The organism is Kitasatospora sp. NPDC033851 (assembly GCF_055576085.1).
Genome location: NZ_JBVIRL010000019.1, coordinates 68015 through 125421, shown reverse-complemented (window position 1 = coordinate 125421; position 57407 = coordinate 68015). Strand labels below are relative to the sequence as shown.

The following is a 57407-nucleotide window of genomic DNA, read 5'->3' as shown; positions in this document are numbered from 1 at the left end:
CGACCACCAGGACCAGCGCGGCGAGCGCGGCCAGCGGGATCCGGCGCAGCCCGCCGCTCAGCGCCAGCGCGGCGGTCAGCACCCAGACGCCGTGCAGCACCGAGGCCCACCTGGACCGCGCGCCGGCCTGGACGTTGGCAGTGCTGCGCACCGCGCCGCCCGCGATCGGCAGCCCGCCGACCAGGCCGCTCACCAGGTTGGCGAGGCCCTGGCCGCGCAGCTCGCGGTCGAGGTCGCCGGTGCGGCGGGACATCCGGTCGATCGCGGCGGCGGACAGCAGTGACTCCACGCTGGCGACGGCGGTGACGGTCAGGACGGCGGCGATCAGGCCGAGCACCGGACCGTGCGGCAGGGCGGGCGCGAAGGCGTGCGGCTGCCAGGCGGGCAGCTCGATGTGGGCGAGTCGCAGGTCCAGGGCGAGCGCGAGGGCGGTGGCCAGGGCGATGGCGGCCAGCGGGCCCGGCACCTTGGCCAGCCGGGCGCCCAACCGGCCCGCACGGCCGGGGAGTCGGCCGAGCCGGGGCCAGCCGAGCAGGACGGCCACGGTCACCGCGCCGGCCAGTAGTGCGGGCGGGTGCGGACCGGCCAACTGCCCGGGCAGTGCGAGGATGTTGGCGATCGCGGAGCTCTGCGGCGAGCCGCCGAGCACGACGTGCAGCTGCGCGATGGCGATGGTGAGCCCGACCCCGGCCAGCATGCCGTGCACGATCGCGGGCGAGACGGCGAGCGCCGTCCGGGCCACCCGGCGTGCGCCGAGCAGGAGTTGGAGAAGACCGGCGGCGAGGGTGATGGCGCAGGTGGCCTGCCAGCCGTACTGGGCGATCAGCCCGGCGGTGATCACGGTCAGCGCTGCCGAGGGGCCGCTGACCATGAGTGTGGTGCCGCCGAACAGCCCGACCACGATGCCGCCCACGGCCGCGGCGGCCAGGCCGGCGGTGAGCGGGGCGCCGGTGGCCAGCGCGATGCCGAGGGAGAACGGCACGGCGATCAGGAAGACCACGAGCGAGGCGGAGAGGTCCTGCGCCCAGCGGATCCGGGCGCCGGGGCCCGGCGGTGCGTGGTCGGTGGTGTCGGAGGCGATGGGGGCGCTGGAGATGTCGAGGGTCATTGTCTTCCCGTCTGTCCGGGGGAACGAACGCAGTCAGGTCCGGCGGTGAATCCGGGGTGGGGCTCCGGGCGGATCGGCTGTCGTGGGTCGCGACGGTGTGGCGGGATGGCGTGGGCGCGGCGGGGAGTGCGGGTGTCACCGGCCGGCGTCGACCATCGGGCCCGCCAGGAGCCCGGGCGAGGAGCGGGAGGTCTCGCCGAGGGCCGCCGGAACGGACCATCAAGACTCGGTAAACCGAGAGTAATGAAAGCTTTGCATAGCGTCGTTGCGGGAGGGAAGCGGAAAACCCCCTGATTCACCCCAATGGGTGGTGTTCGAACGGTCGGGGGCCTGGCGGCGAGTGGCGGGGCGAGCGGTGGGGCCGGACACGGCGAACGGGCCGCGGCTTCCCGGGGTGACGGGAGACCGCGGCCCGTCCGGGCGCGCTGGGGCGGGTGTCAGGCGTGGGCGCCCGCCGGAGCCGTGCGCTCGCCGCCGTCCGCGAACTCGCCCGGGACGAAGCCCTCGTCCACCTGCGTCGCCAGGTCGATACCGACCTTGGCGTTGGCCCAACTCTCCGCGTTGCGGCGGTGGAAGAGCACGGCCTGCTCGGTGTAGCGGAGCGCGTCCCGCCGTCCGTGCGCCGCGTCGGCCTCGGCCCGCAACTGCTCCAGCACGGCCCGGTTGGCCGGCTCCAGGGACTTCAACGGCGGCTCGGCGCCCTGCTCCAGGCGGCGCACCCAGTCCGACTGCCCGAAGGTGGTGAGCAGGTCGTCGCCGACCTCGCGGCGCAGGAACGCCAGGTCGTCCGGGCCCTGCACCTTGTTGCCGACCACCCGCAGCTGCACGCCGAAGTCACGGGCGTAGTCCCGGTACTGGCGGTAGACGGAGACACCCTTGCGGGTCGGCTCGGCCACCAGGAAGGTCAGGTCGAAGCGGGTGAACAGGCCGGAGGCGAAGGAGTCCGAGCCCGCCGTCATGTCGGTGACCATGTACTCGTCGGGGCCGTCCAGCAGGTGGTTGAGCAGCAGCTCCACCGCGCCGACCTTGGAGTGGTAGCAGGCCACCCCGAGGTCCTCCTCGGTGAACGCGCCGGTCGCCAGCAGCCGGACCGAGCCCTCGTCCAGCGCGATCGGGCGGGCGCAGGCGGCGTAGACCGGGTTCTCCTCGACGATCCGCAGCAGCCGCGAACCGCGGCCGGGCGGCGTGGTCTTGATCATCTCCTCGGCCGAGCGGATCAGCGGGTTGCTGCCGCGCAGGTACTCCTTGATCTCCGGCAGGTGTGCGCCGAGCGAGGGCAGGCCGGCCGCCTGGGCATCCGTCAGTCCCAGGGCGGGGCCCAGGTGCTGGTTGATGTCGGCGTCCACGGCGATGACCGGCCGACCGGCGGCGGCCAGGTGGCGGATGAACAGTGCGGACAGCGTGGTCTTCCCGCTGCCGCCCTTGCCGACGAAGGCGATCTTCATCTGGGGACTCCGGCTCTCGCTCAGGGCCCTCGCTCGGGGCCGCCTGCCCAGGGGGCGCGTGCGACGGGGGCGCCCTCTAGTTGGAAATCGTTATCGTCTCCGATAGTGGTCATGCTAGCCGGGGTTTGGACCTCACCGGGGGAGGGAAGTGAGGATTGCCTCTAACGGGTGATGCGGGGTTGCTGTTCCGGGAGGGGCGGCCCGTTCATTACTCTCGGGTAGGTGAGCACTGGAACAGATCCCCTCGCCCCGCTGGCCCAGCTCCCCGGGGTGCCCGACGCGGTCGCCGAGGTCCGCAAGGCCGTCGACCGGCTCTACGGCCACCGGGTGATGCGCCGCCGCGCGGCCGAGGTCACCTCCGAGTCCGCGCTGCGCGGCGCCCGCGCGTCAGCGGCCCTGGCCGGGGCCGACTGGCCGCTGGAGGAGGTCCGCCGCCGCACCGACTTCGGCGCGGACACCGAGGCCCGCACGGTCGGCGCCGCCCTGCGGATCGCCGCCGAGGCCGGCCAGCTGCTCAGCATCTGGCGGCACTCGCCGCTCCAGGTGCTGGCCCGGCTGCACCTGCTCGCGGTCGGCGACGGAGACCCGGTCGCCGGGCGCCCGCGCCGGGCGGGGGAGGGCGCCGAGCCGCTGTTCCCGCTGGAGCTGCAGCGGGTGGAGAGCGTCGAGGCCGACACCGCCGACGGGCCGCTGCCCGAGCTGCCGCCCGCACCGGGCGCGGAGGAGGTCGCGGCCCGACTCGACCAGCTCTCCCGGCTGCTGGTCGCGCGCGCGGAGGGGCAGGGTGTGGGCACGCCGGCCCTCGTCGTGGCCTCGGTGGTGCACGGTGAACTGCTCGCGCTGCGGCCGTTCGGCGCCTACAACGGGGTGATCGCGCGGGCCGCCCAGCGGATCGTGCTGATCGCCGAGGGGCTCGACCCGAAGTCGATCTGCCCGGCCGAGGTCGGCCTGGCGGAACTCGGCACCGCCGCCCACCGCCGGGCCCTCGCGGGCTACCTGGCGGGCACGCCCGGGGGGATGGGGGCCTGGATCGCGCACTGCGGCGCGGCGCTGCGGCTCGGCGTGCGGGAGAGCACGGCGGTCTGCGAGGCCATGCAGCGCGGCATGGCCTGAGCGGCCGGGCCGGACGGGGACGAGCGGAAGGGCCCCGCGAAGGGGCCCGTAGACACGGAGATGCGGCGGCACCTGATCCTGCTGGGTGCCGCCGCTGGTGCAGATGCCAGGTGACCATGCATGCACCGGAAGTGCCGATCAGACGGGGATCCTGCCCGTTCGTCTGGTCCGGCGGCCCGACAGCGGGTCGGCTGCATGTGGGTGCTCGGCTATCTGTACACGCGGTCCGTGGGGCCTGAACTGCGTTGTCGGTTTGACCTCTTAAGGTCCTGACCGGGTCTCGCGGGCCGTGCTTCATTTGTATCGCGTTTCGGGCGAAAGGGGAACCCGAAACGAGAAGTCTGTGTCGATTGCCCGTTTTATCCAGGACGGGCCGGGCGGGCCGGTTCGGCCGGACGCGGGGCCTCAGGCGAGGGGGCGCCGCCGACGGGCCAGGTACCAGATCACTCCGGCGGTCACGACGGCCGTCCCGACCGCCACCGCGGTCAGCACCGAACCGCTCGGGGCGGAGAACTCGGGCAGCCGTCGCCGCAGTTCCACCGGCTTGTCGAAGACCAGCACCGGCCACTCCCGGGCCTGCGCCTCCTTGCGCAGCGCCCGATCCGGGTTGACGGCCGACGGATGGCCGACCGCCGCCAGCAGCGGCAGGTCGGTGGAGGAGTCGCTGTAGGCGTAGGACGCGGCCAGGTCATAGCCCTCGACCGCGGCCAACTCCCGGATGGCGGCGGCCTTGTTCTCCGCGTAGGCGTAGTACTCGATCTCGCCGGTGTAGCAGCCGTCCTCGACCTTGAGCCGGGTGGCGATCACGTGGTCCGCGCCGAGCAGCGCGCCGATCGGCTCGACCACCTCGGAGCCGGAGCTGCTGACGATCACCACGTCCCGGCCGGCCGCGTGGTGCTGCTCGATCAGCGAGGCGGCCTCGTCGTAGATGATCGGGTCGATCAGGTTGTGCAGGGTCTCGGCGACGATCTCGCGGACCTGCTGGACGTTCCAGCCCCGGGTCAGCGCGGAGAGGTACTCACGCATCTTCTCCATCTGGTCGTGGTCCGCGCCGCCGACCAGGAAGACGAACTGGGCGTACGCACTGCGCAGTACGGCCCGACGGTTGATCAGGCCGCCCTGGTAGAAGGGGCGACTGAAGGCCAGCGCGCTCGATTTGGCGATGATGGTCTTGTCGAGGTCGAAGAAGGCCGCCGTGCGCAGCCCGCCCGACCGGGGGCGGTCGGGTGCGGGGAGCTCTTCGGGCCCGGTGGGGTCGCCCGGGGACTCGTCGGCGTGGTCGTCGGCGTTCTCGGTGGTGTCCACGGGAACCGAGGATAGAGGGCGCCACAAAACACCCCGCCATTCGGTGTACTCGCGGGCGTGTGGGTTTGTGTTTCTGGCCGCTCGGGTACACCATGGAAGTCACGGATCGTTCGCGACCGTGCTAACCCGGTCCGGCTCCTCCCCCCCGAGTCGGGCTGTGGATAGACGACCCCCGCTCTCCCCCCCGGCGGGGGTCGTCGCACGTCCGGGGCCATTTTCAGGGCTTGAAGGTCCGCTGCCGCGCATTCCGCGCGCGCCCCGCCGACGGTGTACAGGGGGTGTCGGCGCCTGGGTCCATCGACCACCTTTCGTCACTCTGCGTCGCTGTTTGCTCATCGCTGCCAAGAAACGAACGGCTGGTTCCGATCGGCGGCGCGGGCCGTTCCGGGAGATGTCGGAAGGCGGTCGGGAGACCGCCCGGAGATCGGCCGGGAGATCGTCCGATCGCGCCGCGACGGACCGCCGGTTCATCTCGGCGACCCCCTTTCGTCAATTCTTCGCCGATTAGCCCCCCGCCCGGGTGAACGTTTTCCTCCACAGCCCACGAGTTATCCACAGGCAATCGGAACGTGGATGACGGAATCCGGATCTCCCCCCACCGTGATGGTCGGCGGCGGTCGCCGGGCAGGGCCTCATCCCCTTCCTCTCTCAGAGGTCTGCCTGGCGGCCGTCCGCCGGAACCGTCCGACGTGCGTCGCCGGCCGCCCCCGGTGGCCGACGGCGCGGAGGGGAGACCACCATGTCGACGCCGATCGCCGACCACGTCACCGCCGAGGGCCCCGGCCCCGTCGGGCCGCTCGTCGTCACCGAGGACGAGGGCCTGGCCGAGCACCTGCTGCGACTCTGCGCGGCGGCGGGCACCGAGCCGAGGCTGATCCGGGGCGCGCCGCCGACGCGGGAGCTCTGGGAAGGTGCCTCGCTGGTCCTGGTCGGGGACGACCAGGCCGTCCACTGCTCCGAGTTGGGCCGGCGCGGCGGGGTGCTGCTGCTCGGACTCGACCTGGACGACCCCGGCGTGTGGGTCCGGGCCGTCCGACTCGGCGCCGAGCACGTGCTGTTCCTGCCCGACGCGGAGGCCTGGCTGCTCGACCGGATCGCCGACGCGGCCGAGGGCGGCGGGCCCCCGGCGGTCACCGTCGCGGTGCTCGGCGGCCGGGGCGGCGCCGGGGCCTCGACGCTGGCCTGCGCCCTGGCGGTCACGTCCGCGCGGGCCGGCCGACGGACGATGCTCATCGACGGCGACCCGCTGGGCGGCGGCCTCGACATCCTGCTCGGCGGCGAGATGGCCCGCGGGCTGCGCTGGCCCGATCTGGCCGGCTCGCGCGGGCGGGTCAGCGGGGCCGAGCTGGCCCGGGCGCTGCCCGCGCTCAACCGGCTCTCCGAGCTGGCCTGCCTGTCCTGGGACCGCGGCGACACCCTGACGGTGCCGCCGGAGGCCATGCGCAGCGTGCTGGCCGCCTCCCGGCGGCGCGGCGGGCTGGTGGTGGTCGACGTGCCCCGCCACCTCGACGCGGCCGCCGGGCAGGCGTTGGAGCAGTCCGACCTGGCGCTGCTGGTGGTGCCGGCCGAGCTGCGCGCGGTGGCCGCCGCCGACCGCGTCGCGGCGGCCGCCCGGATGCGGCTCGGCGACGTCCGGGCCGTGGTGCGACCGATCCGGGCCGGCGGGCTGCCGGCCCACCGCATCGCCCGCGGCCTGCGGCTGCCACTGGCAGGGGAGTTGGAACCGGAGCCCGGCCTGGCCCAGGACGTCGAGAAGGGCATCCCGCCCGGGACGAGGGAGAGCGGTCCGCTCGCGCGCTTCTGCGCGACCTTCCTGAACGAGGTGCTGCCGCCGGTGCCGGCGGTCGGAGGAGGTGTGTACTGATGGTCCGTCTGCGCAGAACAGGCCTTCGGGGCGGTGCGCCCGGCCCGGGCACCGGTGCGCGGGAGCACCGGCCGCTCCGGAGCGTGCCGCCGCCCGGCGGGCCGCCGGAGGCCGAGCACGGGCCCTGCCCGTACGGCCGGACGGCCCGCGAGCAGCGGGCGGCGGCCCTGGTGGACGCGGTGCGGCTGCGGCTGGCCGAGTCGGGGGCCGCCCCGACGGCGGGCTCGGTCGCGGCCGCGCTGCGGGCCACCCGCCCGCCGCTCGGCGGGGACGAGGTCCTGGACACCGTGCGCTCGTTGCGCGCCGAACTGGTGGGTGCGGGCCCGCTGGACCGGCTGCTGGCGGCGCCCGACGTCACTGACGTCCTGGTGAACGGTCCGGAGGAGGTGTGGGTCGACCGTGGCGGCGGCCTGCACCGGGCCACCGGAGTCCGGTTCACCGACGCCGAGGCGGTGCGGCGGCTGGCCCACCGACTGGCCACCGCGGCCGGGCGGCGGTTGGACGACGCCCGGCCCTGGGTGGACGCCCGGCTGCCGGACGGCACCCGGCTGCACGCCGTGCTGCCCCCGATCGCGGCGGGCTGCACACACATCTCGTTGCGGGTCTGTCGGCCCCGGCCGTTCACGCTCGACGAGCTGGTGGCGGGCGGAGCACTGCCGCCGGAGGGCGCCGACCTGCTGGCCGGCATCGTGCGGGCGCGGCTGTCGCTGCTCGTCTCCGGCGGGACGGGCTCGGGCAAGACCACGCTGCTCGCGGCGTTGCTCGGACTGGTCGGGCCGGACGAGCGGATCGTGGTCGCCGAGGACTCGGCGGAGCTTCAGCCGGCCCATCCGCACGTGGTCCGACTGCAGAGCCGGCCGCCCAACCAGGAAGGGCTCGGCGAGTTCACGCTCCGGGACCTCGTCCGCCAGGCGCTGCGGATGCGTCCGGACCGGCTGGTGATCGGCGAGGTGCGCGGGGCCGAGGTGTCGGACCTGCTGGCCGCGCTGAACACCGGACACGAAGGCGGTTTCGGCACGGTCCACGCCAACACGGCGGCGGACGTGCCGGTCCGGCTGGAGGCCCTGGGCTCGCTCGCCGGGCTCGACCGGCCGGCGCTGCACAGCCAACTGCGGGCCGCGCTCGAGGTGGTGGTGCACCTGGTCCGGGATCCGGGCTCGGGGCGGCGCCGGGTGGCGGAGATCCACACCCTGGCCGGGGACCGCGCCGGGCTGGCCGTGACCACCCCCGCGGTGGCCTTCCCGGCGGCGGGCGGCCTGGTGCCCGGGGCGGGCTGGGAGCGGCTGGTCGGGCTGCTGGCAGCGCGTGGGGTGGTGCTCGGGGCGGGGGCCGAACCCGGCCCCGGAGGGCCGTCGTGACGGCGGGCGCGGCGGGGGTGCGGGCGGTGGAACTCGCCTTCGTCCTGCTGCTCGGCGGGTGCGCCACGGGCGCCCTGGCGCTGCTCGGGGCCTGGAAACGAAAGGGCTGATGACGATGGCAACGGGGGTCAATGGCGCGATGCAAAGTCAACTTCCGCTCTGTTGGGTGGTGGTGCTGTGTCTGGCGGCTGTCGCCGGGTGGCGAGCGCTGCAGGAGCAGTTGCCGGGCGGGCGGCGCTCCAGGCTCGTGCTCGCGGGCAGCGGGCCTCCCGTACGGGGACCGGGCCCGGGGCTGGAGGCGGCGCGGCCCGGCCGGCTCCGGCTTTCGGAGGTCCTCACGCCCGAACTCCTGGCCCTGCCGGTGGGATTGGCCGCCGGGCAGGCCACCGCCTCGCCGGTGCCGGTGCTCGCGGCGGCCCTGGCCGTCCTGCCGCTGCGCCGGTGGCGCTTGCACCGGCGCCTGGCGGCGGAGGCCCGGCAGCGGGCGGCCGCGGTGGTGGAGCTCTGCGCCGGGCTGGCCGGGGAGTTGCGCGGCGGGGCGACGCCGGAACGGGCGCTGCACCTGGTCACCGCGCGGCTCGCCACCGACCCGGACGGACGGCGCAGGCTCGGCGAGGAGCCGGTGGCCCGGCTCGCGGCCGGCCGCTACGGCGCGGACGTGCCCGCCGCGTTCCACCTGCTGGCCGAACTGCCGGGCGGGAGCGGGGCGGCGGCGATCGCGGCCTGCTGGCGGGTCGCCGCCGACAGCGGGGCGGGGCTGGCCGCCGCGCTGGACCGGGTCGCGGAGGCGCTGCGCGGCGAGCGGGCGCTGGCGGAGGAGATCGCCGGGGAACTGGCCGGGCCACGGGCGACGATCGCCGTCCTGGCCGCGCTGCCGGCCACCGGGCTGCTCCTCGGCGCAGCCCTCGGGGCCCGCCCGCTGGCCGTGCTGCTGCACACGACCGCCGGGTTGGGCTGCCTGGCGGCGGGGGCGGTCCTGGAGGGGCTGGGGGTGTTCTGGACGGCACGCATCGTCCGGTCGGCGGCCCGGGGCGCCCTGGAGGTCCCCCGGGGGCGTGGCGAGCCCCGTCGAGCGGCTGACGGTGCGCTGCCCGCGCTCCGAGCGAGCGAACGGGGCGGCGGGCTGTCGCGGCTGCGGGCCCGGGCCCTCGGCGCGGGAGCGGGGGTCGGGTGATGCGGGGCGTCGAGTGGGCGGTGGCCGGACTTCCGGCCGTGGCGGCCGCCCTACTGCGGGTGCGGGCGCTGGTGCGTGGCCGGATGAGGCGGCGGCGGGCGTTCGCCGGGGCCCGTGAGCGGGAGGAGGGACGGAGGTCGACCGGGCCGGCCGGGTCGGGCGTCGGGCATCGACGGCGGGTTGTCACGGCTGCCGTAGCCGGGCTCGCGGTGGCAGTGCTGCTCGGTGGCGGCACCGGGCTGGTCGTCGGGGCGCTGGCGGCGGTGGGCGCCCACCGGTGGTCGGCCCGAGTGCGATCGCCGGCGGATCGTCGGGCGGCCCTGGAGGAGGAGCTGCTGACCAGGCAACTCCCACTGAGCGCCGAACTGTTGGCGGCCTGCCTCGGCTCGGCGGCGCTGCCCTCCGAGGCCGTGTCGGCGGTCGGCCGGAGCGTGGGCGCGCCGATGGGGCCCCGGCTGGTGGCGATCGGGGCCGAACTGGCCCTCGGCGCACCACCGGAGCTGTGCTGGAACCGACTGGGCGAGCAGCACCCGCCGCTGGCGCCGCTGGCGCGCTGCCTGGTGCGGACGAGCCTCGGCGGAACTCCCGCCGCCGAGCCACTGATCGGGCTGGCCCAGGGGCTGCGGACGGCGGCCGCCCGCGCGGCCCACGCCCGGGTCCGCCGGGCCGCGGTGCTCGCCACCGCGCCACTCGGGCTTTGCTTCCTGCCGGCCTTCGTGCTGATCGGGGTGGTGCCGGTGGTCGTCGGCCTCACCAGCCTCTTCGCGCAGGCGATGTGACCGGGAGCCGAACATGCGGCCGGCAAGAGCGGCAAGAGCGGCAAGAGCGGCAAGAGCAACGAGAACGACGAGAACGACGAGAACGACGAGAACGACGAGAGACAGGAGAGATCCATGACTGCGGTGATCGCGATCAGGCCCGCCGGCGGGCGCCCGCTCCGCCGGCTGCTCGGGGCGTGGCGGCGCAAGAGCCGCTGGGCGGCCTGCCGGGTGAGCCGGGTGGCTCGGCGCCGGGGCCGGTCGGACGCCGGGATGACCACGGCCGAGTACGCGGTCGGGACCTTGGGCGCGTGCGCCCTCGCGGCCGGGCTCTACAAGGTGGTGACCAGCGAGGCCATCACCGGCGCGCTGACCGACATGCTCCAACGGGCGCTCCATGCGGCCTAGGACGAGCCAGGGAGGCGGTGACGGCGGTGACGGCGGTGCGGCCGGTACCGAGGTGGCCGCCGGAGACCCGGGCGCCGTCGGTGCGTGCCGGCGGCGCGGTGCGCGCACCGGGCCGGTGGCCGCGACGGGCAGGGCAGCAGCCGGTCGTCCGGGTCGGCGTGGTGACGGCGGCTACGTCACGGCGGAGACGGCGGTGGCCCTGCCGGCGCTCGTCCTGCTCGCGGCGATGCTGATCTGGGGCGTGCTTGCGGCGGCCGCGCAGATCCGCTGCGTGGACGCCGCCCGGGTCGGTGCCAGAGCGGCCGCACGCGGGGAGACGGACGCCGTCGAACTCGCCCGTGCGGCGGCTCCGGAGGGCGCACGGGTCCGGGTGACGCCGACGGCCGACACGGTACGGGTGGACGTGGACGCACCGTGTGCGGCGCCGGGCAGGCTCGGCGGACTGCTCGCGGTGCGGGTCGGCGCGGCGGCCGTGGCGGCGCGGGAGGACGTCCTGGTGGGAGTCGCGGAGGGAGGTGGCGGCCCATGGCCGTCCTGACCGGGCCGGCCGTCCTGACCGCGCAGGCCGGCCCGTTCGGGCTGCGGACGGCGGTGGGGCGGTTAGCCCGGGCCCGTACCGGACGGGCGGTGGTGGGTGGGCGCGGGCCGGACACCGGCTCCGCGACGGTCTGGCTGCTCGCCCTGGCGATGCTGGGCACGGCGGTGTTCGCCGCGACGATCGCGGTCGGGTCGGTGGTCGCCGCCCGGCACCGGGCCGAGTCGGCCGCCGACCTCGCGGCCCTGGCGGCGGCGGACCGGCTGCTGCTGGACCCGGACGGTGGCTGCGCCCGGGCCGCCGGGATCGCCGCCGCCCAGGGTGCGGGCCTGGTGTCCTGCGTGGTGGACCGGTCGGCGGACGTCGTCGAGGTGGTGGCCGAGGTGAGGGTCGGCTGGCTCCCGGTCCGTCTGCCGGTCGGACCGGCGCGGGCGAGGGCCCGGGCCGGTCCGGTACGGGCCCCGGTCACCGCCGCCGAGGACGGCCTCGACAGCGCCCCGAGCGGTGCGTCGGCGGCCTCATGACGCGGCCGGCGCCCCACCGTCCGGGCCCGCCCCGGCCTCGTCCGCCTCTGCTGCGTCCGTCTTCGCCTCTGCCGTGCCCGCCGTCGTCCGGGCCCCCGCCTCCGCGGTCCCCGGAGCCCCGGCCAGCAGCACGTCCAGGAGCCGGACGGCGGCCGCCTTGTCCAGCGGGTCGTTCCCGTTGCCGCACTTGGGTGACTGGACGCAGGACGGGCAGCCGCGCTCGCATTCGCAGGAGGCGATCGCCGAGCGGGTGGCCGTCAGCCACTCGACCGCCCGCTGGAAGGCGCGTTCGGCGAAGCCGGCCCCGCCCGGGTGGCCGTCGTAGACGAACACGGTCGGCAGCCCGGTGTCCGGGTGCAGCGGGACGGAGACGCCGCCGATGTCCCACCGGTCGCAGGTGGCGAACAGCGGCAGCAGGCCGATCGAGGCGTGCTCGGCGGCGTGGGCGGCGCCGGGCAGCTGGTCGGGCGGGATGTCCGCGTCGAGCAGTTGGTCCTCGGTGACGGTCCACCAGACCGCGCGGGTGCGCAGCGTGCGGGGCGGCAGGTCGAGCTTGGTCTCGCCCATGATCTCTCCGGTGGAGATCCGCTTCCGGAGGTAGCCGACCACCTGGTTGACCACCTCCACCGAGCCGAAGCTGAGCCGCCCCTCGCCCCAGTCGACGGTGGTGTCGGTGCCGAGGACGGAGATGGAGGTGATGTCGCGGGCGGCCGTGGTGTACGGCGGATCGGCCGGTTCGACCAGGGCGGCCGAGTTCTCCAGGTCGAGCTCCCGGACCAGGTAGGTGCGGCCCTGGTGGAGGTGGACGGCCCCGGTGTGGACGGTGGTGTGCGCGGCCGCGGCGTCCACGGTGCCGAGCAGCCTGCCGGTGTCGGCCTCGACGATCTGGACCGGGCTGCCGCCGCTGCCGCGCAGGTCCACGGCGTCGGCGGCGCGCTCGCGGCGCGTCCAGTACCAGCCGTCGCCGCGCCGACGCAGCAGGCCGCGCCGTTCCAGGACGGGCAGCAGCGGTGCGGTGGACGGGCCGAACAGCTCCAGGTCGGCGTCGGTGAGCGGCAGTTCGGCGGCGGCCGCGCACAGGTGCGGGGCGAGCACGTGCGGGTTGTCGGGGTCGAGCACGGTGGCTTCGACGGGTGCCGCGAACAGCGCCTCCGGGTGGTGCACCAGGTAGGTGTCCAGCGGGTCGTCCCGGGCGATCAGGACGGCCAGCGCGCCCTGGGCCTCGCGGCCCGCCCGGCCCGCCTGCTGCCAGAGCGAGGCCCGGGTGCCCGGGTACCCGGCCATCAGGACGGCGTCGAGGCCGGAGATGTCGACGCCGAGTTCGAGGGCGGAGGTGGAGGCGAGGCCGAGCAGCCGGCCGCTGTGCAGGGCGCGTTCCAGGGCCCGGCGTTCGTCGGCCAGGTAGCCGCCGCGGTAGGCGGCCACCCGGTCGGCGAGCGGTCGGCCGAGCTGGTCCTGGGTCTGGAGGGCGACGACCTCGGCCGCGCGGCGGGAGCGGACGAAGACGACGGTGCGGGTCTCCCGCTCGACCAGGTCGGCGAGCAGGTGCGCCGCCTCGGCGGTGGCGGTGCGGCGCACGGGCGCGCCGTGCTCGCCGACGTTCTCGGTCAGGGGCGGTTCCCAGAGGCCGAAGACCATCGGCCCGCGCGGCGAGGCGTCCTCGGTGACGGCGACGGAGGGTAGGCCGGTGAGGCGTTCGGCGGTCGCGGCCGGCTCGGCGGTGGTGGCGGAGGCCAGCAGGAAGGTCGGTGACGAACCGTAACGGGCGCACACGCGGCGCAGTCGGCGCAGCACCTGGGCGACGTGCGAGCCGAACACGCCCCGGTAGCTGTGGCACTCGTCGACGACCACGTAGCGGAGCGCCTTGAGGAAGGAGGACCAGCGGGCGTGGCCGGGCAGGATGCCCCGGTGCAGCATGTCCGGGTTGGTGAGCACGTAGGACGCGTACTGGCGGACCCACTCGCGCTCCTCGGGCGGGGTGTCGCCGTCGTACAGCGCGGCGCGGACCCTCGGCGGGGCGAGTTCGGCGGCCCGGCGGCGCTGGTCGGCGGCGAGGGCCTTGGTCGGTGCCAGGTAGAGCGCGGTGGCGCCGCGGCCGTTGCGGGCCTCGGTGCCGTCCAGCAGATCGCTGAGCACCGGGGCCAGGTAGCCCAGCGACTTGCCCGAGGCGGTGCCTGTGGCAATCACCACAGTTTGGCCACTTTTGGCCAGATTCATTGCTTCTGCCTGGTGCGCCCAGGGCTGTTCGACCCCGACCGCGAGTGCCGAGGCCACGATCTCCGGCCGGATCGACCCGGGCCACGGTGAATAACGCGCAGGTCGGGCGGGAAGGTGCTCCGTATGGGTGAGCCGGTCGGACCGCCCCCGGCTGGTGATCAGGCTCGTGAGCAGTGCCTCGGGCGGGCTGTGTCGGGGCGGCATGAGGACCCAGTGTGTCACCGGCGTGACGGAGAATCGTCGTAAGCCATCGTGCGGGCATGGTCGCAGGTGGTTGAATGTGGCCGTGACGGCCGTACGGCCGTGGGTCGCAGCGCTGAGGCTTGCCACGTGCTGGTTGGGGCGCGCCCGGGCTCGCGACCATGCGGTGGCGGCCGTCCGGCCGAGGATCGCACATGACGTAGCAAGGCAAGGTGCTGGAGGTTCCGTGGACCTGTCCCTGTCGACCCGTACAGTCGGCGATCGCACGGTCGTCGAGGTTGGCGGCGAGATCGATGTGTACACCGCCCCGAAGCTGCGGGAGCAGCTGGTCGAGCTCGTCAACGACGGCAAGTACCACCTCGTCGTCGACATGGAAGGCGTCGACTTCCTCGACTCGACCGGCCTGGGTGTGCTGGTGGGCGGCCTGAAGCGGGTGCGCGCCCACGAGGGCTCGCTGCGCCTCGTCTGCAACCAGGAGCGCATCCTGAAGATCTTCCGTATCACCGGCTTGACCAAGGTCTTCCCGATCCACACCTCGGTGGACGACGCGGTCAACGCGACCGACTGACGCGGCCGGGCCGGTCCTCGTGGCCGGCCCGCCCCGTTTCCACGCGTCCGGGGTGCCTGGGCCGGTTCGGCCCGGCGCGTCCCGGCCGCCTCTGGGCCGGTCCAGCCGGCCCGCAGGGGCCGTACTTCCGGCCCCGGTCGGAGCACCCCGAGGGGGAGAGATGGCAACCGTCGAACTTCGATTCAGCGCGCTTCCCGAGCACGTGCGGACGGCCCGACTGGTCGCCGCGGCCGTCGCCAGACGGGCCGGGGTCGACGAGTCGGTGCTCGACGAGGTACGGCTCGCGGTCGGCGAGGCGTGCTCCCGCGCGGTCGGCCTGCACCAGCGGGGCGGCATCGGCGGCACGGTCAGGGTCGCGCTGACCGACCAGGAGAAGCGTTTCCTCATCGAGGTCGAGGACGAGGCCGGCCCCCCCGCCGTCCCGGCCTCCGGCGCTGCCGAGGGCGGCGAGCCGGACGAGGACACCCTCGGCCTCGCCGTGATCACCGGCCTGGTCGAAGACCTGGAGGTCACCAGCGGCACGGACGGTGGCCTGATTCGGATGAGCTGGCCGGTTTCGGTCGCTTCCGTCGCGGTCTGAGGCCCCACTTCCGCGGTGGTCGCGTCCTTCGCGTCTTTCACGTCCGTCCTTCGTGTTTCTCGCGCGTCTTCGCGTTTCTCGCGCGCGACCGGGGTCCAGTCCCCGGGGCGTGCGTTGACAAAATGTTGAGTGTGGCGGTTCGCTGCTTCCGGCACGACCGGGTCCGATCCCTGATCGGACCTCGTCGCGAAAAAGGAAGTCCATGCGGATTCGCATTCTGTGGCCGGCCGGGCAGGCCACCGCCACGCTGACGGTCACCCCCACCGCCGAGGCGCTCTGGGCCGAGCTGCCGATCAGCTCCTCGGCGAGCACCTGGGGCGAGGAGGTCTACTTCGGCACGCCCGTCAGCGTGCCGCGCGAGGCCGGCGCCCGGCAGGTCGTGGAACCCGGCACGGTCGCCTTCTGGACCGACGGCGACAGCCTCGCCCTGCCGTACGGGCCGACGCCGATCTCGCGCGACGGCGAGTGCCGGCTGGCCAGTCCCTGCAACGTCCTGGGCGCGCTGGACGGGGACGCCGCAGTGCTGCGCACCGTCCGCCCGGGCGATCCGATCAGGGTCGAGCGGGCCTGAGTCGCGGCCGGGGGCGGGGCACCGGGACGGGCCGGGCACGGGCCGCAAACGGCCCGCGGGCGGTCCCGGGGAGGCCCGGGGCGGGACGTCGCAGGCGGGAACCGGGAACCGGGGGGCGGGAACCGGCCGTGTAGGTTCGACGACCGATGACGACCGAAACCGAAAGGCTTCTCCCGGTGAACAAGCGACTGCTGGCCGTACCCGTCCTCGGCGTGCTGCTGGCGTTCGGCGCCGTCGGCTGCGGCGGCGACGACAACAGCAAGCAGCTGGAGTCCTGGGCGTCGAGCGTCTGCGGCGCGGCCAAGGACCCGATCGCCCAAGCCCAGACCGCGCTCGCCGACACCGGCCAGGTGAAGACCGGCGAGGCCCCGGCCGACCTGCAGAAGCGGCTCTCCACGGACATCGGGCGGCTGGCCAAGACCAACCAGGACATCGCGGCCGCCATCGACGGGGCCGGTGCGCCCAAGGTGCAGGACGGCGCGACCCTGCAGAAGGACACCGTCGACGAGCTGAAGAAGGCGGCCGACGGCTACCAGGAGGTCCAGAAGAAGCTGGACGCGCTGCCCAACAACGACCAGGCGAAGTTCGCCGACGGGCTGCGCAGCGTCGCCGACCAGATCCAGCAGCTGGCCTCGCTCTCCACCCAGGCGCAGAGCAAGCTGCAGCGCGGCGACCTTGGTGCGGCGATGGCCAAGCAGGAGGGCTGCAAGCCGTCCCCGACCACCGCCCCGACCGGTGGCGCGGGCACCGGCGCGAGCGGCACCCCGGCACCCGTCGGCGCGGGCGCGACCCCCGGCGCGACCGCCACCCCGAGCGCCCCTGCCACCACCCCCGCGCCCGGCGCGACCGACACCGCGAGCCCCGCCGCCGGTGCCACCACCCCCGCCGCCCCGGCCGCTCCGGCCACCACCCCGGCTCCCGCCGCGAGTTGACCGGGGGCCGAGGGCCGATCCCGCCTTCACGGCGTCGGCGGCAGCGTCGGCGTGAAGACCGCCTGAAGGCCGCCTGAAGGCGTGAAGAGGGACGGACAGCAATAGCAGCCGGTGCCGCTCGGGGAGCGGCGCCGGCTGCTGCGCGTCGCAGGCGGGGTGCCGCGGGGCCCGGGTGTACCGGGCGACCGGCCGAGGCGTCCGCACGGTACGGGTGAGGCCGAGGGCGAGCACCGCCGAGCGGGGAGCCGCAGAGCCTGAGCTCCGGGGCGTACGACCGGGCGTGTGGAAGCCCGGTGGGGGCGCGCGGTGGGGCGCGCGGTGCGGCTCGGGCTCCCGTTGGGACGCTCCCGGCGGGCGGGCCCGGACGGGGGCGGCGACGTACGGGCCGGTCGGGCCCGGAGGCGGGCGGTGGGGAACCGGCGGGGGACAATGGCGGGGTGACCAGTAGCCCCGTTCTCGACCCGACCCGCCTCGCCAAGCTGCGCGAGGCGCTGCTCGCCGCCTCGTTCACCGCCGACGGTTGCCTGGACCTGCTCGGGCCCACCGGCTATGCCGCGCTGGCCCGCAGCGAGGCCGTTCCAGCGCTGCGCGCGACGCGCGGTGGCAGCCCGCTGGAGACGCTGGTGCGGCTGTTCCTGCTGCAGCAGCCGGTGCCGTACCGGGCGGCCGCCGCGGCGCTGCCGGTGGAGGACTGCCTGGCGGACGGCTGGCTGCGCCCCGACGGGGACCTGGTGCGGGCCACCGTCGACGTCCGGCCGTACGCCAACGAGGTGTCCGGGATGCCCAGTTCGGATGCCTGGGTGGTCTCCGACCTGGGCTGTGCGGTGGGCGGCGCGGGCGGCATCGGCTCCGGCGAGACCGCGCACGGCGTGGCCCGCAAGGACCTGGTGCTGGGTGTCGGCGGTGCTTCCACGACGCTGGCCAATATCACCGTGCGCCGCCCGGTCCGGGCCGCGCTGGACCTCGGTGCGGGCTCCGGTGTGCAGGCCCTGCACGCGGCCCGGCACGCCGGTACGGTCACCGCCACCGACCTCAACCCGCGCGCGCTGCGCTTCACCGAGCTGACCCTGGCGCTGTCCGGATTCGACCACACCGAGGCGCTCGCGGGAAGCCTCTTCGAGCCGGTCGGGGAGCGGAAGTTCGACCTGATCGTCTCCAACCCGCCGTTCGTCATCTCGCCCGGCGGCCGGTTCACCTACCGCGACGGCGGGATGGCCGGCGACGACCTGTGCCGCAGCCTGGTCCGCTCGGCCGCCGACCACCTGGAGCCCGGCGGCTACTGCCAGTTGCTCGCCAACTGGCAGCACGTCAAGGGCGAGGACTGGCACGAGCGGCTGGCCGGCTGGGTCGCGGGCACCGGCCTGGACGCCTGGGTCGTCCAGCGCGAGGTCCAGGACGTGGCCCAGTACGCCGAGTTGTGGCTGCGCGACGGCGGCGACCACCGCGGCCCCGGCGGCGACTACCAGGCCCGCTACGGCGAGTGGCTGGACGCCTTCGAGGCCGGCCGGGTGGAGGGCATCGGCATGGGGTGGATCACCCTGCGGGCGAGTGGCGCCGAGCGCCCGACCGTCCGGGTCGAGGAGTGGCCGCACCCGGTGGAGCAGCCGCTCGGCCCGCACATCGAGGCCTGGTTCGACCGGCAGGACTTCCTCCGCTCGCACGACGACGCGGGCCTGCTCGCGGCCCGCTACGTGCTGGCCGACGAGGTGGTCCAGGAGCAGGTCGGCGCACCGGGCGCGGAAGACCCGGAGCACGTGATCCTGCGTCACAACCGGGGCATGCGGCGGGCCACCAAGGTGGACACGGTGGGCGCCGGTTTCGTCGGCGTCTGCGACGGGACGCTGTCGGCGGGCGAGATCGTGGACGCCATCGCGCAGCTGCTCGGCGAGGACCGGGTGGTCCTGCGCGACCGGGTGCCGGAGTCGCTGCGGCTGCTGACCGAGCAGGGGTTCATCGACCCGGTCCGCTGAGCCGACCCGGTCCGCTGGGCCAAGCCGTCGGCGTGTCGACCCGGTCGCTGGGCCAAGCCGTTCGCTGTGCCGACCCCGCCGAAGGGCCGGCCCGCCGACGGACCGGTCGGCGGGCCCGGTTCACCCGCCCGTCCCCCCTGGTTCGTCCGGCGGTCTTCGAACGGCTGCCCCCCGTTGGCTCTCCGCTGTGAGGCTCTGTCCACAGGCTGTGGACAGAGCTGGGGAGCCGGGGGCCAGGGGTGGACACGACGACGGCGACGGTGGGCGGGCTGGTGCTCGCCCTCTTCGGTGGCGTGCTGCTGCTCTGGTGCGCGGCCGAAGTGCGCCTTCGCCACCGGGTGCGCCGTCGCGGGGTGGCGGCGGTGGCCACGGTGATGGCCGAGGACGACGCGCACGGTCAGCTGGACAGTGCGCCGCTGCTCTCCTTCTCGGTGCCGCCCTCGGCCGATGGCTCCGGCGCGTGCCGGATCGCCGGGCTCGTGCTCACCCGGCCGCGCGGGCACACCCCGCTGCGCCGTCCGGACCGTTTCGGGCCCGGCGCCCCGGTGCGGATCTGCTACGACCCGCAGCACCCGAGCCGGGCGGTGCTGGCGGCCGGGGAGATCGGCCGGGCGGTCGTCGCCGACCTGCTGTGGAGCGCCCTGGGGGTGGCCTGTCTGGCGGCGGGCGCCGGGCTCCTGGCGGCGGCTGGCGGCTGAGCGGGCCACCCACGCGCGCGGCCGTCCCCGGCCGCGCCCTCGACGGGACCCCGGCGCCGGTCGATCCGCCCGCCGGTCCGCCCGCCGACCCGCCCACCGGTCGATCCACCGTCGATTTTCCGTTGACAGATCTTGAAATCCGTCATTCCATCCTCCGGAACCTGCCGAAGGCCGCCCTCCACGGGGCGGGAACCTCCGTCATCGGGTTACCGTTCGAGTGGCGTCGGTGAGCCCGGCAAGTGAAAACGCGGTATCCGTCCGTTTGACAAGGGTGGCCGGGGTACGGTCACACTCCGCTGGTGGGGTGTCGTGCAGCGGCGGCCCCGGGACGGTGGAGGGGTCGGGCGGAGCGCAGCCCGTGCTGCCAGCGCCGACCAGCCACATAAGGACCGGGAGAGAAGAGCGAAGGTGTCCCCGAGCAGCGAGACCGCGCACGGACAGCGACTCGTCATTGTCGAGTCGCCGGCCAAGGCGAAGACGATCAAGGGCTACCTTGGCCCCGGCTACATCGTCGAGGCGAGCGTCGGGCACATCCGCGACCTGCCCAGCACCGCGGCCGAGGTGCCGGACAAGTACACCGGTGAGGTGCGCCGACTCGGAGTGGACGTCGATCACGACTTCGCGCCGATCTACGTGGTCAACGCGGACAAGAAGTCCCAGGTCAGCAAGTTGAAGTCGCTGCTCGCGGAGTCCGACGAGCTCTTCCTCGCCACCGATGAGGACCGCGAGGGCGAGGCCATCGCGTGGCACCTGCAGCAGGTGCTCAAGCCCAAGGTGCCGGTGCACCGGATGGTGTTCCACGAGATCACCAAGTCGGCGATCCAGGAGGCCGTGGCCAACCCGCGCGAGCTCAACCAGCGCCTGGTCGACGCCCAGGAGACCCGTCGCATCCTCGACCGCCTCTACGGCTTCGAGGTCTCGCCGGTGCTGTGGAAGAAGGTCATGCCGAAGCTGTCGGCGGGCCGCGTGCAGTCCGTCGCCACCCGGCTGGTGGTCGAGCGCGAGCGTGAGCGGATTGCCTTCCGCACCGCCTCGTATTGGGACCTGGTCGGGACCTTCGGTACCGGTCGCACCCCGGCCGACTCCGCCAACCCGGAGACCTTCGGCGCCCGGCTCGCCTCGGTCGACGGCAAGCGGATCGCCAGCGGCCGCGACTTCGGCTCGGACGGCCGCCTGAAGGCCGGCAGCGCCAACACCCTGCACCTGGACGAGCAGGCCGCCCGGCAGCTGGCCGCCGCCCTGGAGCAGACCGCGTACAGCGTCCGCAGCGTCGAGTCCAAGCCCTACCGCCGCTCGCCGTACGCGCCGTTCCGCACCACCACGCTCCAGCAGGAGGCCAGCCGCAAGCTGGGCTTCGGGGCCAAGCGGACCATGCAGGTGGCCCAGAAGCTGTACGAGAACGGCTTCATCACCTATATGCGTACCGACTCCACGACGCTGTCGGAGACCGCGATCGGCGCCGCCCGCGCCCAGGTCACCCAGCTGTACGGCGCCGACTACCTGCCGGACGCCCCGCGCACCTACGCCAGCAAGGTCAAGAACGCGCAGGAGGCGCACGAGGCCGTCCGCCCCTCCGGCGACCGCTTCCGCACCCCCGCCGAGACCGGCCTGACCGGTGACGACTTCCGGCTCTACGAGCTGATCTGGATGCGCACCGTCGCCTCCCAGATGAAGGACGCCGTCGGCCAGTCCGTCACCGTCCGGGTCGGCGGCGCCTCCGCCGACGGCCGGGACGTCGAGTTCTCCGCCTCCGGCAAGATCATCACCTTCCACGGCTTCCTCAAGGCCTACGTCGAGGGCGCCGACGACCCGAACGCCGAGCTCGACGACCGCGAGCGCCGGCTGCCGCAGGTCGCCCAGGGCGACCCGCTGGGCGCCGAGCGGATCACCCCGGAGGGCCACGCCACCAAGCCGCCGGCCCGCTACACCGAGGCCTCGCTGGTCAAGGAGCTGGAGGACCGGGAGATCGGCCGCCCCTCCACCTACGCGTCGATCATCGACACGATCATCCAGCGCCGGTACGTGTTCAAGAAGGGGACGGCGCTCGTCCCGTCGTTCCTCTCCTTCGCCGTGGTCAACCTGCTGGAGAAGCACTTCGGCCGGCTGGTCGACTACGACTTCACCGCCAAGATGGAGGACGACCTCGACCGGATCGCCGCCGGTGAGGCCAAGTCCGTGCCGTGGCTGAAGCGCTTCTACTTCGGCGAGGGCGAAGGCCACGCCGTGGGCGGCGCCGCCGAGGCCGGCAACGGCGACGGCGACCACCTGGGCGGCCTGAAGGAACTGGTCACCGACCTCGGCGCGATCGACGCCCGGGAGATCAGCTCGTTCCGGATCAGCGACGACATCACGCTGCGGGTCGGCCGCTACGGCCCGTACGTCGAGCGTGCCTCCGCCGTCGAGGGCGAGCCCGGCCAGCGCGCCGACATCCCGGACGAGCTGCCGCCGGACGAGCTCACCGTCGAGCTGGCCGAGGAGCTGCTGGCCAAGCCCAGCGGCGACTTCGAGCTCGGCCCGGACCCGGTCAGCGGCAACATGCTCGTCGCCAAGGACGGCCGCTACGGCCCGTACGTGACCGAGATCCTGCCCGAGGGCACGCCCAAGACCGGCAAGAACGCGGTCAAGCCGCGCACCGCCTCGCTGTTCAAGACGATGTCGCTGGACACCGTCACCCTGGAGGACGCGCTGCGGCTGCTCTCGCTGCCGCGCGTGGTCGGCACCGACGCCGAGGGCGCGGAGATCACCGCGCAGAACGGCCGCTACGGCCCGTACCTCAAGCGCGGCACCGACTCCCGCTCGCTCACCAGCGAGGACCAGCTCTTCACGATCACCCTCGACGAGGCGCTGGCGATCTACGCCCAGCCCAAGCAGCGCGGCCGGGCCGCCGCCGCCCCGCCGCTCAAGGAGCTGGGCAACGACCCGGTCAGCGAGCGCCCGGTGGTGGTCAAGGACGGCCGCTTCGGCCCGTACGTGACCGACGGCGAGACCAACGCGACCCTGCGCAAGGACGACGACGTCGAGACCATCACGCCGGAGCGCGGCTACGAGCTGCTCGCCGAGAAGCGGGCGCGCGGACCGGTGAAGAAGACGGCGAAGAAGGCCCCGGCGAAGAAGACCGCCGCCAAGAAGGCGACCGCGACCAAGACGGCGGCCACGGCCACCAAGACCGCGGCCGCGAAGAAGACCGCCGCCAAGAAGACCACGACCAAGACGGCGGCGGCGAAGAAGACGGCGACCAAGAAGACGGCCGCCGCCAAGACCACGGCGACCGACGAGGACTGATCCCCGATCACCGCCGACGGGCCCGTGCCCCCGATCCCGGGGGTACGGGCCCGCGTGCTGCCGGGGACCGGGCGGGAGGTGGTCAGGGCGGTCGGGGAGCTGTGCGGATCTGTGCGGGGCCCGCGTGCGGATCTGTGCGGGGCCCGCGTGGGGATCTGTGCGCGGATCTGTGCGGGGAACGTCACAACCCGGTGATGAGCGGGATCCGGAAGCCCGTTCGCCACAATCCGGCCAAGCCCCGCCCGCTACGCTGACCGTATGACGAGCGAGGAGCAGCCCACCCCCAGCGCCGCCCCGGCCGCCAGAGCCGCGACGCCCGACCTGCCGGAGGTCGCGCCCGCCGGGACCCCGGTGGACCGGGCCCGGGCACTGCTGCGGACCCGGGCCTACCGGCGTCTGTGGACCACCCAGCTGATCGGCGGCACCGCCGACCGGCTCGGCCTGCTGGTGCTGCTCGCGCTCACCGTGATCGCGGCCGCCCTGGGCGGCCGGTTCGGCGACCTGCCGCGCAGCCTCGCCTTCGCCCTCGCGGCGGTCCTCGCCGTCCGGGTGGCGGCCACCGGCCTGGTCGGTGTGGCGCTGCTCGGCCCGGTGCACCGGCTGGTCGCGGGCAAGCTCGACCGGCGCTGGACGCTGGTCGGCGCCGACGCGCTGCGCGCCCTGCTGATCGGCCTCGCGCCCTGGTGGACCGTCTGGCTGGGCTCCGGCTCGAAGCCCTCCGGGGCCGCCACCTACGTCCTGCTCGCCACCGTGTTCGTCACCGGTGCCGCCGAGCGGGTCTGGGGGATCGCCAAGGCCGCCGCCGTCCCCGGCCTGCTGCCGCCGGCCAACCCCTACGCCCCGGCCGCCGAGCAGCGGCCCGCGGCCGCGAACCTGGAGACCGTCCGAGGCATCGACCGCTTCACCGGCTGGGTCACCGTGCCGCTGGCCGCCGTCGGCCTGGTCGGCTTCACCCTGCTCAACAACATCGGCGCGGCGGCCGGCTCGGACTGGCTCCGCGCCCACCAGCTCACCTTCGCGGCACTCGGCGCGGCCGGGCTGTTCGCCGCCTCGGCGACCCGCGGCTACCTCCAGCAGCTGCCCGGCGGCCCGGTGGCCGTCGCCCCGGTCTCCCCGCTGCAGGGCCTGCGCGCCCCGACCGACTCGGCACCCGGTCCCGCGCTGGGCAAGGGCCGCACCGGCAGCGCCCCGTACTTCACCTTCGCCGTCGCGGCCGGCTTCGCCTCGATGGCGGGCGTCGCCGCGCTCGCGCTGCTCACCGCCGCCGAACACCGGGCCGGGCCGATCGGCTACGGCCTGCTCGTGCTCGCCGCCACCGCGGCGCCCGCCCTCGGCGCCCGGCTCACCCGGGCCACGCTGCCCTCGCTCTCCCGCCGCCGACTGCTCGCGCTGGCGCTGCTCACCCAGGGCGTCGCGCTGATCCTGGCCGGGCTGGTGCTGGACTTCGTGCTGGTCCTGCTGCTCACCGTGCTGGCCGCGCTGGCCGCCGGGATCGTCGTCTCGGCCGGGCGCACCCTGCTCGCCCAGGAGGTCGAGGAGGCCCGGCTGCCGAAGGTCACCGAGCACCTCGTGGCGGTGCTGCGGACCGTGGTCGCCGCCGCGCTGGTCGTCGTCCCGCTGATCGCCGCCGCCTACGGGGACGTCGAGTACGGCACCGTCGAACCCGGCTCCTTCACCTTCATCCACGGCGGCGCGGCCCTCGCCGTCGCCACCGCGGGGCTGCTCACCCTGGTGCTCGCCGCCGTCGTGCTGCTGCGCACCGACGACCGGCGCGGCACCGTGCCGTTCGGCCGGGACCTGGTGGACGCGGTGCGCGGCGCCGTCGGCCCCGTCCCGCACCGGGGCGCGGGCACCGGCTTCTTCATCGCCCTCGAGGGCGGCGACGGCGCCGGCAAGTCCACCCAGGCCCAGGCACTCGCCGAGTGGATCCGCGGCAAGGGGCACGAGGTCGTGCTCACCCGCGAGCCCGGTGGCAGCCCGGTCGGCCAGCGGCTGCGCGGCCTCGTCCTGGATGTCGGCAACACCGGCCTGTCGCACCGCGCCGAAGCGCTGATCTACGCCGCCGACCGCGCCGAGCACGTCGAGAACGTCATCCGCCCGGCCCTCGCCCGCGGCGCCGTGGTGATCACCGACCGGTACATGGACTCCTCCATCGCCTACCAGGGCGCCGGGCGCGACCTGGCCGCCACCGAGGTCGCCCGGATCTCCCGCTGGGCCACCGGCGGACTGCTGCCCGACCTGACCGTCGTGCTGGACGTCGACCCGACCAGGGCCCGGGAGCGCTTCACCGAGGCGCTGGACCGGCTCGAGTCCGAGCCCACCGAGTTCCACCAGCGGGTCCGGGCCGGCTTCCTCGCCCTCGCGGCCGCCGACCCGGCGCGCTACCTGGTCGTGGACGGAAGCCAGGCCCCCGGCTCCGTCACCACCGCCATCCGGCACCGGCTCGACCGCGAGCTGCCGCTCTCCGAGCAGGAGAAGGCTGCCCGCGCCGAGCAGGAGCGGCTCGCCCGTGAGGAGGCCGAGCGCCGCGCCGCCGAGGAGGCCCGCAAGAAGGCCGAGGAGGAGGCCGCCGAGCGCAAGCGGCAGGAGCTGCTGGCGCAGCTGCGCGCCGAGCAGGCGGAGAAGGAGCGGCTGGCCAAGGAGGAGACCGAGCGGGCCGCCGCCGAGGCCCGGCGCAAGGCCGAGGAGGAAGCGCGCCGCAGGGCCGAGGAGGAGGCCAAGCGCCGCGCCGAGGAGGAAGCCAGGCTCCGCGCCGTGGAGGAGGCCCGGCTGGCGGCCGAGGCCGCCGAGCGCAAGCGGATCGCCGACGAGGCGGCCGCCCAGGCCGAGCTGCAGCGGCAGCGGGAGCTCGCCCGCGAGGAGCAGCGCCGCCGGGCGGAGGAGGCGCTGCAGCGGGCCGAGGAGGCTCGGCTGGCGCAGGCCGCCGCCCTGGCGGCCGCGGCTGCGGCGGCCGAGACGGCGGAGGACCGGGCGACCGGGCGGCCGGGGGCGGCCCCGGGTGCGCCGGGCGGGGATGCCGTGACCACGCAGCTGCGGGCGGTCCGGGACACCCCGGACGACGCTGCGGCTCGGACTGCTGGGGTTCGGGATGCTGCGCAGGGTCCGGCGGACGGGCTCGGGGACGAGGCGACGCGCGAGCTGTCGCCGCAGGACCGGCAGGCCGCGGTCCGGGCGGCCGAGGCCGCCGAGGCGCGCAAGGCGGCGGGAGCCGCCGGGGCGGTCGACGCGACCGCCAAGCTGCCGGTGGTGCCGGCCTCGGCGGTGGACGAGACGGCCGTGCTGCCGACGGTCCCGGCGGAGGCCGACCGGACGGCGGTGCTGCCGCGGGTCGAGCCGGACCGTCCGGTGGACAGCACGCGTGAGCTGCCGGTGGTCGGCGGGGAGCCCGCCACGGAGCCTCGGCGCCAGGCCCAGCCGCCTCGGCAGCAGCCCCCGGCGAAGCCTCAGGCTCAGCAGCCGCAGCCGCAGCCGCAGCCGGTCGCCGAGCGGCCTCGGCCGGAGTGGGCCGAGGAGACGCCGATGGACGACCTGCCGAGCCTCACCGACACCCTGCTCGGCTCGCACGACGAGTGGACGCGTTGGGAGCACGGCGGCAACCCGGGCCAGGGCCAGGGTCAGGGTGGCCCGCAGCGTGCTGCGGATCCGCGCGACGGCGACGACCAGGGCCAGGGCGGCGACGGCAAGGACGGTGACGGCAAGGGCAAGGGCCGGCGCTGGGGCCGCCGGGGCTGACCGGACACGGTGCTGACCGGACACGGTGTGGGCGGCGCCGTCGGGGTAGCTCCCCGGCGGCGCCGCCTTGCTGTCGGGCGGCGGCCCCGGGCCGGTGGCGGTCATGCCGTCGGCCCGTCCGTCTGCTCCTCCGGCCACCGCGCGTCCGCCGTCGGCCGTCCGCTGCCCGCCGCTCCGCCCGTCCGCCGTGACCCCGATGGAGCAGTGGCTGTCGGGGCGGAGACGTATGCTCGACGGCGGGGAAGAGGCGCCGTGGGCGCTGCCGTACGGAGCTTGGGAGCAGTAGTGGCCGTCTGGGACGACCTGGTGGGCCAGGAGCGGGTGGTCGAGCAGCTGACCGCCGCAGCCCGGGCAGCCGGGGCGGCGGTCGAGGTCGGCCGCGGGGCCGCCCCCGTCGAGGGTGGGAACGCCTCCCTGATGACGCACGCCTGGCTGTTCACCGGTCCGCCCGGTGCCGGCCAGGTCACCGCCGCGCGAGCCTTCGCCGCCTCCCTCCAGTGCACCAGTCCCGACCTCGCGCTCGGCGGCACGCCCGGCTGCGGGTTCTGCGACGGTTGCCACACCGTGCTGGCCGGCAGCCACGCCGACGTGAAGTACGTCCGGACCGACGGCCTGTCCATCGGTGTCGGCGACATGCGCGCCCTGGTGCTGCGCGCCTCCAGCTACCCGACCGGCGGCCGCTGGTCGGTGATCCTGGTGGACGCCGCCCACCGGCTCACCGAGGCCGCCGCGAACGCGCTGCTCAAGGGCGTGGAGGAGCCCTCCCCGCGCACCGTCTGGCTGCTCTGCGCCCCCTCCGTCCAGGACGTGCTGCCGACCATCCGCTCGCGCTGCCGCCTGCTGGTGCTGCGCACCCCCGCCGCCGAGGCGGTCGCCGACACGCTGGTCCGCCGCGACGGCGTCGACCCGGAGACCGCCAGGCTCGCCGCGCTCGCCGGACAGGGCGACATCGAGCGCTCCCGCCGCCTCGCCGTCGACGAGCAGGTCCGCACCCGCCGGACGGACGTGCTGCGGATCCCGCTGGAGGTCGGCGACATCGGCGGCTGCCTGACCGCCGCCCAGCGCCTGGTCGACACCGCCAAGGCCGACGCGGAAGCGCTCGCCGAGACCCAGGACGCCAAGGAGACCGACGACCTCAAGGCCGCCTACGGCGCCGCCGAGGGCAGCAAGGCGCCGCGCGGCATGGCCGGGGCGGTCAAGGAGCTGGAGAAGCGGCAGAAGAGCCGCGCCACCCGCACCCGCCGGGAGACCCTCGGCGTCGCCCTGCTCGACCTGCTCGGCTTCTACCGGGACGTGCTCGCGATCCAGTTCGGCTCCACCGGCGCGCTCGCCAACGAGGACCAGCGGCAGGCCCTGAACCGGGTCGCCCAGGCCGGTCCGGCGGAGGGCACGCTGCGCCGGATCGAGGCGGTGCTGGCCTGCCGCGAGGCGCTGGACCGCAACGTGGACCCGCTGCTGGCGGTCGAGGCGATGACGGTGGCGCTGCGCGCGGGCTGAGCCGGCCGCAGGGGTGTCGGCCGGGTCGTCCGTAGGGGCGCTCCGCCGGTCCGCTCCGCCCAGCCGTCCGCCGGTCCGCTCCGCCCAAGCCGTCCGCCCAAGCCGCCCGCCGGTCCGCTCCACCGGCCGACGGCCGTACGCCTGCCGGAGCCGGTGCGTTGTCCCACCTTCGAGTGAACGGGCGATACGCGCCGGGCACACGAGCGTGTGACCGTCCGCCGGTTGTGCACGCTGGGGGCCGACTGCGCCCGGTGCCGGGCCGGTCGCCTCCCGTACGCGCCGGGTCCGGTCCGGCGCCGGCCCTCCTCCCGAGGCGGTGCGTCGCATGGTTCGTTCGCTCCTCGTCATTCCCCTACTGGCCGCCGCGCTCGGCGGGATCTGGCTGGCCCGCGGTGCCCTGCAGCGCTGGCGCGACCTGCGCGCCGCCGAGACCTACGAGCTGGCCGGAGACCGGTGGCCGATGCTGGTGCGCGCGGGCGGGGCGATGGTCTGCGGGGTGTGCGTCACCGGGTTGACGCTGCTCACCGGGCTCGGCGCCTTCGGCGCTCTCGGCCGCGGCGACCAGGACCCGGACCGTCCGCAGCCCGTCGTGGACGCGGCGGGGGCGGGCTCGGAGTCGGCGGCCGGGGCGGCCGCCCGGCAGCAGGCGGCGCCGCCCGCGGCCACCGAGCCGGCCGCCGGCGCTGCTGCCGCCGCTGCCACCCCGGTCGCCACCACGGCCCCCGCCGTGGTCAGCCGCTTCGACAGCGTCGGCCACCCGGGCGGCGGCGAGCTCCTTCAGTCCGCCGTGCTCGGCCCCGACGGGCGCCCGCGCAACGTCCGGGTCTGGCTGCCGCCGCAGTACGCCAAGGAGCCCAACGCGCGCTTCCCGGTCGTCGTGATGCACGCGGCCGCGCCGCGCAGGACCGCCGACGCCGAGGTCCCGGACGTGTTCGAGGGCATCGGCTCGGCGCTGCAGACCGGCAAGGCCCGCGCGTTCATCCTGGTCGCCCCCGAGGCGCCGAACGGCACCGCGCACCCCTGTGAGCTGGTCGCCGCCGCCCCGGCCGCCGTCGCGGACGACGCGACGCTGCGCACCACCATCGCGGCCTCCTTCCGCACCCTGCCGCCCGGCCCGGCTTCCTGGGGCACCCTCGGCGTCGACGGCGGCGCGCCGTGCGCGGCCGCCGCCGGGCTGGCCCGCCCCGACCTGTACGGCGCGGCCGCGGCGGTCTCCGGCCGCTACGACGCCGCCGCGCTCACCCAGACCGGGGCCGAGGCCCCGACCGGCAGCGCGGCCAAGCTGCTGCTGGCCGCCGCTAAGGCCGACTCCGCCGGGCTGGACGCGGCCCGCAAGCTCCAGGCCTCACTCAAGGCGGGCCCCGGTCCGGCGGCCAAGGCCGAGGTGCGGATCTCGGACAACGTGCAGGACTTCACCCCCGACCGGGAGCGGCTGCGGCTGGTCCGGCAGGCGGCGCAGTTCCTGGCCGAGGCGCTGGCCAAGGCGTCCTGAGCACCCGTCGAGCGGGCGTTACGCTGCCCGGTACCCCGGGGTGGGTACCGGGCAGCGGCGTTTCCTCCGCTTTCCGGGTCATCGCTTCTTCGTCCCTTCCATCCTCTGAGGAGAGCAACCGGATGAGGGCCTTCGGGCGGATTCGGGTACTGGCCGCGACGGCGCGGGTGTCGGCCGCGGCGCTGGCCGTCGGCCTGCTGGCCGGCGGGTGCGGCTCAGGCCCGTACGGGGCGCCGAGGGCGGCCTCGTCCGATTCGGCCGACTCCGGTGTGTCCTCGGCCCCGGCCGCGACGCCGGGCCCCGGCGAGCCCTCGACCCCGGCGGCCGGCGCGCCGGGGGCCACCCCGTTGGAGCCGCTGCCCGCCACCGTCCCGGCCGCGCTCGCGCCGTACTACGCGCAGCGGTTGGCCTGGCAGCCGTGCGACGGCGGGTTCGAGTGCACGACGTTCCGGGTGCCGCTGGACTACGACCGGCCGGGGGACGGCGAGCTCACCCTGGCGGCCGCCCGCGCGGCGGCCGAACCCGCCGCGACCGGCGCGGGTACCGGCGCCGGCTCCCACGACCCGCGGCTCGGCTCGCTGCTGCTCAACCCGGGCGGGCCCGGCGGCTCGGCGGTCGAGTACCTGGAGTCCGCCGCCCGGACGTACGACCTCGGGGTGCGCGCCCGGTACGACCTGGTCGGCCTCGACCCGCGCGGGGTGGGCCGCAGCACCCCCGTCACCTGCCTGAGCGGCGACCGGATGGACGCCTTCACCGCCGTCGACCTGACCCCCGGCGACCAGCACGGGATCGACGCCCTCGTCGCCGCCGACAAGGAGTTCGCCGAGGGCTGCCGGAAGCAGGCCGGAACGGCGCTCGGCCACCTCAGCACCGTCGAGGCCGCCCGGGACATGGACGTGCTACGCGCCCTGCTGGGCGACGAGCGGCTGAACTTCGTCGGCAAGTCCTACGGAACCTTCCTCGGCGCGACCTACGCGGGGCTCTTCCCGACCCGGGTGGGCCGGCTGCTGCTGGACGGCGCGATGGACCCGGCGCTCGACTCGGTCACCGGCAACCGCACCCAGGCCGGCGGCTTCGAGACCGCCTGGGCCGCCTTCGCCAAGGACTGCGCCAAGCGTGAGGACTGCCCGCTCGGCCGCACCGAGCAGCAGGTCGGCGAGCAGCTCAGAGCCCTGTTCGCGGCCGTCCAGACCGCCTCGCTGCCCACCACGGACAGCGGGCGCCGACTCACCGAGTCCCAGGCGACCACCGGCGTCATCGAGGCCATGTACGCCGACTTCCTCTGGCCCAAGCTGCGCACCGCGCTCGCCGACGCCAAGGCGGGCGACGGCACCGGGCTGCTGAAGCTCTCCGACGCCTACTACGGGCGCGAGGCGGACGGCTCGTACCCCAACCTGATGTTCGCCAACACGGCGGTGAACTGCCTCGACCTGCCCGCCCCGTTCCGCGGACCGGAGGAGGTCCAGCGGGCGGTGCCGGACTTCGAGCAGGTCTCGCCGCACTTCGGGCGCGACATGGCCTGGATGGCGCTGACCTGCGCGTACTGGCCGGTCCGGGCCACCGGTACGGCGCACACCATCCGGGCGGCCGGCGCCGCCCCGATCGTCGTCGTCGGCACCACCCGGGACCCGGCCACCCCGTACGCCTGGGCCCAGTCCCTGGCCGGGCAGCTGGAGTCCGGCCGCCTGCTCACCTTCGACGGGGACGGCCACACCGCGTACGGCCGGCACAGCGCCTGCGTGGACGGGGCGGTGAACCGCTTCCTGCTGACCGGGGAGGCCCCCGAGCCGGGCAAGCGCTGCGACCGGTAGGGGGCGGGGGTTCCGGGCGACCGGTAGGTAGTTCTCGCTTCAATCGATTGCCGGTGCGACGTTACGATGAGCGCCCCCTGCCCTTCCCCCGCACCGGAGCGCAACGTGCTCGGAGTCAACGACCTGGCGACGTACATCCTCGGCGCCCTCGTCATCGTCCTGCTGCCCGGCCCCAACTCCCTGTACGTGCTGTCCGTCGCCGCCCGCAAGGGCGTCCGGACCGGCTACCGGGCCGCGGCCGGCGTCTTCGTCGGCGACCTCACCCTGATCAGCCTCACCTCGATCGGTGCCGCCTCCCTGCTGAAGGCCAACCCCGCCGTCTTCGCGGTGGTCAAGTTCGGCGGCGCCGCCTACCTGCTCTGGCTCGGCTACGGCATGCTCCGCGCCGCCCGCGAGCTCTGGCGCGAACGCCGGGTGGCCGCCGACCCCACCGCCGAGCCGGCCCCCGAATCCGCCGAGAACCCCTTCCGCCGCGCCCTGGTGGTCAGCCTCCTCAACCCCAAGGCCATCCTCTTCCTGCTCTCCTTCTTCACCCAGTTCGTCGACCCGTCCTACGGCCGGCCCGCCCTGTCCTTCGCCCTCCTCGGCGGCGTCCTGCAGACCTTCAGCCTGCTCTACCTCTCGCTGCTGATCTTCGCCGGCACCACCCTCGCCACCGCCTTCCGCCGCCGCAAGCGCCTCTCCGCCACCCTCACCAGCGGCGTCGCCGTCCTCTTCGCCGGCTTCGCCGCCAAACTGGCCGTCTCCTCCGCCTGATCCACCCCCCGGCATCCGGGTACGGATCACCCGCGAAACCTGTGTAGACTGGCCCGCGTTGCCGCCACACACGGCAACGGTGCCGCCTTAGCTCAGCTGGCCAGAGCAACGCACTCGTAATGCGTAGGTCGCGGGTTCGAATCCCGCAGGCGGCTCTGTAGAAGCCCCAGGACTCACTCGCCGTGACCTGGGGCTTTTGCGCTTTGTGTCGCTCGGCCGGTCTGCTCAGCTTGAAGCCCAGGTCAGATCCTTTCTGACCTGGGCTTTTTCGTGGGGGAACGGGCCGGCCCCGCTGCCTGGGTGGGGGAGCGGGGCCGGGCGGGGGCGGGGGTCAGTGGCGGCCGCTCGCGAGGTCGAGGGGGCGGATGCGCAGCGCCAGCCGGGCCGGGGCCAGGCTGGAGACCAGGGCGAGGACCAGGCAGACCGCGGTGGCTCCGGCGAGGGCGCCCCAGGGCAGGTCGAAGGCCGCGGACTGGGTCGCGTCGAGGATGCGGTTCTCGATCAGCAGGACGGTCGCGTACTGGGTCAGCAGGGTGACGAGCAGTCCGAGGGCCGCCGCGGTGGCGACGACCAGCAGGGTCTCGACGGCGACCACGCGGAGGACCTGGCGGCGGGTGCCGCCGGTCAGGCGCAGGGTGGCGAAGTCCCGCAGGCGGTCGCCGGTGGACATCATCATCGTGTTGACGATCGCGATCAGCGCGTAGAGGAGGGCCGGGCCGAGGATCGCCAGCATCGCGATCCAGCTGTTCTTCGCGGTCCGGTCGTTGTGCGTCCCGATCCAGTCCGCGCCCGTGGTGGCCCGGGCCGCGCTGCCGCCCAGCGCGGCCGTGACCTGCTCGGGGCCCGCGCCGGTGCCCAGGTAGGCGACCGAGACGGCGCTCTCGCCGGGGACGGCCTCGCGGGGGACGACGATCTCGGGCAGCTGTGGCAGCAGGTGGCGGACCTGGGCGACCAGCCGCAGCGGCTCCCGGGTACCGTCCGCGAGTCGGGCGTTCAGGGTGTCGCCGACGTGCCAGCCGAAGACCCGCGCCATGTCGGTGGAGACCGCGACCGTCCTGCCGTGCAGATCCGCGAGCGAGCCGGCGTCGGCGGTCAGGTTCCAGGCCTCGCGCAGGTCGCCGTCGACGGCGAGGCCGTCCTCCGGGATCGGCAGGTCGGTGGGGCGGCCGGGGGCGGGCTGCTGGTCCGGGAGCGCCAGGCCGTCGAACCGTACGGTCGCCGCGGTGGTCAGTCGGGCGTCCGGCAGGGCGGCGAGGCCCCGGAGGGCGTCGGCGGGCACGGTGTGGCCGTCGGACGGCTCGATCACGTACCCGGCCTTCAGGGCGGCGCGGCCCTGGGCGGCCATCGCGTCGCTGAAGGCCACCGTGCCGCCGACCACCGAGCCGGCCAGGCCGATCACCAGGAAGACCGGCGTCGCGGTGGAGACGGTGCGGCGGATCGCGGCGAGCGCGTTCTGTCGGGCGATCAGCCCGGCCGCGCCGGGCAGCAACGGGACGAGCGAGGTGAGCAGCCGTACCAGCGGCGGCACCAGCACCGGGGCGATCAGCACGACGGCGAGCACCGCCATGACGTCGAAGAGCAGCGCCCACTGCGGGGTGGTCTCCGGATCGCGGGACTGCGGGTCGGCCAGCATCGACGCGGGCATCGAGATGAACGTCGACAGGGTGTAGCCGAAGACACCGAGGAAGAGGACCGAGGCCACCCAACGGACCACCGGCATCACCTTCTTGTCGACGGCGACCTCGTTCAGTGCCTCCACCGGCCGCACCCGGCCGGCCCGGCGGGAGGCCGCGTAGGCGCCGAGCAGGGCGACGACGAGCCCGCCCGAGGCCGCGAGCAGCAGCGGCAGCAGGGCCGGCTCGGAGTGGAAGCCACTCGGCGCGGCGCCCTGGTCGACCAGCCAGCCGGCGATCGCCGGGGCGACGGCCAGCCCGAGCAGGCAGCCCGAGACCGCGGCGGCCAGCGCCACTACCAGGGCCTCGCCGAGGACCAGCGCCCGGACCTGACGCGGCGTCGCGCCGACCGCGCGCAGCATCGCCGTCTCCTGGCGGCGCTGGGCGACGGCGAAGGCGAAGGTCGAGGAGACCACGAAGACCGAGACGAATCCGGCCATGGCGGCCATGAAGCTCACCAGCTTGTGCAGCGAGGGCGCGCCGGGCAGCGAGTCCTCGCCCATCGTGGTGTTGAGGAGCACCCCGGCGGCGGACATCACCGCGACGCCGAGGGCGAGCGCGACGAAGGAGCCGACGAAGGACGGCCACCGTCGCCGCAGGGAGACGGCGGCGATCGGGAGCAGCAGTCGGAGACCGTTCATCGGGGGTCACCGTGTCCGGGGGTTCCGGCTTCTGCGGCGGCGTTGGCGGCAGCCTTTGCGCGGGCGTCTTCCAGCGCGGTCATCCGGGCGGCTACGGTCTGCGGGTCCGGGTCGGCCAGACGGTCGACGACCTGGCCGTCGGCGAGGAAGAGCACGGTGTCGGCGTAGGAGGCAGCGACCGGGTCGTGGGTGACCATGATGGTGCTCTGGCCCTGCCGATCGACCAGGGAGCGGAGCAGGGTGAGCACCTCGCGGCTGCTGGAGCTGTCCAGGGCGCCGGTTGGTTCGTCTGCGAAGAGCACCTCGGGGGCGGCGATCAGCGCCCGGGCGATCGCCACCCGCTGCTGCTGGCCGCCGGACATCTGCGAGGGCAGGTGGCCGGTCCGCTCGCCCAGGCCCACCTGGGCGAGGGCGTCCCGGACCTGCGCCGGGTCGGGTCTACGGCCGGCCAGGCGCAGTGGCAGGCCGACGTTCTGCTCGGCGGTCAAGGCTCCCAGGAGGTTGAAGGCCTGGAAGACGAAGCCCAGGCGCTCCCGGCGCAGTTCGGTCAGGGCGGTCTCGTCGAGGCCGCCGAGGTCGACGCCGTCGACGATGACGGTGCCGGAGTCCGGGCGGTCGAGTCCGGCGGCGCACTGGAGCAGGGTGCTCTTGCCGGAGCCGGACGGGCCCATGACGGCGGTGAAGCTGCCGCGGGCGAAGCCGAGGGTGACCCCGGCCAGGGCGGTGACGGTGTTCTGGCCCGCTCCGTAGGTGCGGGTGACCTGGTCCAGTCGTACTACATCGTTGTCGTTCATGATGATCCACTTCCTACCAGGTCGCCGGAGGTGGCGGAATCTCGTCCTGGCAGGGCGGCCCGGGGGGTCCGGCTCGGGATCCGCTCCCGGGCCGGACCGGGAGGGGCTAGGCAGCGATGGCGAGCACCTGCGGTTGTGCCAGCGTCCGGTAGACGGCGGTGCGCAGTTCGATGGAGCGATCGAGTCTCGCGGCGTTGAAAAAGAGATGGCTATGCGCCAACAGGTCGTGGTCGACGAGGAGTTCGAGATCGGGGTGGAACGAGAACGGGATGATCGAGCCGGTCACGCAGCCGCTCAGCCGCTCGGCGGTGGTGCGGTCCGCGAAGCCGACCCGGCTGGACCCGAGGGCCTGGCCGACGGCGTCCAGATCGACCCGGCGGTCGCCCGGCACCACGGCGAGCGCGTACCGGCCGCCGCCGGCCTGCTTGGTGCGCTTGGCCCGGATGACGATGGACTTGGCGGCCTGCTCCAGCGGGTGGCCGCGCAGCTCGCTGGCGAGGGCGGTGTTCCCCTCCGGCTCGTGGCAGATCGTCCGGTAGGCGGCGGGATGGGTGGCCAGTAGGCCCAACAGCCTGCTGTAGGTGGAGGGTTCGGTCGCGGGTTCGGTGGAGGTGGAGGTGGAGGTCAAGACTCCGGTGGCTGTGGAGGTGGAGTCGGTGGAGTCGGCGATCCCGGTCGGGCGTCCGCCGGTGGTCGGGCTCGTGGTGGACAAGGCAGGGGTCATGGGTGCGTCCTCACAGACGGGGCATCGGGGCGTGGCGCGGCCCCTCGCCCTGCCTGCGCAGCACGACGGGCCGTCGTTCTGGGCCTTGCCTGGTGCTGTGGTGCGATTGACGATCCCCGGGCGCGCGGCCCTGCCCGACCTCGCTCCGAGAGGATCGCTTCGGCTTCGGCGAGGGGCGGGCCCACGGGACTCTGATGCGTTCGGCGCCTCCGGGACCGGGCCATCGTACTCCGGGGTTTCGGCCTCGCGCCGGGCCCAATCTGCCGGTTGACCGGCAGCTTTGCGGATCGTTGCCGTGTCCGCGGGGCCACGACGGGCAGCCCGTCCGGCGGCGGTCGGCATGGCCGTCCTCCTCACTCCGGTGCTTCTCCGGTGGGCGCGGATGGATCACCGGTGTACGGCGGTGCGACCCTCGATGACCCAGAGACCGGCCGGGACCGGGGTGCACCTGGTGGCCCGGGCGGGCGCGTCGGGGTGCAGGAAGTCGGCCCCGGCCCAGCCGACCCGGTGCTCGCCGCTCGCGTCCGCGGGATAGAAGGTGAGACCGGTCTCGGGGTGCCAGTCGGCCCGGCCGGCGGTCGCCGGGCCGTTGACCGGCGTGACGGTGGCGGTGCCGACCGGCCCGGTGACGGTGACCGCACCGCCGGCGTCGGCGGTCAGGCAGTCGATGTCGAACTCGACCCGGGCGGTACCGGTTCCGATGAACTCGTGCTGCACCACGGCGTGTCCACGTGTGCGGCCGTCGACGGTCCGGGCGTCGACCCACGCGGTGAGCCGCTCGCCGGGGTTGGGGCCGGGGCCGTGCTCGTTGAGCACGGTCCAGCTGTGCAGCCGGAGGTGGTCGGCTGCGGGCGCGGGGGCGGGGGCTGCGATGGCGGTGCCCGCCGAGAGGGCGGTGGCTGCGGTGGCGAGGGCGATGGCGGTGATCGGCTTGCGCATGGTCGGTCCTTCGGTGCGGGGCGGGATTTCGGGCTGTGCGTCCGTTGCCGACAACGCTGCCGGTTCGCCCCCGGGCGTGGCCTCCGTCCTGCGGAGGGACCGGCTCCCCCGGGCGGGGGAACCGGCTCTCGACCCGTCGGCTAGCGGGTGGCGTGGCGTATCGCGTCGACGGTGAGCGCGCCCAGGGCCAGTGCGGCGGCGAGGCCGGCGACCGCCGCCGGGGCCGGGGCGCGGCCCCCGGAGACGCCGAGGAAGTCCAGCCCGCCGACGTGGTTGACCATCGCGTACCAGAGCAGCGGGTAGAGGGTCTGGAACAGCCGGGGGCCGCGGGTGACGGTGCCGCAGAGCATCGCCAGGGAGGGGATCAGCAGCGCCCCGGCCAGGGCGCCCGCGGCGGCCCGGGACTCCCCGGCGCCGAGCAGCCGGACCACCGGCCCGGCCGCCACCGCCAGCGCCGGGACGATCCCGGCGAGCAGGGCGGCCAGCCCGCGGCGCAGCGGGGACGGGCAGGCGCCGAGCAGTTCCTCGATGCTGCCGCCGCCCGCCCGGTGGCCCATCCGGGACCAGAGGAGCATCGGCCAGAGCATCGCGAACGGCAGCATCGCGTGGCTGGGCCCGTCCGGTGCGACGCTCAGCGCCACCGGCGCGATCACCGCGGCCCCGGCCCACCACCACCGCTGCCCCTGCGCCAGGATCCGCAGTTCACCGGCGAGCGCGGCGAGCACCGTGCCGCCCCGGTGGGCCGGGGTCAGTCGGGCCGGATCCAGTGCGAAGGCGGCGGGGCCGGCCTCCGGATCCGCGCCCGCCGCGCCGTCCTGTGGGGCGGCCCCACGGCCCCACCCGCCCGGGCGCACCCCCGTCGCGCCCGGGCGGAGCGTCGTCGTACCCGGGCGTGCCTGCGCCCCGTCGAAGCGGCGGAACCAGAGCGCCCCGAGCAGCGCGAGCCCGACGGCCGCCGCCGTCAGCAGGAGCCCCGTCGCGGCCGGTCCGCCCGCCTCGCCCGGCCCCAGACCGGGCCAGTCGAAGGTGCCGAGCACCCGGTCGTCCGCCGTCAGCCCGACCCCGAACTCCACGCCGTCAACCGGCCGTCCGCCCGCCGCGAGCACCTCCCGGATCGACGCGGTGATCCGCCGCATGCCCAGCAGATCCAGCCCGCTGCTCGTCTGCGCGCCCAGGACGAGCACCAGCCAGACCGCGCACCAGACCGCGGCCCCCAGCCCGCCGCGCAGCCCGGGCACGGTGTCGAAGAGCACCGCGCACCCGGCCACCGCCGCCAGCAGCGGCAGCGTGATCAGGACGTACGGCAGCAGCAGCCGCACCACGTCCACGTGGTCCGCGTCGCCCTTGAGCAGCTGCACCCCGAGCGCCGTTCCGGCCAGGGCGAGCAGCATCGAGCCGAACAGCAGCAGGTTGCTGCCGAACTTGCCGGCCAGATAGGCGATCCGGCTCATCGGCGTGGCGGCGAGCAGCCGGCCGACACCGCTCTGCTCGTCCCGGGGGATCGCCCCGCGCACGATGCCGAAGCCCGCCAGCGACAGCCAGACCGCGCCGCCGAGCGCCGTCACCGTCCCCACGTAGCCGCTGGTGTAGCGGCCGTGCAGATCGGTCACCTGGAACACCTCCCAGCGGGAGTCGCCGACCGGCGCGGCCAGCAGCCCGAGGGCGAGCGTGCCCAGCAGCACGACCAGGTAGCCGGGCCGCCGTCGGCGCTCCCGGAAGTCGGCCAGGGCCAGCGCCCCGACGCGCGTCACCATGCCGCCACCTCCTCGGCCGCGGCCGGGGCGGCGGTGAGCAGCAGGTACGCGTCGTCCAGCCGGGGCGTGACGGGCTGAGCCTCCGGTGCGGGCCGGGCCCCGGACAGCACCCGCGCCCGGACGCCCTGCGGGGTGCGGGTGGTGCCGCCGAGCAGGAACCGCGAACGCAGCGAGGGGAGTTGCTCGGCCCCGACGGTCAACTCCCAGACGGAGCCCTCGGCGCGGCGGAGCAACTCCTCCGGGGTGCCGTGGTGCAGCAGCCGGCCGTGCCCCATGACGGCGATCCGGTCGGCGGTGGCGGCCACGTCCGGGACGATGTGGGTGGACAGCACGACGATCCGGTCGGCGCCGAGCCCGCTCAGCAGGCTGCCGAAGCGCAGCCGCTCCTCCGGATCCAGCCCGACCGTCGGCTCGTCCACGATCAGCAGCGCCGGGTCGTTGAGCAGTGCCTGGGCGATGCCGACCCGCTGGCGCATCCCGCCGGACATCGCGCCGAGCCGCTGCCCGGCCGCGCCCGACAGGTTGACCAGCTCGAGCAGTTCGTCGATCCGGGCCTTCGCGGGGCGCCGCCGCATCCCCTTGGCGGCGGCCAGGTAGCCGAGGAACTCGCGCGCGGTGAGCTGCGGGTAGACGCCGAAGTCCTGCGGGAGGTACCCGACGGCACGGCGCAGCGGCCCGGGGCGGCGGGCGATGTCCTCGCCCTCCCAGAGCACCCGGCCCGAGGTGGGCCGGGTGACCGTGGCCAGGATGCGCATCAGGCTCGACTTGCCGGCGCCGTTGGCGCCGAGCAGGCCGAGCACGCCGGGCCGCAGCGTCAGAGTGAAGGAGTCCACCGCGCGCTTGTCGCCGCGGTACTCCTTGGTCAGGTCGAGGATCCGGAGTTCGGTCACGCACGGAATGCTTCCGGGCGGAGGCCGTTCGCACATCTGCCGTTCGGCAGAGATGTGCGGGGTTTCCGGGCGGAAACGCCGGGAGGGGTGGGCCTTTCGGCACACCCCTCCCGCCGTTCACACGCTTCAGTCCTCGTCGCCCCCGAGGTCGCCCCCGAAGTCACCGCCGAGGTCGCCGTCCGGGGTGCCGCTGATCGTGTACCCCTGCCGGCGCGCCTCGTAGCAGGCCACCGTCGCGGCCGCCGACACGTTCAGCGAACCGACCCGGCCCAGCTGCGGCACGAACACCACCTGGTCGCAGAGCTCCAGCGCGTCCGGCGTGATCCCGCGGTCCTCGTGCCCGAGCACGAAGGCCACCGCCGGGGTCAGCTCGGCGGCGAACATCGGCACCGCCTCGTCCGCCAGCTCCAGGCCGACCACCTTGAAGCCGTCCGCCTTCGCCGCCGCCACCGCCTCGGCGATGGTCGGGAAGTGCTCCACCTTCAGGTACTTGTCGGTGCCCATCGCGGCCTTCTGCGCGCCGGACGAGCGCACCGACGGGGTGTCCCCGACCAGGTACAGCTTCTCGGCGCCCATCGCCGCACCGGTCCGGACCACCGAGCCGACGTTGAACGGCGACTGCAGGTTCTCCAGGATCATCGCGAGCCGGAACTCGTTGCTGCGCCGCCACGAGCGGTGCAGACGCTTCAGTTCGGTCCCGCGGAGCTGCTTCACGACGTCGTACCTCGTCCATTCTCGGAGCCCTCGCCCACCTCGGGACGGGGCCGCGCTTCCAGAATCCGGAACCCGTTGACCGACGCGACCCGGGTCGTCGGGTAGCCCTGGTCGTTCAGCCACTTCTGCAGCGAGTCCGAGCCCAGGTGCTTCTGCACCACGAGGAACGCCGAGCCGTCCGGGGTCAGCCGGCCGAGCCAGTGCGTCAGCAGGCGGCGCAGTGCCGCCTTGCCGATCCGGATCGGCGGGTTGGAGTAGATCGTCGCGAACCGGAGGTCCTCCGGGACGTCGTCCGGCAGCGCGGCCTGGACGTTGCCCAGCCCCAGCGCCTCGGCGTTGAGCCGCACCAGCTCCAGGGCGCGCTCGTTGACGTCCACCCCCCAGACCGGCAGGCGCTTGCGCCGGGTCGCCCAGGTGAGCGCGATCGGGCCGTAGCCGCAGCCGACGTCCAGGATCGGGCCGCGCACCCGCGGCTGCGGGGCGTGCTCCAGCAGGATCCGGGTGCCCGGGTCGAGCCGCTCGCGGGAGAACACCCCGGTGTCGGTGGTCAGTTCCAGGGTCAGGTCCGGCAGGGAGACCGTGATCGGCCGACGGTCGCTGGCGACCTCGGGTGCACCGCTGAAGTAGTGCGAGCCGGACATGATTTCCCCGTCGTTCGTGTGGGCCTCGGGGCCACCGGGTGGGTGTGGGTAAGCCCTTTGTACGGCACCGATCGTACCCCCGGTGGCCTGGGCGGCGTTCCGCGCGGGCCACCGGGCGGTGCTGCGTACGGTGCCCCGCGCGGCGGTCCGGCAGGTGGCCCGGTCAGGCGGCGCCGGGGGACTTGCGGGTGGCCACGTTGATGCGGTTCCAGGCGTTGATGGTGAAGCAGACCGAGATCAGCTGCGCCAGCTCGGCCTCCGCGAAGTGCGCGGCCGCCCGGGCGTACACCGCGTCCGAGACCCCGCCGCCGATCCGCGCGATCTCCTCCGCGAGTGCCAGGGCGGCCCGCTCGCGCTCGCTGTACACCCCGGCCGGGGCCTCCGGCCAGACCGGCAGCAGGTAGATCCGCTCGTCGCTCTCGCCGGCCTTGCGGGCGTCCTTGGTGTGCATGTCCAGGCAGTACGCGCAGCCGTTCAGCTGCGAGGTGCGCATCTGGACGAGCTCGACCAGCGCCGGGTCCAGGCCCTCGCGGGCGGCGGCGTCCAGGGCGATCATCGCCCGGAACACCTTCGGGACGGTGCGGGCGTAGTCGAGGCGGGCGGGGGCTTCGGTGAGCTCGTTCGTCGTCATGGCTACGACCCTAGGCTCGGAATGCACCCTTCTCTTGGGTCATTCGGCAGCGTGATTCGTGGGTCAATGCGAGGGGTTCGGCCGGGCGGCACGGAGGCGGCACGGAGGCGGCACGGCGCTTGCGGCAACACGCCCGGGCGGGCTCGGCGCTTCGCGTCCGGGCACCGGGCGGCGGATACTGCCAGTACCGCCACCCGGGCCCGTGGGAGCCTCCGAACAGTGAGGACGATGCCATGCCGCAGGATCACGAGGACTACCTGATCGACGAGACCGCCGAGACCGTCGAGCCCGACGAGGAGGCGCCCGACGTCGACGAGTACGACGAGGTCGCCGAGCGCCGCGCCCTCGGCGCCGACCCGGCCACCGACGTCGCGGACGTCGCGGAGCAGACCCGGGTGGTCCAGCTCGACGAGGACGAGTACCGGGAGTAGCCGTCCCGAGCGGGCCGCGCGGGGTCGGGCTGAACCCGAGCGGGCCCCGCGTGCCGGGCTGTTCCCGAGCGGCGGCCCTACGGCGTGTGGCGGACCCTAGAGCGCGCGGCGGCGTTGCAGCCAGGCCAGCGCCGCCCAGCCCGGCAGCACCGGCAGGATCAGCGTCAGCAGCCGGTACAGCGCCACCGCCGCCAGCGCGCCGCCCTTCTCCATCGACGCGGTCTGCTGCAGCAGCGTGATCAGTGCCCCGTCCACCGCGCCGGCCCCGCCCGGGGTCGGCGCCGCGCTGCCCGCCGCGTTGCCCACCAGGAACACCACCGCGACCGAGGCGAAGGACGGCTCCCGGCCGATCGCCCGGGTACAGCAGTACAGGCAGGAGATCAGGCAGATCGACACCAGCAGCTGCCCGGTCACCCCGACCGCCAGCCGGGTCGGACTGCGCAGCAGGTCCAGCAGCCGCGGCACCACCTCGGTCGTCAACGGCCGCAGCCGCGCCGCCAGCCACCGCCGGGCCACCGGGATGGCCGACACCAACGCCAGCAGCGCCGCCGCCCCCGCCAGCCCGCCGACCACCGCGGGCAGCGCGTCCAGCTCGGAGCCGCCCGGCTGCAGGTCCAGCAGGTAGACGAAGGCCCCCAGCTGCAGCAGGTGCAGCACCAGTCCGATCATCGTCCCCACACCGACGCTGGACAGCGCCTGCGCCGTCGGGATCCCCGCCTGCTGCAGCAGGCGGGTGTTCAGCGCGACCCCGCCGACCCCGCCGGGCGACACCAGCTTCACGAACGACCCGGCCACCTGCGCCAGCACCGCGTTGCGGAAGTCCAGCCGCTCCGGCACGAAGCCGACGAACCCCATCGCCGCCGTGACGTGGCTCGTCGCCGCCGCGACCAGCGCCAGCAGCAGCCACCATGGATCGGCGTCCGCCAGGGCGGAGACCGGGTTGTCCTCCGCCGCGAACAGCTGCGGGATCAGCAGCCACCCGGCCACCACCCCGCCCACGACGGCCAGCATCGTCCGCGGCCGCAACCGCTCCAACCGCACCGGCCGCCCCACCACCTGCGGCCGCGCCCGCAGCACCTCCGCCCGGATCTCCTCCAGCAGCCCACCGGGAACGGGGGCGTTCTGGGTCTGCGCCCCGTCGGCGGTGCTGGTGCTGGTGCTGGTGCCGGTGCCGGTGCCGGTGCCTGCGCCTGGGGCGGTGCCAGCCGAGGCGGCCGGGGTGGCGGCGGGCGACGGTTCCGGCCGGGCCGGGGCCGGGCCGGTGGGTTTCGCGTGGCGTTTGAGGGCGCGGCGGGTGGTGTGGGTGAGGGCGATCGGTTGGAGGAGGGGGAGAGCGGCGCCGATGGGGTCGCGGCCGAGGACGGTGGTGGCGGTGCGGACGGAGCGGGCGGCGCCGGTGCGCAGGGCGAGGGTGGTGAGGAGCTGGGCGATGTCGCAGCGCAGGACGAGTTCGGTGGCGGCGATGTCACCGTCGGCGAAGTCGACCAGGTGCACCGCGCCCGAGCCGTCGACCAGGAGCGAGGAGGGGACGAGGGCGCGGTGGGCGATCTCGCGGCGCTGGAGGAGGGCGAGCTGGCCCCAGGCGTCGGTGAGCAGCTCGTCGGTGATCTCCTCGTCGGCGAGCTGGTCCAGGGTGCGGCCGGCCAGCCGCTCGTACGCGAGGAGGGCGGTGTCGTGGCCGACACCGGCGGTGGCGGCGATGCTGCGGGTGCGGACGCCGGCGGCCAGGGCCGCGTACGTCACCAGGGCCTCGTGTTCCAGGCCGGTGCGCGGGGAGCGCAGGACCCGCGGGTCGGGGGCGGTGCGCAGGCGCAGCCGGCGCCATGCGCGCTGGACGGCGGCGGCGGTGACGGCCTGCCGGTCGAGGAGCTGGACGTCGAGGTCGGGGCGGTCGTCGGCCTGTCGGACCCGGTAGCGGTCGGGCCCGGTCGGGTGGGCTTCGACCGGGCGCAGGCCGCTCTCGCGCAGGGCGCGCAGGATCTCGCCGGGCCGGGGGCAGGGGTCGGGGGTGCCGACCGCGTAGAGGGTGCCGTGGGCGCCGGTCCAGCCGATCAGCAGGCCGAGCAGCAGCGCGGTGGGGGTGGCGAAGCCGCCGGCCAGTCCGGCGAGGCCGGAGAGGGCGAGGACGGTCCAGGGCAGGCGGCGTTCGCGGCTGCCGGAGGCGGTCATGAAGGCGAGGACCGGGGCGAGGTAGCCGTACACCGGTTCGGTGTGCCCGAGGACGTCGCCGGGCAGCGGCTGGCTGAGCGCGGTGAGCAGCGAGTGCGGAGCGAGGCCGTCCGCCCACAGGTCCACGCCGAGGGTGGCGCCGTACGCGAGGACGGCGGCGAGCAGCCCGTCGGAGACCTGCTGGAGGGCGCGCCGCCGGTCGGGGCCGAGCAGGCGGCGCACGGCGAGGCCGACCGGCAGCAGCAGGACGGCGGCAGTGGTGAGCCCGCCTGCCAGGCTCGCCAGCGGCCGCGGCACCAGGGCGGCGGCCTCGGCCACGTCGGCGGCGATGCCGCCGGTGGTGGCGCGGGCGTAGTCGGCGAGCAGCAGGGTGAGGGCGATGGCGAACAGGCCGCCGAGCAACCGGATCAGGGCGACGGGCTGCCGGAGCCGGCCGGTGGCGGGCACCGGGCGGGCCGGGAACCGGCCGGGTCCGGCCTGCCCGGGGATCCCGGTGACCCTGCTGCCCGCTCTACTGGTGTCCGTCGCACCGCCGCTGCCCGTTGTGCCGCTGCCTGCTGCACCGCCGTCCGGCACCCCCGCGTCGCCCGCGTCACCCGCATCGCCCGCGTCACCCGCCAGTTGCGCGGGCACACCGCCGGTGTCGCCCCCGTCGGTGTCGCCGTTCGTTCTCCCCGTCACGATCGCCACGGGTGGCATGCTCCCATGCCACCCGTGCGTGCGGAGCGTGGACGCCGGGCGGGCCGGTCACGCCTGCCGGGTCGGCAGCACGACCAGGTGGCGCAGGTTGACGTGCCGGGGGCGGCTGACGGTGTACGCGATGAGGTCGGCGATGTCCTCGGCCGCGAGCGCCGGGATGACGTCGAACATGCCGCCGAGCTGTTCGCGCAGGGCCGGGTTGTCGATGTGCCCGCCGAGTTCGGTGTCGGTCAGGCCGGGCTCGATCGCGCTGACCCGGACGTCGCGCGGGCCCAGCTCGCTGCGCAGGGCGGCGGACAGCTGGGTGAGCGCGGCCTTGGTGGCGCCGTACACGGCGTAGTCGGGGAAGACCACGTGTGAGGCGATCGAGGAGACGTTGACCAGGTCGGCGGTGCGGCCCTCGGCGGCGGCCGCGGTGAGGTCGGCGGTGAAGGCGCGGACGATCCGCAGCGCGCCGGTGAGGTTGGTGTCGACCATGCGGGTCCACTCGTCGATCCGGCCGTCGACGAGCGGGTTGGGCAGCATCACCCCGGCATTGTTGACGACCAGGTCGACCTGCCCGTAGGTGTCGTGGACGGCCTTCGCGGCGGCGTCCACGGAGGCCTGGTCGGTGATGTCGGCGGTGACGGCGAGCGCCTGCCCGCCGGCGGCGGCGATCTCGGCGGCGAGCGCGTCCAGCCGATCGGTGCGCCGGGCGAGCAGGGCGACCCGGGCGCCCTGGGCGGCGAGCGTCCGGGCGGTGGCGGCGCCCATGCCGCTGGCGGCTCCGGTGACGACGGCGGTGCGGGTGGCGAGGGAGGCGAGGCTCATCGGGGGCTCCAGGGGGGTCCAGGTTCCGGGGTCCGGGTCCAGAGGTTCCGGTGTTCCGGGGGCCAGAGGGTCCGGGGGTTCCGGGGTTTCCGGCGGTGGTCGGGCTGACGTCGACCACTCTGCGCGGACCGCCGCCGCCGACCCAGGGCTGTGCCTTTCCCGGGTACCGCCGTCCTGGGAACCCCCTTCCCGGGACGGCCTTTCCTGGGTACGGCAGTACCACCCTCGCGCGGCCGCTCGCGGCTAACCTGCCAGGCATGGAGAACACCCTGGGGGACTTCCTCCGCACGCGCCGGGCCCGGATCCTGCCGGAGGAGGTGGGCCTGCCCTCGCACGGCCGCCGCCGGGTGCAGGGGCTGCGCCGGGAGGAGGTGGCGCAGCTCGCGGGCGTCAGCGTCGACTACTACGTCCGGCTGGAGCAGGGCCGGGGCGGCAGCGCCTCGGACGCGGTGCTGGACGCGGTGGCCCGCGTGTTGCGGCTGGACGAGGTGGAGACGGCACACCTGCGCTCGCTCGCCCGTCCGCCCAAGGCCCCGGCCGGTGCCGCCGCCGGTGCCGCGCGGGGACAGGCCCGGCAGCAGGTCCGCCCGGGGACCAGGCTGCTGCTGGACCTGATGACCGAGGTGCCGGCCTTCGTCCTGGGCCGCCGGATGGACGTCCTGGCCTGGAACGCGCTGGGCGACGCGGTGAACGGCTTCTCCACGCGTACGGACGGCGGCCCGGACGGCCCGCCCAACCAGGCCCGGCACGGCTTCCTCGACCCGGCGGCCCGGGACTACTACCGGCAGTGGGACGCGGTCGCCGCGGAGACCGTCTCCTACCTGCGCCGGGACGCCGGACTGCACCCGGAGGACCCGGAGCTGAGCGCCCTGGTGGGTGAACTGTCGGTGCGCAGCGAGGAGTTCGGCCGGCTCTGGGCGGACCACCTGGTCCGGGAGAAGACCCACGGCGTCAAGCTGGTCCGGCACCCGCTGGTCGGCGACCTGGAGTTCGGCTACGAGACCCTGGGCGTCAACGGCTCGCCGGACCAACTGCTGGTCGTCTACACCGCCCCGGTGGGCTCGCCGACCGCCCAGAAGCTGGCGCTGCTGGCGAGTTGGACGGCGCCGGGGGCGGAGTCCGAGGCGTCCGGCGTCTCCTGAGCGCCGGAGGCGTCCCGGGCAGGCCGAGCGGGCCGTCCGGGGCGGGTCGGGCCGGGTCGTCCTGAGCGGGCCGTCCGGGGAGTTCTGAGCGGGCGGGACGGCCCGGGGCGGCTTAGCCTGCACTCATGAGTGCCTGCGAAGACCTCGCTCTGGCCCCTCAGGACATCGAGCCCGTTCCTCCCACCAACGGCTGCGCCGACTGCCTGGCGCAGGGGCGCCGGGACTGGGTGCACCTGCGGATCTGCCTGGACTGCGGCCACATCGGCTGCTGCGACTTCTCGCCGCAGCGGCACGCCACCGCGCACTTCCACAACACCTCCCACCCGGTGATCCGCTCGTACGAGCCGGGGGAGGACTGGCGCTGGTGCTTCGTCCACGAGGTCATGGGCTGAGACGGGCGTTCGCGACCGGTCTCCCCGGTCTCCCCGGTCTCCCCGGTCTCCCCGGTCTCCCGGGTCTCGCGGCTCTCCCCGCTCTCCCCGGTGGCGTGGGCGCGCACGACGGATAAAATCCGGACATAAAGCCCGTGCGGCCCCTCCGGCCGACGCCCGTCCGGCCGGTGGACCGCCGAAGGGAGGCCCACGATGACCAAGCGAACACCGGGCAGCACCGCCCAGCTCCGCCAGGGCACCCAGGAACTGCTGGAACGCCGCGGCATGGCGAGCCCACCCGCCCGGATCGGGCCGAAGCTGCGCACCGGCGCGGTGTCTTCCGCCGGCGCCGGGTACGGCACCGGCGAGGCGTTCCGCCACGGCGGGCGCGACACGCCGGCCGCGGCCACGCACTCCGCTCCGGCGATGCACGCCGAACTCAAGGGCCACCGGCACCGCGGCGCGGAGAAGCACTCCGCCCACTGAACCGTCCGGCCGGGGGCGGGCACCGAGCTGCGGGTGTCCGCCCCCGGCGCATGGCCAGGGGTGCTCTCGGGGGCTTTCCTCGGGGGCTTTCATCAGGGCTCTCCTCGGGGCTCTCCTCGGGGGTCTTCTCGGGGGCCTTCTCCGGGCCGGCTCAGGGGAGTTCCCGGATGCCGCGGCCGGGTGTCCCGCCGAAGACTCTCTCCTGTCAGAGCCACCGCCCGCCGGGCGAGCCGTCGTTGGAGAGAAGCCGGATGAACACCCGTACGCGCAGCATTCGTTGGTCCACCCTTGCGGCAGCCGGTGCGCTGCTCGCCGCCGTCACGGTCGGCGCTGCGGCCCCGGCCCTGGCTGCGGAGGCGCCGTCCGTCAGCGCTGGCTCCGCCTCCGCGTCGGCCCAACCGGGGCCGCTGGACCGGGAATCGCTCGCGAAGACCCTCGACACCCTGCCCGCCGACATCACCGGCGCGCTGGTCCGGGTGGGCGGCCAGGACGCGCGGTGGCGCGGCACCTCGGGCGAGGACGTCCCGGCGAATGCCCGGTTCCGGATCGGCAGCATCTCCAAGGTGTTCACGGCGACCGTGATGCTCCAGCTCGTCGCCGAGGGCAAGGTCTACCTGGACGGCACCGTCCAGCACTACCTGCCCGGCCTGCTGCCGACCGGCTACCCGCCGGTCACCGTACGGCAGTTGCTCGACCACACCAGCGGTCTGCCCGGCGGCGGCGGAATGACCGCGGGGGACGGCAGCACGGCGTGGTTCGCCGCGCACAAGGCGGACTACTTCAGCCCCGAGCAGGTGGTCGCCGACATGCTCACCCAGCCGATGAGCTTCGTGCCCGGCACCGCCCAGCAGTACAACGGCAACAACTACTTCGTCGCCGGGATGGTGATCGAGAAGGTCAGCGGCGACACCTTCGCCGACCAGGTGCGCCGACGCATCACGGGCCCGCTCGGCCTGCACGCCACCTACGTCCCGGCCGCCGACGACCTGACCGTTCACGGTCCGCACGCCTCCGGCTACGTGGACGTCCGCGCCGCCGACGGCACCACCGACCGGGTGGACGTCACCGAGCAGAGCCCGTACCCGTGGGCCGAAGGCGGCATGATCTCCTCCGCCGCCGACCTGGAGCGGTTCTTCGACGCCCTCTTCCGCGGCCGGCTGCTGCCGCCCGCCCAGCAGGCTGAGGTGTTCGCCGTCCCGAACGTGCCGAACGACCACAACAAGAGCTGCGAGATCGGCCCGACCGCCGGCCACGCCTGCTTCAGCGCGGGCGGCATGCTGCGCAGCGTGCTGCCGAACGGCACCGAGATCTGGGGCAAGACCGGTGCCCGGCCCGGCTACAGCAGCGGTTTCTTCGCCACCCGCGACCTCTCCCGCACCGTGATCGTCGGGCTCAACCCGACCGGCATCTCCGGCGAGGAGTTCCCCACCCTGTGGAAGCTGGTGACCACCGGCTTCGGCTCCGGCCAGGTGTACGGGAAGCAGTGAGCCGGCCGTCGGAGCGGTGAGCCGACGGCCGGCTGCCGGAGCCGTGAGCGGATCAATGTCGGTGCCCTGCGCTACGTTCGTCCCGTTCACCAGGGCACGGCACGACGACGGGGGCGCACGATGGCCGACGTGATCACGGAGGAGCCGGTCGAGCTCCAGCTGGAGCGGTACCGGACGGAACTCACCGGCTACTGCTACCGGATGCTCGGCTCCGTCTTCGAGGCCGAGGACGCGGTGCAGGAGACCATGGTCCGGGCCTGGCGCGGGCACCGGGGCTTCGAGGGCCGGGCCGCGCTGCGCTCCTGGCTGTACCGCATCGCCACCAACGTCTGCCTGGACGCGCTGAACGGCCGCAACGCCCGGGCCCGTCCGATGGACCTGGCGGGCCCGGTCACGGTGGCCACGGCGCACGACACCCAGCTGCCCGAGGTGACCTGGATCGGCCCCGCCCCGGACGGCCGGGTGCTGCCCGAGACGGGGGACCCGGCCGAGGTGGCCGCCCAGCGCGAATCGGTGAAGCTGGCCTTCGTGGCCGTGCTGCAGCGGCTCGCGCCCCGGCAGCGGGCGGTGCTGATCCTTCGTGAGGTGCTCGGCTGGAAGGCCGCCGAGGTCGCCGAACTCCTCGGCGTCACGGTGGCCTCGGTCAACAGCGCGCTGCAGCGCGCCCGCGCGGTGCTCGCCACCGACGCCTCGGCCGCCCGGCCGGTCCCCGCGCTGGACGAGGACCACCGCGCGCTGCTGGACCGCTACGTCCGCGCCTTCGAGGCGTACGACATGGACGGCCTGGCCGCCCTGCTGCACGAGGACGTCACGCTCAACATGCCGCCGTTCGCGATGTGGCTGCAGGGGCAGGACGAGATCCGGGCCTGGATGCTGGGCCCCGGGCACGGCTGCCGTGACTCCCGGCTGCTCCCGGTGACGGCCAACGGCGGGCCGGCCTTCGCCCAGTACCGGCCGAGCCCGGCGGGCGGGCACGAGCCGTGGGCGCTGATCGTGCCGGAGGTGTCAGCGGGGCGGATCACCGGGTTCACCAACTTCCTGGACACCGATGTGCTCTTCCCACTGTTCGGCCTGCCGCCCCGACTGGATGCCGGGCAGGCCGGGGTCGGGCCGGTCGGCGCTGGACCGGTCGACGCCCGCCCGGATGTCCGCCCGGATGTCCGCGAGGGGGAGGTCGACGCCGAGTAGCCCGTACAGGTCGAGTGGATCGGCCGCGCCCGGCAGCAGTGCCGCGAGCCCGCTGAACGCGAGCAGTTCCCGCAGCGGGCCGCTCGCGTTCAGCAGCACCACGTCCACCCCGTACCGGGCGGCGGCGAGGCGCAGCCGGGCGAGCGCGTCGACGACGGCCAGGTCGGGGGCGGTCAGCGCGCGCAGGTCGCAGGTCAGCACGGTCGTGCTCGGTGTGGTCTCGCCGGTGGTCCCGGTGGTGGTGGTCATACGGATTGGACCGGCATGACGGTGCCGACTCATCGGTCCGCTCCGAAGTCCGGCGGCGACGTTTCGGTGGCGAGGTCCGGTGGCGAGGTCCGGTGGCGAGGTGCGGTAGCGAGGTGCGGTGACGAAGCCTGGGGACGAAGCCTGGTGGCAGAGTGGGGCCGTCGAACCCCACCTGCCCCAGGAGGAGCACCGTGACGGCTGAGCCCTTGAAGTCCCGCGAGGAATGGCTGGCGTCCCTGCCCCGGATCTATGCGGGGGCGGGCGGCCTGCTGCGGGACGAGTCCGGTCGGATCCTGATCGTGAAGGCCGGGTACCGCGAGCACTGGCAGTTCCCCGGGGGCACGATCGACCTCGGGGAGGGCCCGGTCGAGTGCGCCAAGCGGGAGTTGGAGGAGGAGACCGGCATCGTCCGGGAGGCCGGTGAGCTGCTGGCCATCTCCTGGACCCACCCCTCGGCCGAACTCGACCACCCCGCCGAGCACTTCATGTTCGACTTCGGCACCGTCCCGGACGGCACCCCCGTGACCGTCCCAGCCGGTGAGCTGGACGACCACCGCTGGGCCCCGCTCGAGGAGGCGCTGGAGCTCCTCGGCCCGGCCCGATCGGCCCGGCTGCGGGCGGCGCTGGAGGCGGCGGAGGACGGCCGGGTCCGGATCGTCACCACCCGAGTCTCCGGCTTCTAGGCTCCGGGTTCCAGCAGGAAGTGTCGTGCCCCGGGCGGGTGTTCCGCCCGGGGCGCGGCGCCGGGTCCTCAACCCTGCTGCTCGGACTCCGCGTTCCGGGCGGCGATGATGGCGGCGATGGCCTCCGAGACGAAGGTCTCCGCCTCGGACTTGTCCACCTTCAGCGCGGTGAGGATGCCCTGGCCGTTGTCCTGCTCCAGCAGCGCGAGCAGGAGGTGCTCGGTGCCGACGTAGTTGTGTCCGAGCTTGAGCGCCTCGCGGAAGGTCAGCTCCAGCGCCTTCTTGCTCCGGGCGTCGAACGGGATCAGCGCGGGCAGTTCGTCGACGGCGGCCGGCAGGGCGGCGGTGGCCGCCTCCCGCAGGGCCTGCGGGGCGACGCCCTGGGCGGCGAGCGCCTTCATGCCGATGCCCTCGGGCTCGGCGAGCAGGCCGAGCAGCAGGTGCTCCGTGGTGATCTCGGCGTTGCTCGCCTTCCGGGCCTCCTCCTGCGAGGCCACCACGACGCTGCGGGCCCGGGGGGTGAACCGGCTGAAACCCTGGCTGGGGTCGAGGTCGTTCGGGGTGGCCGGGTCCCTGGGGACGAAGCGCTTCTGGGCGGCCTGCTTGCTGACGCCCATGCTCTGGCCGATGTCGGTCCAGGAGGCGCCGGAGCGCCGGGCCTGGTCGACGAAGTGGCCGATCAGGTGGTCGGCGAGCTCGCCGAGGTGGTCGGCGGCGATGACCGCGTCGGAGAGTTGGTCGAGCGCGTCGGTGTGGACCTTCTTGATCGCGGCGATCAGGTCGTCGAGGCGCAACGGAGTGGTGTTGGGAACAACGGGATTCTCCATGCGTCAACCGTAGGTTGTCGCCCCGGGATCGTCAACCATCGATTGACGATTGTCGTGAAGGCTTCCGGCGACCCGTCCTGCGCGGCGGCTTCTGTGCGTCGGCTTCTGTGCGTCGGGTCCTATGTGGCGGTTCCTGTGCGGCGTTCCTGCCTGGCGGTTCCTATGCGGCCGGCAGCAGTCGGCTGCGGACGGCGGCGATCCGGTCGGGCGTGACGCCCGCCGCGAGCAGGTAGCCGGCCGGGTCGAACCCGTCGAGCGTGGCTTCCAGGGCGGCCTCGGCGGTGGTGCCGGCCTCGGCGAGCACCGCGTCGATCCGGCGGTACGGGTCGGGCAGGCCCAGCATCCCGTACAGCGGGCGGACGTTGGGGCCGCTCAGCAGGTAGTCCTCGGCGATCGAGGCCCGGTCGACCCCGGCCAGGGCGAGCAGCAGCAGGGCGGCGAGGCCGGTGCGGTCACGGCCGGCGCCGCAGTGCACGACCACGCCGCCGGGGCGGGCGCCGGCGATCGCGGCGATCAGCGCGGCGGCGGCGTGCGGGCAGTGGTCCAGGTACGGGCGGAGCGCGAGCGGGGTGCCGTCCAGCCGGCCGTGGTCCTCCCACCAGGCGGGGCCGGCCAGTTCGTCCAGCGGGACGCGGATCAGGTCGACGTCGTCGGGGAGCGGGAGGAGCGGCTTGTACTCCTCGGCGTTGCGCAGGTCGATCACGGTGCGGACCCCGTGGTCGAGGAGGGCGTCCCAGCCCTCGGAGGTGAGGCGGTCCAGGTTGTCCGCCCGGACTATCGCACGGCGGGCGGTGAGCCGGCCGGAGGCGGTGGGCAGCCCGCCCAGGTCGCGGATGTTCAGGCAGCCGTCCCAGACGAGGGTGCGGTCCTCGATGGTGGTCAGCGCGTCCGTCGTCCGGTTCATGGGACTCCCCGTTTCCTCGTCGGGGGGTCCCGTTACCCCCTCGTTATGTAAGGACTCCCGGGAGATCAGGATGGTTCCTGGCCGTTCGAGTCCTCGGAACCGGCTGTTCACGTGCCGGTCGGGGTGGCGCTCCCGTGCTGATCGGGGTGGTGGTCGGGGTGCTGGTCAGGCGGCGGTCGGGCGGCGGGCGGGTGTGGGGCTCAGGCGGCGGTCGGGGCCTCGGTCTCGGCACTGACCAGCTTCTCCATCGGCTCGGTGGCGATCTGGCCGAGCATCGAACCGGCCACGATCGCGCCGATCAGGAACACGGTGGACAGCCAGGCCATCGTCGACACCGGCAGGGTGAAGGCGCCGACCACCCGGGCCGCGCACTCGGTCAGCAGCGCGGCGCCCCAGATGCCCGAGAACAGGCGCTCGTGGCGGCGGAAGGATCGCGACGCGGCCGCCCGGCCCTCGACCAGCCGCTGCCAGGCGGCGGCGCGGTCCCGCTTGCCCTTGGTGAGGAAGGGCATCAGCATCGGGCTCATCACCGGTCGGCCGATCACCGCCGAGACCAGGATCGCGAGCGCCACGGTGCCGCTCAGTCCGCCGTCCTTGGCGATCATCATCCGGGCGTCGCCGGTGACGAAGGTCAGGGCGAGGCCCGCCAGGTTGACGGTCAGCATCAGCGCGGCCCACAGGTTGACCTTGCGTTCCCGGAGCAGGCCGATGACGGTGCGGGCGGCCGGGAAGGCGCTGCTCCAGGCCAGGGCGGCGAACTCGCTCAGGCCGCAGGCCGAGTGCAACAGGTAGTAGCCGGCCAGCGGGGCGGCCACGTCGAGGGCCAGCGGGCGGAGGCCGGAGAGCAGCGGGTTGGCGGCCTTGGCGTGGGCGGCGCCCTCGGCAACTGCCTGGGCCTGCCGAACATCGGCGGCGGCCTTCGCGGGAGCGGCCTTCGCACGGGCGGAGACGGCGACGGCGACGGTGGGGGTGACGGTGGGGGTGACGGCGAGGGTGGGGGCGCCGGCGGCGGCGCTGACGATCTGGCTCACGGTGGGTTCCTCCCCGGCTGGTGGCCGCGGGCTGCTGCCCGCGTCGTGCCTCCAGTCTTTCCGGCCGACCCTCCGTCAGAGCAGTGCCGTCCGTTGCGGGATCCGCGTGACAGTTGTCATGGAGCGCACCGTGACACCCCGTCCGACCTGCGGTTCTCTAGTCGTCAGCGGGGAAGGTCCACAGCTCGCGGTCCAGGGTGTCCCGGCAGCGGACGGTGCCGAACCGCTCGTCCCCGGCGGACAGGAACCCCTGCGCGACCCCGGCCAGGACGGTCCGGGCGACGGCGTCGCCCCGGGTCCAGGCACCGGTCAGCACCAGCGCCTTGTCGGCCAGCTCGGCGCGCTGCACCCGGGCCACCGCGACGGTCGGCAGCGCGGCGTTGACCTCCTGCAGTTCGGCGGGGGAGAGATAGGTCTCCCCGGTCGGGGCACGGTCGGCCTCGGCCCGGCGGCGCAGCTCCGGCAGGCCGTAGTGCCGGACGGCGGCGACGGCATCGTCCAGTGGGAGCTGCCAGCGCCGCCCGGGCAGCACCTCCCACCAGACGTCCTCGCCGACCGGCAGCACCTCGCCGATCCGGGCCCGCCAGGTCTCGATGCCGTACCGGACGCGGGGGTCGGGCCGATGGCCGGGCAGGGCGGCAGCGGTCCAGTCGGTGCGGCGGACCAGGCTGAGGTCGAAGTGAAGGGCACCCGGTCGGCGGCGGGGCGCTCGACGAGGCCGAGCAGCACCCAGTGGGTGTCGTCCGGCAGGTTGAAGCTCCGGCGCCACCCGGTGAGGCCCAGGGCGCGCAGGGCGGGCGCGAGGTGTTCGCGCAGGCCCTTCGTGTGGAGCTCGAGGGCAGTCGTCATCGTTCGTCCCTGCTGGTCGTGGCTACTGGCCGTGGCTGCTGGTGGCACCCTCGGGCGGGCCTGGGGGTGGCATGGCCGGTCCTGCGGTGGTCCTCGGCCGGCCCCTGCGGTGGTCCTCGGTCGGTCCTGCGCCGGTCCTGCGCCGGTCCTGTGCCGGTTCTCGGTCGGTCCTGTGCCGGTCCTGCGGGGTCTTGGGTGGGCCGCCGGTGGTCCCCGCCTCGTCTGCGCGGTCGGGGCCGGGTCATGCGTCCCGGATGTGCACGAACCGGGTGCGTGTGGACGCGCGTACGTCGTCGGGCGCGGCGGGTCCGCGGCGGCGGACCGGGCACTTCGGCGGATCCGGTCTCCGGGCGTGCCGGCGGCCCCGGACTGATTCGTCTACGGACAACATAGGCGGTGCAGGCCCGCCGGGTCTGCGGACGAAGGGCAGCAGCGCGCGGGACCTTGGCCCCGGGCGGGCCGGTCCTTCGACCGGAGCCGACCTGTTCGCCCGAATGGCGCATCATGTGGCGGGTGCAGAGTGCAGAGCGCCCCGGAGCGGGCACCGGCAGCCCAGTCGGCCGGTCCGGACCAATACCGACCGCAGACGACCCACCACCGGGACCGGCGGCCGCTCCCGTCGATCTGGCCGACGCGGTCCGCGCCGCGCAGGGCGGGGACGAGGAGGCGTTCCGGCTGCTGTTCCGGACCGTCCAACCGGGCCTGCTGCGCTACCTGCGGGTGCTGGTCGGCGGCCGGCCGGAGGACATGCAGGACGCCGAGGACATCGCTTCGGAGACCTGGCTGCAGATCGCCCGCGACCTGAGCGGCTTCTCCGGCGACGGGGACGGCTTCCGCGGCTGGGCCGCCACCATCGCCCGCCACCGGGCACTCGACCACCTGCGCGCCCGCCGCCGCCGTCCGGTCGCCGACCTGCCCTTCGAGTACCTCGTCGAACTTGCGGCCGGGGATGACACCGCGGGCGCCGCGCTGACCACCGTGGGCACCGCCGACGCACTGGCGCTGATCTCCCGGCTGCCGCGCGACCAGGCCGAGGCAGTGCTGCTGCGGGTGGTCATGGAGCTGGACGCGGAGAGCGCCGCCCAGGTGCTCGGCAAGCGGGCCGGCACCGTCCGGATGGCCGCCCACCGGGGGCTTCGACGGCTGGCCAAGCTACTGGAGCAGCCCTTCGCGTCCGGGGGCGGGATCCCGGCTGCGCGGACGGGCGGGTCAGCCGACGAGGGCGCCGTCAAGGCCCCCGGCGGCACCGCAGGAAGGGCCCCCGGCGACCCCGGGAAGGCCGCCGAAGGGAGCGCGGGCAAGGCCTCCGGGCAGCCCGCGGGGAAACCCGCGAAAAAAAGTTCTCCGCAGGGTGTGACAGAACGCCGGGCCGCGACGCTGAAGGACATGAGATGAGCACCAACCGATCCCGTCGGATCGACCGTGATACCGCCGAGCAGCTGCTCGGCGGTGCCGTGGCCGCCCCGTCGGCCGGGCAGGAGGCCTCGCTCACCGGACCGGACGGCGGTCCCGGGCAGCTCGCCCGGGTGCTCGCCGCGGCCGCCGCTCCCGCGACGGCCGGTGAACTGGCCGGGGAGGAAGCCGCCCTGGCCGCGTTCCGGGAGGCGAGTCTCACGCCCGACCCCGTAGTGACCCCCGTCCGGAGACGATCAATGGCAACCGCAGCGCTGGCCAGGGCCTTCAGCACGAAGGCTGCTGCCGCCGTGCTCGGCGCCACCGCGCTGTGCGGGGTCGCGGTCGCCGCCGGCACCGGCAACCTGCCGTCCCCGCTGAGCGGCGGCACCGCCGAGCCCGAGCGCACGCTCGCGGCCCAGGGCGGCGCCTCCGGCACCTCGCCGGGCGCGTCGGGCGGCGGCCACTTCGCCGGCGCCCCGTTCGCCCCGCCGTCCGGCTCCGCCCGTCCGTCCGACGCCGCCTCCCCCGGCCCACAGACGGCCGCCCCCTTCGGCACCGCGACCCCCGGCACCCCGTCGGCCGAGGGTCACGGCGATCGTCCGGCCGTACCGCCCGCGCTGCTCGGCCTCTGCCGCGGTTTCGCCGACCGGACGGCCAAGGGCGACCGCCCTGCCCGGCTGGTCACCGATCCGCTCTACGGTCCGCTGGTCGCGGCCGCCGAGGGAGCGGACCGGGTGCCGGACTTCTGCGCCAAGGCCCTCGGCGCGGGAGACGGCGACCACCAGGGCACCAGTGCGCAGCCACGCGACCCCGGCCGGCCCGGCGACGCTCCCAGCGCGGGCGCCGGCAAGGGCGGCACCGACGCCGGCAAGGGCGGCGGGAACGGCCAGGACACCGGCGGCAGCGGCACCAAGCCCGGCAAGACCGGTGCGACCGTCCCGCCGCTGCCCGCCGCGCCCACCCTGCCGGACATCCGCCCGAGCAAGACCGGCCGATCCGAGGACGGGCAGTCGTCCACGGGATAACCCCAGAACTCCGGGTGGGCGGCGAGCGACTCCCCCCGGGCTCACCGCCCACCCGGAACGCACCACCCGCAGTACCAGCACCACCCGGTAACACTCGTGGTACCAGCAGGAAGCAGTACCACCCGAAGACTCCGGGTGGCCGGTCGGCTCCCCCGTGCCCACCGTCCACCCGGCCGGCCCCGGCCGGACCGGCAAGGCGTCACCCCGGACGCGCTGCCGGCCCGGCCGGCCCGGAAACGTGGGGGCCCCCCCCCCCCCGGCCGGGGGGGGCGCCCCCCCCCCCCCCCGGCGGGGGGCCCCCCCCCCCGGGCCCCCCCCGCCCCCCCCCCCCCCCCCCCCCGGGGCCCCCGCCCCCGGCGCC

At 74.9% G+C, this 57407-nt stretch carries 48 protein-coding genes and 1 tRNA gene (1 of these 49 cut by a window edge); 30 read left to right on the top strand and 19 right to left on the bottom strand.

Annotated features, from left to right (window positions below; translation table 11 throughout):
• A protein-coding gene (locus tag ACZ51D_RS30495) for a SulP family inorganic anion transporter (RefSeq protein ID WP_465622693.1) crosses the window boundary here: on the bottom strand, positions 1–1108 show its 5' end (the start). Its footprint begins 1292 nt before the window's first position; only the first 1108 of its 2400 coding nucleotides appear in the window; its start codon is at positions 1106–1108; its stop codon lies beyond the left edge, outside the window.
• 437 nt (positions 1109–1545) lie between these two features.
• Positions 1546–2553, bottom strand: coding sequence for an ATP-binding protein (locus tag ACZ51D_RS30490; RefSeq protein ID WP_465622692.1), 1008 nt, complete (start codon positions 2551–2553; stop codon positions 1546–1548).
• 222 nt (positions 2554–2775) lie between these two features.
• Here ACZ51D_RS30490 and ACZ51D_RS30485 point away from each other — a divergent pair, with 222 nt between their 5' ends.
• On the top strand, positions 2776–3666 hold the full coding sequence (locus tag ACZ51D_RS30485; protein ID WP_465622690.1) for a Fic family protein: 891 nt from the start codon (positions 2776–2778) through the stop codon (positions 3664–3666).
• Positions 3667–4071: 405 nt separating this feature from the next.
• Here the strand turns inward: ACZ51D_RS30485 and ACZ51D_RS30480 are convergent, their stop codons facing one another.
• Positions 4072–4869, bottom strand: coding sequence for an HAD family hydrolase (locus ACZ51D_RS30480; protein WP_360496678.1), 798 nt, complete (start codon positions 4867–4869; stop codon positions 4072–4074).
• An 841-nt stretch (positions 4870–5710) separates the two neighbouring features.
• Between ACZ51D_RS30480 and ssd the strand changes: the two genes are divergently transcribed.
• The 7 genes from ssd (at position 5711) to ACZ51D_RS30445 (ending at position 11592) form a co-directional block, all read left to right on the top strand.
• Entirely contained in the window at positions 5711–6835 is a 1125-nt protein-coding gene (gene ssd, locus ACZ51D_RS30475; RefSeq protein ID WP_465622689.1) for a septum site-determining protein Ssd, read from the top strand.
• Positions 6835–8193 (top strand): TadA family conjugal transfer-associated ATPase, encoded by a 1359-nt coding sequence (locus ACZ51D_RS30470; RefSeq protein WP_465664025.1) that lies wholly within the window; start codon positions 6835–6837, stop codon positions 8191–8193. The genes ssd and ACZ51D_RS30470 overlap by 1 nt, the downstream gene beginning before the upstream one ends.
• A gap of 139 nt (positions 8194–8332) precedes the next feature.
• Entirely contained in the window at positions 8333–9367 is a 1035-nt protein-coding gene (locus ACZ51D_RS30465) for a type II secretion system F family protein (protein ID WP_465622674.1), read from the top strand.
• A gap of 209 nt (positions 9368–9576) precedes the next feature.
• On the top strand, positions 9577–10146 hold the full coding sequence (locus tag ACZ51D_RS30460; protein WP_465622672.1) for a type II secretion system F family protein: 570 nt from the start codon (positions 9577–9579) through the stop codon (positions 10144–10146).
• 114 nt (positions 10147–10260) lie between these two features.
• Positions 10261–10533 (top strand): DUF4244 domain-containing protein, encoded by a 273-nt coding sequence (locus ACZ51D_RS30455; RefSeq protein ID WP_360496202.1) that lies wholly within the window; start codon positions 10261–10263, stop codon positions 10531–10533.
• A gap of 193 nt (positions 10534–10726) precedes the next feature.
• Positions 10727–11071 (top strand): TadE family type IV pilus minor pilin, encoded by a 345-nt coding sequence (locus ACZ51D_RS30450; RefSeq protein WP_465622671.1) that lies wholly within the window; start codon positions 10727–10729, stop codon positions 11069–11071.
• On the top strand, positions 11059–11592 hold the full coding sequence (locus ACZ51D_RS30445; RefSeq protein WP_465622670.1) for an Rv3654c family TadE-like protein: 534 nt from the start codon (positions 11059–11061) through the stop codon (positions 11590–11592). Before ACZ51D_RS30450 ends, ACZ51D_RS30445 begins: the two co-directional genes overlap by 13 nt.
• On the opposite strand, the gene ACZ51D_RS30440 is transcribed toward ACZ51D_RS30445, so the two are convergent.
• Positions 11587–14013: a DEAD/DEAH box helicase gene (locus tag ACZ51D_RS30440; RefSeq protein ID WP_465622668.1), complete on the bottom strand. Its 2427-nt coding sequence runs from the start codon at positions 14011–14013 to the stop codon at positions 11587–11589. The genes ACZ51D_RS30445 and ACZ51D_RS30440 overlap by 6 nt on opposite strands.
• Before the next feature lie 223 nt (positions 14014–14236).
• On the opposite strand from ACZ51D_RS30440, the gene bldG reads away from it, so the two are divergent.
• The 13 genes from bldG to ACZ51D_RS30375 all read left to right on the top strand — a co-directional run bounded on the left by bldG (position 14237) and on the right by ACZ51D_RS30375 (position 32054).
• On the top strand, positions 14237–14578 hold the full coding sequence (gene bldG / locus ACZ51D_RS30435; protein WP_360496190.1) for an anti-sigma factor antagonist BldG: 342 nt from the start codon (positions 14237–14239) through the stop codon (positions 14576–14578).
• Positions 14579–14738: 160 nt separating this feature from the next.
• A complete protein-coding gene (locus ACZ51D_RS30430) occupies positions 14739–15158 on the top strand; it encodes an ATP-binding protein (protein WP_465622667.1) in 420 nt (139 codons plus the stop codon).
• Between the two features lie 202 nt (positions 15159–15360).
• Positions 15361–15729, top strand: a complete 369-nt coding sequence (locus ACZ51D_RS30425; RefSeq protein WP_465622665.1) for a cyclophilin-like fold protein — start codon at positions 15361–15363, stop codon at positions 15727–15729.
• A 176-nt stretch (positions 15730–15905) separates the two neighbouring features.
• The gene (locus ACZ51D_RS30420; RefSeq protein WP_465664024.1) at positions 15906–16661 is read left to right on the top strand and encodes a hypothetical protein; all 756 of its coding nucleotides are present in this window, start codon (positions 15906–15908) and stop codon (positions 16659–16661) included.
• Positions 16662–17098: 437 nt separating this feature from the next.
• Entirely contained in the window at positions 17099–18631 is a 1533-nt protein-coding gene (locus ACZ51D_RS30415; RefSeq protein WP_360496178.1) for a DUF7059 domain-containing protein, read from the top strand.
• 239 nt (positions 18632–18870) lie between these two features.
• Entirely contained in the window at positions 18871–19329 is a 459-nt protein-coding gene (locus ACZ51D_RS30410) for a DUF3592 domain-containing protein (RefSeq protein WP_465622662.1), read from the top strand.
• A gap of 408 nt (positions 19330–19737) precedes the next feature.
• Complete coding sequence (gene topA / locus ACZ51D_RS30405) at positions 19738–22611, top strand: type I DNA topoisomerase (RefSeq protein ID WP_360496172.1); 2874 nt, start codon at positions 19738–19740, stop codon at positions 22609–22611.
• A gap of 258 nt (positions 22612–22869) precedes the next feature.
• Entirely contained in the window at positions 22870–26343 is a 3474-nt protein-coding gene (gene tmk, locus ACZ51D_RS30400; RefSeq protein ID WP_465622660.1) for a dTMP kinase, read from the top strand.
• 285 nt (positions 26344–26628) lie between these two features.
• Positions 26629–27840 carry a DNA polymerase III subunit delta' gene (locus ACZ51D_RS30395; RefSeq protein ID WP_360496675.1) on the top strand — a complete coding sequence of 404 codons (1212 nt, stop codon included), beginning with the start codon at positions 26629–26631 and terminating at the stop codon, positions 27838–27840.
• 325 nt (positions 27841–28165) lie between these two features.
• A complete protein-coding gene (locus ACZ51D_RS30390; RefSeq protein ID WP_465622658.1) occupies positions 28166–29332 on the top strand; it encodes an alpha/beta hydrolase in 1167 nt (388 codons plus the stop codon).
• Between the two features lie 122 nt (positions 29333–29454).
• Positions 29455–31143, top strand: coding sequence for an alpha/beta hydrolase (locus ACZ51D_RS30385; RefSeq protein WP_465622657.1), 1689 nt, complete (start codon positions 29455–29457; stop codon positions 31141–31143).
• 105 nt (positions 31144–31248) lie between these two features.
• Complete coding sequence (gene leuE, locus ACZ51D_RS30380; protein WP_465622655.1) at positions 31249–31899, top strand: leucine efflux protein LeuE; 651 nt, start codon at positions 31249–31251, stop codon at positions 31897–31899.
• Between the two features lie 81 nt (positions 31900–31980).
• A tRNA-Thr gene (locus ACZ51D_RS30375) sits at positions 31981–32054 on the top strand.
• A gap of 176 nt (positions 32055–32230) precedes the next feature.
• On the opposite strand, the gene ACZ51D_RS30370 is transcribed toward ACZ51D_RS30375, so the two are convergent.
• The 9 genes from ACZ51D_RS30370 to ACZ51D_RS30330 all read right to left on the bottom strand — a co-directional run bounded on the left by ACZ51D_RS30370 (position 32231) and on the right by ACZ51D_RS30330 (position 41300).
• On the bottom strand, positions 32231–34213 hold the full coding sequence (locus tag ACZ51D_RS30370; RefSeq protein ID WP_465622654.1) for an FtsX-like permease family protein: 1983 nt from the start codon (positions 34211–34213) through the stop codon (positions 32231–32233).
• A complete protein-coding gene (locus tag ACZ51D_RS30365) occupies positions 34210–35007 on the bottom strand; it encodes an ABC transporter ATP-binding protein (protein ID WP_465622652.1) in 798 nt (265 codons plus the stop codon). The genes ACZ51D_RS30370 and ACZ51D_RS30365 overlap by 4 nt, the downstream gene beginning before the upstream one ends.
• Before the next feature lie 106 nt (positions 35008–35113).
• Positions 35114–35731, bottom strand: coding sequence for a YbaK/EbsC family protein (locus ACZ51D_RS30360; RefSeq protein ID WP_465622650.1), 618 nt, complete (start codon positions 35729–35731; stop codon positions 35114–35116).
• 387 nt (positions 35732–36118) lie between these two features.
• On the bottom strand, positions 36119–36670 hold the full coding sequence (locus tag ACZ51D_RS30355) for a hypothetical protein (protein ID WP_465622648.1): 552 nt from the start codon (positions 36668–36670) through the stop codon (positions 36119–36121).
• A gap of 140 nt (positions 36671–36810) precedes the next feature.
• Positions 36811–38424, bottom strand: coding sequence for an ABC transporter permease (locus ACZ51D_RS30350; protein ID WP_465622646.1), 1614 nt, complete (start codon positions 38422–38424; stop codon positions 36811–36813).
• Complete coding sequence (locus ACZ51D_RS30345) at positions 38418–39314, bottom strand: ABC transporter ATP-binding protein (RefSeq protein ID WP_465622644.1); 897 nt, start codon at positions 39312–39314, stop codon at positions 38418–38420. Before ACZ51D_RS30345 ends, ACZ51D_RS30350 begins: the two co-directional genes overlap by 7 nt.
• A 126-nt stretch (positions 39315–39440) precedes the next feature.
• Positions 39441–40028: a TrmH family RNA methyltransferase gene (locus ACZ51D_RS30340; protein WP_465622642.1), complete on the bottom strand. Its 588-nt coding sequence runs from the start codon at positions 40026–40028 to the stop codon at positions 39441–39443.
• Complete coding sequence (locus ACZ51D_RS30335; RefSeq protein WP_465622641.1) at positions 40025–40669, bottom strand: class I SAM-dependent methyltransferase; 645 nt, start codon at positions 40667–40669, stop codon at positions 40025–40027. The genes ACZ51D_RS30340 and ACZ51D_RS30335 overlap by 4 nt, the downstream gene beginning before the upstream one ends.
• Before the next feature lie 163 nt (positions 40670–40832).
• The gene (locus ACZ51D_RS30330; RefSeq protein ID WP_360496136.1) at positions 40833–41300 is read right to left on the bottom strand and encodes a carboxymuconolactone decarboxylase family protein; all 468 of its coding nucleotides are present in this window, start codon (positions 41298–41300) and stop codon (positions 40833–40835) included.
• A gap of 233 nt (positions 41301–41533) precedes the next feature.
• On the opposite strand from ACZ51D_RS30330, the gene ACZ51D_RS30325 reads away from it, so the two are divergent.
• On the top strand, positions 41534–41731 hold the full coding sequence (locus ACZ51D_RS30325; RefSeq protein ID WP_465622638.1) for a hypothetical protein: 198 nt from the start codon (positions 41534–41536) through the stop codon (positions 41729–41731).
• Positions 41732–41827: 96 nt separating this feature from the next.
• Here the strand turns inward: ACZ51D_RS30325 and ACZ51D_RS30320 are convergent, their stop codons facing one another.
• Together ACZ51D_RS30320 and ACZ51D_RS30315 are read right to left on the bottom strand one after the other, a co-directional pair.
• A complete protein-coding gene (locus ACZ51D_RS30320; protein WP_465622636.1) occupies positions 41828–44590 on the bottom strand; it encodes a lysylphosphatidylglycerol synthase transmembrane domain-containing protein in 2763 nt (920 codons plus the stop codon).
• 57 nt (positions 44591–44647) lie between these two features.
• Complete coding sequence (locus ACZ51D_RS30315) at positions 44648–45409, bottom strand: SDR family oxidoreductase (RefSeq protein WP_465622634.1); 762 nt, start codon at positions 45407–45409, stop codon at positions 44648–44650.
• A 257-nt stretch (positions 45410–45666) separates the two neighbouring features.
• Between ACZ51D_RS30315 and ACZ51D_RS30310 the strand changes: the two genes are divergently transcribed.
• The 6 genes from ACZ51D_RS30310 (at position 45667) to ACZ51D_RS30285 (ending at position 51015) form a co-directional block, all read left to right on the top strand.
• Positions 45667–46551 carry a helix-turn-helix transcriptional regulator gene (locus ACZ51D_RS30310; protein WP_465622633.1) on the top strand — a complete coding sequence of 295 codons (885 nt, stop codon included), beginning with the start codon at positions 45667–45669 and terminating at the stop codon, positions 46549–46551.
• Positions 46552–46676: 125 nt separating this feature from the next.
• Entirely contained in the window at positions 46677–46943 is a 267-nt protein-coding gene (locus ACZ51D_RS30305) for a UBP-type zinc finger domain-containing protein (RefSeq protein ID WP_360496122.1), read from the top strand.
• Between the two features lie 192 nt (positions 46944–47135).
• Positions 47136–47408: a hypothetical protein gene (locus ACZ51D_RS30300; protein WP_360496119.1), complete on the top strand. Its 273-nt coding sequence runs from the start codon at positions 47136–47138 to the stop codon at positions 47406–47408.
• Between the two features lie 251 nt (positions 47409–47659).
• On the top strand, positions 47660–48895 hold the full coding sequence (locus tag ACZ51D_RS30295) for a serine hydrolase domain-containing protein (protein WP_465622631.1): 1236 nt from the start codon (positions 47660–47662) through the stop codon (positions 48893–48895).
• 120 nt (positions 48896–49015) lie between these two features.
• Complete coding sequence (locus ACZ51D_RS30290; protein ID WP_465622629.1) at positions 49016–50083, top strand: sigma-70 family RNA polymerase sigma factor; 1068 nt, start codon at positions 49016–49018, stop codon at positions 50081–50083.
• Between the two features lie 440 nt (positions 50084–50523).
• Positions 50524–51015, top strand: a complete 492-nt coding sequence (locus ACZ51D_RS30285; RefSeq protein ID WP_360496110.1) for an NUDIX hydrolase — start codon at positions 50524–50526, stop codon at positions 51013–51015.
• A gap of 68 nt (positions 51016–51083) precedes the next feature.
• On the opposite strand, the gene ACZ51D_RS30280 is transcribed toward ACZ51D_RS30285, so the two are convergent.
• The 4 genes from ACZ51D_RS30280 to ACZ51D_RS30265 form a co-directional block, all read right to left on the bottom strand.
• Positions 51084–51842: a Clp protease N-terminal domain-containing protein gene (locus tag ACZ51D_RS30280; protein ID WP_465622626.1), complete on the bottom strand. Its 759-nt coding sequence runs from the start codon at positions 51840–51842 to the stop codon at positions 51084–51086.
• A 160-nt stretch (positions 51843–52002) separates the two neighbouring features.
• Positions 52003–52746 carry a tyrosine-protein phosphatase gene (locus tag ACZ51D_RS30275; RefSeq protein ID WP_465622625.1) on the bottom strand — a complete coding sequence of 248 codons (744 nt, stop codon included), beginning with the start codon at positions 52744–52746 and terminating at the stop codon, positions 52003–52005.
• 200 nt (positions 52747–52946) lie between these two features.
• Complete coding sequence (locus tag ACZ51D_RS30270; protein ID WP_465622624.1) at positions 52947–53777, bottom strand: VC0807 family protein; 831 nt, start codon at positions 53775–53777, stop codon at positions 52947–52949.
• A 157-nt stretch (positions 53778–53934) separates the two neighbouring features.
• Positions 53935–54546, bottom strand: coding sequence for a hypothetical protein (locus tag ACZ51D_RS30265; protein ID WP_465622623.1), 612 nt, complete (start codon positions 54544–54546; stop codon positions 53935–53937).
• Positions 54547–55130: 584 nt separating this feature from the next.
• Between ACZ51D_RS30265 and ACZ51D_RS30260 the strand changes: the two genes are divergently transcribed.
• Positions 55131–56021 carry an RNA polymerase sigma factor gene (locus tag ACZ51D_RS30260; RefSeq protein WP_465622621.1) on the top strand — a complete coding sequence of 297 codons (891 nt, stop codon included), beginning with the start codon at positions 55131–55133 and terminating at the stop codon, positions 56019–56021.
• Entirely contained in the window at positions 56018–57046 is a 1029-nt protein-coding gene (locus ACZ51D_RS30255) for a hypothetical protein (RefSeq protein WP_465622619.1), read from the top strand. Before ACZ51D_RS30260 ends, ACZ51D_RS30255 begins: the two co-directional genes overlap by 4 nt.
• Positions 57047–57407 lie beyond the last annotated feature (361 nt).

Bases quoted from the DNA above. Each gene is read 5' to 3' on its own strand.
- ACZ51D_RS30430 (WP_465622667.1), top strand. From the start codon at position 14,739: ATGGCAACCGTCGAACTTCGATTCAGCGCGCTTCCCGAGCACGTGCGG.
- ACZ51D_RS30355 (WP_465622648.1), bottom strand. From the start codon at position 36,670: ATGCGCAAGCCGATCACCGCCATCGCCCTCGCCACCGCAGCCACCGCC.
- ACZ51D_RS30260 (WP_465622621.1), top strand. From the start codon at position 55,131: ATGTGGCGGGTGCAGAGTGCAGAGCGCCCCGGAGCGGGCACCGGCAGC.
- ACZ51D_RS30490 (WP_465622692.1), bottom strand. From the start codon at position 2,553: ATGAAGATCGCCTTCGTCGGCAAGGGCGGCAGCGGGAAGACCACGCTG.
- ACZ51D_RS30390 (WP_465622658.1), top strand. From the start codon at position 28,166: ATGGTTCGTTCGCTCCTCGTCATTCCCCTACTGGCCGCCGCGCTCGGC.
- ACZ51D_RS30305 (WP_360496122.1), top strand. From the start codon at position 46,677: ATGAGTGCCTGCGAAGACCTCGCTCTGGCCCCTCAGGACATCGAGCCC.
- ACZ51D_RS30280 (WP_465622626.1), bottom strand. From the start codon at position 51,842: ATGGAGAATCCCGTTGTTCCCAACACCACTCCGTTGCGCCTCGACGAC.
- tmk (WP_465622660.1), top strand. From the start codon at position 22,870: ATGACGAGCGAGGAGCAGCCCACCCCCAGCGCCGCCCCGGCCGCCAGA.
- ACZ51D_RS30470 (WP_465664025.1), top strand. From the start codon at position 6,835: ATGGTCCGTCTGCGCAGAACAGGCCTTCGGGGCGGTGCGCCCGGCCCG.
- ACZ51D_RS30440 (WP_465622668.1), bottom strand. From the start codon at position 14,013: ATGCCGCCCCGACACAGCCCGCCCGAGGCACTGCTCACGAGCCTGATC.
- ACZ51D_RS30275 (WP_465622625.1), bottom strand. From the start codon at position 52,746: ATGAACCGGACGACGGACGCGCTGACCACCATCGAGGACCGCACCCTC.
- ACZ51D_RS30385 (WP_465622657.1), top strand. From the start codon at position 29,455: ATGAGGGCCTTCGGGCGGATTCGGGTACTGGCCGCGACGGCGCGGGTG.
- ACZ51D_RS30300 (WP_360496119.1), top strand. From the start codon at position 47,136: ATGACCAAGCGAACACCGGGCAGCACCGCCCAGCTCCGCCAGGGCACC.
- ACZ51D_RS30425 (WP_465622665.1), top strand. From the start codon at position 15,361: ATGCGGATTCGCATTCTGTGGCCGGCCGGGCAGGCCACCGCCACGCTG.
- ACZ51D_RS30350 (WP_465622646.1), bottom strand. From the start codon at position 38,424: ATGGTGACGCGCGTCGGGGCGCTGGCCCTGGCCGACTTCCGGGAGCGC.
- ACZ51D_RS30295 (WP_465622631.1), top strand. From the start codon at position 47,660: ATGAACACCCGTACGCGCAGCATTCGTTGGTCCACCCTTGCGGCAGCC.
- ACZ51D_RS30330 (WP_360496136.1), bottom strand. From the start codon at position 41,300: ATGACGACGAACGAGCTCACCGAAGCCCCCGCCCGCCTCGACTACGCC.
- ACZ51D_RS30445 (WP_465622670.1), top strand. From the start codon at position 11,059: ATGGCCGTCCTGACCGGGCCGGCCGTCCTGACCGCGCAGGCCGGCCCG.
- ACZ51D_RS30360 (WP_465622650.1), bottom strand. From the start codon at position 35,731: ATGACCCCTGCCTTGTCCACCACGAGCCCGACCACCGGCGGACGCCCG.
- ACZ51D_RS30455 (WP_360496202.1), top strand. From the start codon at position 10,261: ATGACTGCGGTGATCGCGATCAGGCCCGCCGGCGGGCGCCCGCTCCGC.
- ACZ51D_RS30290 (WP_465622629.1), top strand. From the start codon at position 49,016: ATGGCCGACGTGATCACGGAGGAGCCGGTCGAGCTCCAGCTGGAGCGG.
- ACZ51D_RS30325 (WP_465622638.1), top strand. From the start codon at position 41,534: ATGCCGCAGGATCACGAGGACTACCTGATCGACGAGACCGCCGAGACC.
- ssd (WP_465622689.1), top strand. From the start codon at position 5,711: ATGTCGACGCCGATCGCCGACCACGTCACCGCCGAGGGCCCCGGCCCC.
- ACZ51D_RS30365 (WP_465622652.1), bottom strand. From the start codon at position 35,007: ATGAACGACAACGATGTAGTACGACTGGACCAGGTCACCCGCACCTAC.
- ACZ51D_RS30255 (WP_465622619.1), top strand. From the start codon at position 56,018: ATGAGCACCAACCGATCCCGTCGGATCGACCGTGATACCGCCGAGCAG.
- ACZ51D_RS30335 (WP_465622641.1), bottom strand. From the start codon at position 40,669: ATGTCCGGCTCGCACTACTTCAGCGGTGCACCCGAGGTCGCCAGCGAC.
- ACZ51D_RS30370 (WP_465622654.1), bottom strand. From the start codon at position 34,213: ATGAACGGTCTCCGACTGCTGCTCCCGATCGCCGCCGTCTCCCTGCGG.
- ACZ51D_RS30315 (WP_465622634.1), bottom strand. From the start codon at position 45,409: ATGAGCCTCGCCTCCCTCGCCACCCGCACCGCCGTCGTCACCGGAGCC.
- ACZ51D_RS30465 (WP_465622674.1), top strand. From the start codon at position 8,333: ATGCAAAGTCAACTTCCGCTCTGTTGGGTGGTGGTGCTGTGTCTGGCG.
- ACZ51D_RS30310 (WP_465622633.1), top strand. From the start codon at position 45,667: ATGGAGAACACCCTGGGGGACTTCCTCCGCACGCGCCGGGCCCGGATC.